This window comes from Desulforamulus ruminis DSM 2154 (genome assembly GCF_000215085.1).
Lineage (GTDB): Bacteria > Bacillota > Desulfotomaculia > Desulfotomaculales > Desulfotomaculaceae > Desulfotomaculum > Desulfotomaculum ruminis.
In genome coordinates this window covers 2,479,668-2,537,338 of record NC_015589.1, presented here as the reverse complement: position 1 = coordinate 2,537,338, position 57,671 = coordinate 2,479,668, and the positions used below count along the sequence as shown (strand labels likewise).

The following is a 57,671-nucleotide window of genomic DNA, read 5'->3' as shown; positions in this document are numbered from 1 at the left end:
AAAGTTTTAATTAAGAGGCTCTTTAGAATACACAGGCCTCTGATTTTCTTTGACGGATTATCCCTGCAAAGCCCTGTCACCCCTTGACTTTTCTTACCACATCCTTCATAATGAATAATGCGCATGGGCGGGTAGTTCAGTGGGAGAACGTCTGCTTGACACGCAGAAGGTCGGAAGTTCAATTCTTCTCTCGCCCACCAGTAAAATCAAGCCCTCCGAGGATTTACTTAATCCTTCGGAGGGTTTTTTGGTGCCCATTTGATGCCGGACCCACTTCGATGGTTTCCATAACGTCATCTAGTTTTTTACGGCGTGCCTTTTTAGCCTTTCAGTTACAGTTACATGGGTATAGACATCAGCGGTGGTGCTCATCTTGGTGTGCCCGAGTAGTTCTTGGATAACCTTCAATCAATATGTCTCCTTAATAAAGATTAATAATCTACATTGGCGGTGCACATCTGCTACAAGGTGTATAGCCTGATGATTTAGCGTTAGAAAGGCTTATTGGTATCTGACTGGTCCTCAGATATTGACATCCGGCAGAGTGATATTTTGAGCCTGTATCTGTGATATATACGGTAACCTCTTGTTTATTAACAACCGATTCTGGCGTAGTGGTTTTAACGGTCGGAGTAGGAGCTGGTGTTGGTGCCGGTTGAGTAACCCTTTTAGTGGCTGAATCGTTGTTTGCGGGTTGTTCGGGGGATGGGTTCGATGCTAACCCCCAAAGCCCCTTATTTCCTTCCTTTGCCTCACGAATATATACTGAAAAAGAATCGGAATATTTGACATCCGGCGAAGCCGTTAATTCTTGAGCATAGCCCTCCAGGGCCAGCTTGGCATTGAACATCTTCTCCCGGATTTCTTTATCGTTAATCTCGTTTGGTTGACTTGTCCAAACATAAGCTAAAAGTTGTCCATCAGCATTCCGTTCCTGAACGTCTTTTTCAAGCCAAACCTGCTTACCATCAAGTTGAGAGCGGGTAAATTGTTCTGCTTCCGGTCGATACGGTTGCACCGGTTTATTCGGATGGTGGGTTTCTGGAGTGTCGATACCAATTAACCGGACTGTTTCTTCTTTACCGTCTATGTTAACGTGAATTGTGTCACCATCTACTACCCTAGTTACTGCCCCTGCCAGCAATGAAATTGGTGATTTTACTTTCTGGCCTACGGGCGTTGTGTCTTGTTGATTAGTTCCAGTAATACTGGCCAGTTGTACTTGGCTAGAGCTATCCTTTTGCTGTTTTGATGTAACTACTGATGTTATACTGTTACCATCGTTAGCAAAACCAAACCACCCTAGGCTTAGACAGAGGCCTGCTGCAACAATTACACCAGGCACCTTGCTAACGGTGCCTAATTTTTTATTCTTATTCCATTCATAAACTCCCCAGGCTGCCAAGGCTAAACCGATTACCCCTAAAATATTGTCAATGGCCCATGAAAGCGAAGATATAAGAATTCCTAGAGCTACTAAAATACCTAGAATTCTCACTTGTAAGATCCGCCTTTCGTATTAATTTACTTCTAATTTTTCAACAACTTCAAATCCTTGTGTTTTCTTAAACTTCATATTGTAAATAAAGTTAGACATTGCGTCTGAACAGTCAATGGAGTCAAAATTTAGACTATCTATTGTATTCCTTGGGATCAATACGGAAAGAATTATCTTCTCTTCTATATGGCCTGTGCTTTTGTTTAGTGTTTCACCGAGGGCATTTATAATGACCTTCTCTAAAGGAAGAATAGCAAAAATCTCTCTTGCTACCCGGAGTACGCAACCACAAACATAGTCTTGATAAAGCTCATAGTATAGGCTTTTTGGCATTTTCTTAGTGGATAATTTACCAACCTGTGTTAAAGATTTAACTTCTTGCGGAATTACTGTGTCAGAATGAACACTAAGGTCAATCTCCATCAATTGCTGGTTTCTTATTTTAAAACTAAGGGAACTTCCTAGCTCACTTATATCACTAAAAGGGGCAAGCTTCTTAAGGACGTACAAATATGCTTCTGAATTGCCAGTTAGTATTTTTTCGGCAACATTTACGGTGTCTTCCCATTCCTTATATTCTTCTTTATGCTGTTTTAGTTGTTCCTCATGCTCTTTTTGGTCAGCTTTTTTTGCAATTTCGATATTGTTTTCCAGTTTTTTAACTTGAGCTTCCGAGCGATTAAAGATTTTATCAAGTAACCCAGGTTTGTAACTAGCTAATTTAGACTTAGCCAGTTGTTCATGCTTATCTGTTTTTTCAGGCATATGTGGTGGACTGGATGATTTTATGCTTTTCCAATCCCATACTTTACTGCATTCTTTATGCACGGACTTAATTAGGTCAATCCTATTTTCATACTCATCGACTTCAAATCTTGCTTGCTCTAAATCAGCAAGCTTAGCCATTTCCTTGCGTTGCTTGGCAAGCTCTCTTTGCCTTTTTTCGGCTGCCCTTATGGCCCGCCGGTTAGCCTTTTCAATTTTTCTTAAGGTACTCATAAAGCTCATATTCCCCACACTCCCCCATATTAAACCCTACGGATAAACTCCCTCACCTAACCTGCTGCCCCGTATCCCATGCTTTTCTGCGAAGATACCCAATCCTATGTTCCATAAACCATGGCTCAACGTCAAAATATTCGGCCAATTGACCGACCGAACTTGTACCAACTACCTTAATTCGATCAAAATCGACATTCCCTAATAAAACACCTGTTGCCCAGTCTAGAGCTCTTCTCTCGTCCTGGGCAACGGTGTTTTTTATCATGCTGTAATTTTCAGTTTGGTAAAAGTTTTCCGAATGGTATCGGATATGACCGGGTCTGGGTGAATGAATAATATGCCCGATCTCTTCAGTAAGCACACACTTAGTTGTCTAGAATTCTTTAGTAATGATCTGTCTAAGGAGATTGTTTTTATTTCAGCACCAGCCATTCCTAATAATCCGGAATGATATTTGTTCAGATTTTTAAAGACTACCTTAATACCAAGGGCTTGGGCCATAGAATATAGTTTGTCTATACTAATCATGATCATCAGCCCCATTATTTTTCTTAATTCTGTAATTTCACCCCCTCTCTATCAGGGATGAGTCAGATCACCTTGAGGAGCCCTTTTCCACTGTATGAAGAATATTATACCATACACTCTCTACAGTGCGGGAGACGAAAGAGGGATTAAGAGGACCGAGATAATTTCTAACGCAGGATCAGTACAACGAATTGACAGCCATGCTGGCTATAAAAGAATACATTACACAGGAAGAACAATTTGACTCTGCAGATAAAATCCCGGTTAGTAAAGATGACAACGGCACGTTTAATGGAATAATAGATAAGAGTAAAATAGAAGAGGAAATAAAATCGAAAATTACCGAACGACTATTTAAAGATTTGTTTTAAATAACCTAACGTCCCTTTCTCTTTTTGTATACTTGAAACCATTAGGAATAACGTGGAGCCACTTTCGACCGGGTGGGTTTTCCCATTCCATCTCAAACCGAAACCCCTGGAGATATCCAGGGGTCTTCGTTTCTTACTTCTCTACACCATACCCGCCATAGCCGCTGCCTCCGAGAAGCAGCAGGATAAGAATTAAAAAGATGATGAAAACACAGCTATCATATCCGCCACCACATCCATAACTCATTGCACAGGCTCCTTTCCTATGTGATACTCCATAATATGGAAGTGCGGCAGAAATGTTACAAGAAAAAAATAAACCCTTAGCCAGTGCTAAGGGTTGCTTTTAGGGGACAGTTGTACAGATCAGCTACGGTTTCCAATATTATATGATTATTTAGCCTTAAATGTTACAACCAACTTTAAACTCAACTAATGTCATTATGAGACAGGTTACACTATATTGTCTTTCAACAACCCTACTGCCTGATCTGCTGCTTCCATCACAGTTTCCGGCAGGGAGGGGTGGGCGTGGATGGTTTCCGCCAAATCTTCCGCTGTGGCTCCTAGTCTTATGGCCAAAGCTGCCTCGGCAATAAGGCTGGTGGCCTGTGGGCCTAGGATATGGATACCCAGAATTTTGCCCTTTTCCGCATCGGCAATGATCTTAACCAAGCCCTTGTTCTCGCCCATGGCCAAAGCTTTGCCGCTGCCGGTAAATTGGGATCTGCCCACTACCACTTGAATTCCCTGACTTTTTGCCTGAGCTTCCGTGATTCCCACCGAGGCTAACTCCGGTGAAGTGTAAATACAACTGGGCACCACCGCATAGTCCATCTTTTTATGGCCGCCCATGGCATTTACGGCGGCGACGACTCCTTCCGCAGAGGCCACATGGGCCAATAAGATACCGCCTGCGGCATCACCAATGGCAAAAATGTTTGGCACATTGGTTGCCATACCGCTATCCACAACAATTTTTCCTTTTTCCAGTTCAACGCCTATTTCTTCTAAACCCAGGTTTTCCATATTGGGTCTGCGGCCCACCGCCACCAGGACCTTATCAACTTTAAACTCCTGCGGTCCTTTGGGCGTATCAACCTTAACCACCAGCCCGTCCTCCAAAGGGGTAATCCCCGACACTTTAGCACCGGTGAGGATGGATATTTTTTCCCGTGCCATCAGTTGCCTTAACCCGCTGCTGACTTCCTCGTCCGCAAAGGGCAGAATTTGCTCCATGGCCTCCACAAGCGTAACTTTGGACCCCAGCTTATGATAAATGCTGGCAAATTCTACTCCAATGGCGCCTCCGCCGATGATTAAGAGGCTGTTGGGAATATCGGTTAACATCAAAGCGTGGTTGCTATCAAGAATCTTTTCTCCATCCGGTATCAAACCCGGTATAAAAGCGGGGCGGGACCCGGTAGCAATGATAATTTTGGCGGTTTTAAGAATCTTCTGTTCCGCAGGGGTAGAAACGGTCACCTCATTGACGGCGGTTATTTTCCCTTCGCCCTGGAAAACCGATACTTTACTGCTTTTCATAAGAAATTCAACGCCGGTATTCAGGCGCTTAATAACGGCCTGCTTGCGGCTAAGAAGTTTTGCTAAAGAGACCTCCGGGCTTCCTGTTTCCACACCATACTCTTTGGCCTTTTTTACGGTTTCCAGTACTTCCGTGGACTTTAGCAATGTTTTTGTGGGAATACAACCCTGATGAAGGCAGGTTCCTCCCAAGGATCTTTTTTCAACCAAAGCAACCTTGCCACCCAGGGCGGCGGCTTTGGCGGCGGCGGTATATCCGCCGGGGCCGCCGCCGATCACAACCACATCAAAAGCTTCGTTAGTCATTTAGCCAATCATTCCTCCTTTGGATCTGTTAATTGGCAGTTTGCTTAGGCTGGTATTCATACACTGTACCGTTAATTTCAAAGGAATAATCAATTTTTGCCACTTTATTCATCATATTTGCTGCGGAACAATAGACCTGCTCTGCCAGTTGCAGGGCCTTATTAACCTTATCGGCTGAAACATCCTTTCCTGTAAAGCGGTAGACTACCTGAATACCCCCAAAAACTTTAGGGTGATCCTGTACTCGGCTGCCGGTAACTTCTATCTTTAAATCGTCAAAAGTTACCCGCATTTTATTAAGAATATGGGTTACTTCAATCCCGGTGCAGCCGCCAAGAGACATCAGCATTAATTCCATCGGTCTTACCCCTTGACCTTGACCGCCATAAATTTCTGCCGCATCCATTGGAATCTGAATTCCGCTATCATCGGTACCTACAAACTTCATGTTTCCTTCCCAGGTGATATTTACTTTAGACATATCAATTCTCTCCTTGTGAGCAATTTTTTTAAAGTTAAGCTTCTTGGGTTTTCAAAGATGCTGCTGAACTGGCCTTTTCCGTTGGCGATGTTACAGAGATGGTCAAGATAAAGATCGCCGCAACCACCAGGAAGCAGGCCAGACCCAACAGACCTTTGGTATATAACCAGTTAAAGGCGGTCGCTATGGAGATGAGAGACAGAGCCCCAAGGGTAACGGCTGCTATGGCTACATTCTTACGAGTGGCCGTAAGTTCACCGCCCACCCTAAATTTGCCGGACTGTTCCATAAGGGTAACGGCCAGCATGGTAAGCATGTTTAAAGACATACCAAAGAATACAGGATGGACGTTTAAATAAAATTGAACAGGGTCCCAATTGCCCAGGGCATACCAGGCCAGGCCTGAGACGAAACCCATGGCCAAAGAGGCGGTGGCGGCCCGTTTGGTAGCCAAAGGCCAGAAAAGTGCGGCTACCACCGGGGCAAAAGTTGCGCCGTTACGCAAGGTCCAGGCAAATACATTCCACCAGGCAGCCTGTTCGCTGCGCAGAAAGCCTAGAATAATCATGAGCACGGTAAGAATAACCAAAGACCATTTGGTATACTTCACTTTTTGATTGTCCGTAAGGGCCGGATTAATGGCTCCGGTCACATCACGGCCTAGACTGGTGGAACCGGAGAACTGGCAGGAAGCTCCCCAGCCCAGGGCGCAGGCCCAGATACCTAGGAAAAACAATCCAACAAAGGGTGCCGGTAAAACCATGGCCATATATTGAGGAACCGCAACCATGCCGCGGGTACCGTCGGGGATCACGGCTGCCGCCGCCAATCCGAAAAGAACACCAAAGATGACAAAAAAGATGTTGCCGCCAAAGGCCATCAGCATTCCTTTACGACCTTCCTCGGGAGTCCGGCAGGAGAGGGCCATTTGAAAAGCTGCCTGAGCCAGCAGTACGTTAATCAAAAAAGTTGCAAACCAGGAAATAATTACCTGAAGCCCTACGCCGGTTGCATCAAACATGGCCGGTTTAACTTCAGCCAGGTGCCTTAATCCTTCCATGCCGGGGTTAATGAAAAAGGCGATTACACCAATAATAAACATGACAAAGAACATAATGGTGTTGGCCGTCTGAGTCATAACCACCGACCACATGCCGCCGGCCTGCAGGTAGATCAAAAGCAGGATCGCTACAAAAGCAACCGAGGTGGTAATGGGAATGCTTGTGAAAGCACTGACTGCCGAAGCGAAGGATAAGGCAGTGGCAACCGACCACATCGGGAAGGTAAAGGCCGTAATGGTTCCGGCTACCCCCATGGCCATACGACCGAAGGAATCCCCGATCAAACCGCTTACCGTAACCATCATACGCTTACGGAAAGTACCAATCAACAATACCGCAATAATCAGAACGTGCAGCATCTCGGCTACACCATACCAACCGGCAGAAACCCCTTTAAGATAAGATAATTCCAAAATGGAAATAAAAGATGAGCCTGAAAACAATCCGGTTATACAAACAAATACCATCCAAGGCTTAAAGTTACGGCCACCAACCCAATAGCTTTCACCACTGGTTGCTTTTTTCCTTACAATGTTTCCCAGGATGATTAGGATTGCTGTATAAGCCACTGCTAATCCAATGATCCAAGCGCCGTAAGCACTCATACATTTTTCCCCTTTCAATTTTTATGTTTTCAAAAATTTGTAAGCTCTATTCCTTTTCCCACCACCGCCTATGCCTCAGGTTCAGCGCGCTTGTTCTCGTTATTACTATTGCAAGGCTTGTGCCAAAGCAGTGGCCTTATCAAGGCAAAACAGCGAGGGCTTGCGCCAAGCCGATGACGCAAGCCCTCGCTGTTTTTATCCAATGCTTCTCAGAATTTTGCATTTTCTGATCGTGCTAAAAAGCATGGTGTTGTAATGCACCATGCTTTTTTCTTTGTCGTACAAAAGACATATACAGAGGCTGTTTATTCTATTTGTCACAAGGTTGGTGCATTCATCTACCACCTTGGTTGAGTTTTGCACCACCGGTTATTCCTCGTAGGATATACCCAGGCTTCTTGCTTTACGTAATAAGGTGGAATGAGCGATCCCCAGCGCATCTCCCGCACGCCGTAAGCTGCCGTATTCTTTAAAGGCTTTTATGATTAGCTTGCTTTCAAGCTGTTCTCTGGCCTCCTTTAAAGGAATAATTTTATCAATGGATATTTGCAGGGGGCTGGTGCATTGTTCGCTAAAAAAGGTCGGGGGCAGTTGGTCCGGGCAAATGGCGTCCTGGTCGGACATGATGACCAAACGTTCTACCAAATTGGCCAGTTCTCTAATATTACCGGGCCAAGAATATTGCTCAAAAAGTTTACAAATTTCGGAAGAAAAATGCCGGTGATAATGATATTTATGATTGAATTTTTCTAAAAAATGCATCGCCAGAGGCAAAATATCACTTTTACGTTCCCGCAGCGGCGGGATGTGTATGGGCACAACATTAAGGCGGTAAAATAAATCTTCTCTGAATTTCTTTTCCGTAATCATTTGCTCTAAATCCTTATTGGTGGCGGCAAGAATTCGCACATCTAATTTAACCGGGGTTCTTCCACCAATGCGGTAAATTTCCTGCTCCTGAAGAGCCCGCAGCAGCTTAACCTGAAGATTTAAAGGTAAATCCCCGATCTCGTCCAGCAGAAGGGTACCCCCGTTGGCCAGTTCCATCATACCCGGTTTTCCTTCTTTGTTGGCTCCGGTAAAGGCCCCTTTTTCATAACCAAACAATTCCGATTCCAGAAGGTGTTCAGGAATGGCTCCGCAGTTTATTTCAATGAAAGGGCCCTCTGCTCTGGGGCTGTTACGATGAATGGTTCTGGCAATCACTTCTTTTCCCACTCCGGACTCCCCTGTAATCAGCACTGTTGAATTGACCTCGGCTACCCGTAAGGCCTTTTGAACAACACTTTCCATGGCCGCATCCTGGAAGATTAAATCTTTTTGATCCTTGGATCTCAAAGATTTTAGCTCCTCTGAATACCGGGCGGATTGTAATTTTAACTGATTTAACTCTGTATAGTCACGCAGGCCGATCACCACATAAATGGGATGGTTTTGTTCGTCCAGAATGGGCGACCCGGTAATGGCCAGTTCAATGAGATTTTTCCCTTGATATTGGGCAAAAACGACTTTTCCTTGCCGCATAACCCCCTGGTAAACCTGAAGCACTTGCCGACGGCATTCCAGAGGAATCTTCCGCAGGAGCTTGCCAGCCGGGTCGTAGGAAGAATTCTGCAGTCTAAAATAGCTGCTGTTGGCCATTTGAACGACTCCTTGGCTATCCACCACAATGATCCCATCATAGGAAGCCTCAATAATACTTCGCAGTTTCTTGTTATCTTCAAAGGCCTCAGCCAATTTATCCTCGGTATTCTCCAATGCCTTATGTACTTTATTGATTAAATCAATTCTGGTTAAGACCCCGGTCAGTTTTCGTTTTTTATTAAAAATTAAAAGCCGGTCAATGGGCTTATGACAGATTTCACTGAAACAGGTATCTTCATCAATAATCTGCAAATGGCTATCCATAATCTCATCAACACGGGTTTCAAAAGTTGCCCCGGCCTCCAGGGCGTCCAAAAGCTGGAAAACCGTTAATATTCCCACTACGTTGTTATCATCATCCACAATGGGAGAACAGTTTACCTTGGTTTGTTTATAAACCTCGCAGGCATCCCGCAGTGTCTTACTGCGATGCAGCGTCCGGGGATCTTCTAACATAACTTGCTTAACTTTCATCAATGCTCCTCCAAAAACAAAAGACATTGTTAGCATTCCTAATTATAATTACCAGTTTACCATAAGGTAAAACAACCATTAAAGGAATGATAACCATGTCTTTATTTTAAAGTGTGGCCAGAGGATTAGTTCGCTTCCTTTACAAAAGCGAGATATTCTTCTTCTGTCATTAAATCATCCAGTTCACCAGGATGGTCTAATTTTAGTTTGGCAATCCAGGCATCCCCTTCGGGGTTTCCGTTTAAAAGCTCGGGTGCATCCCCTAAGGCTTCATTTACCTCCAACACTTCGCCACTTACCGGGGCATAGATATCGGAAGTGGATTTCACCGACTCCACCAATGCCATCGGTTCGCCGGCAGTGGTTTGCTCACCCACTGAGGGGAGCTCCAGGTAGACAATGTCTCCCAATTGTTCCGCGGCATATTTCGTAATGCCCATGCGGCCCTTATCGCCTGCCACTTCTATCCATTGATGTTCTTTACTGAACTTTTTCATTTGGCAAACCCTCCATGATGTATTTTCTCACAAGTTTTTACTGCAATTATCATGCCGGCAAAAACAGGGCTTTTTCTTAAAGGGGGTTTGTTGAACAGAGTTGAGATAAGGAGCCATTTATTGGAATGGGTCCCGGTGACTGATTAGCGATAATAAAGCGAACTAATGGTTCGTGTATCTCCGGTTTTTCTAAGGAAGGTCCAAATAAAAAGCGCTACTCCAAAGGTAATCAATATATCACCGATACTAAACACCTGGTTGAAAAAAAACCAATCCGGTAATTTAAAAATATCGCAGAGATAATAGAATTTTGTGTCCGGTCCGGTGGGGATAGCGTTGAGAAAGGGCAATTTTTTGTGAACGGTTTGAATCTCTTGGCTGGTGGCAAGGAGAGAAATATATTCGCCCTTGATCGGCATATACCAGGAGTTAAAAGCCATAGCCAGAAAATTACCGAGGAGACCCAGAGAGGCCAGAAGCATTCCCCTGAGGCGTAGATTGGAGACCAGAAAGAGGGCCAGGAAGAACAGTGAAATAAAATACAGTCTGGAGGCCAGGGTATCGGATAGGTGCATTAGATGACGAAGATCGGTATAGGTTATGATCTTAATCAAAATTACAACAACTGCAAGCCACACCCAACGAATTTCCATGTTTTTAAAATTTTCAATTTTTCCTCCGGATAATAAGGCCATGATGACAGTCAACAATAGGATCAATCCAAAGATCATCGGCTTCCTCCAACTTAAAATGAGTATTCTAGTTGATTTATTATACTAAAATTTTACTTGCTGAAGATAGAATAATCTTTAGAAAGTATAGGAATAAGGTAAAAAATAAGAACTTCCCCTTAGAAAAGTTCTTATTTATATGCTTTATTTTTCTTCCTTACCCCCGTAAGGTAGAGGAATGTACTGGACCGACGGCCTTCTCTGGGCCGGTTGGGGGTATTGATCCATAATGGCGAAAACCTCTGCAGGAAGTTCCCGGGAAACCGGCAGGCCCAGTTTGGACAGGAATTCAAAGTTAATGGGATAATCATGAGTCCAGCGGCCGCTGCTGAAGATTTCGCTGATTTCCAAAGCCTTTTCTTCGCCCAGATTGTCGGTAAGCAGGTAGGTAATAAAGTCTTTAACCTGGGCAATGGCTTTGGAAGACATATCCGCCAAAATCAGGGTATTGTCATCCACCTTTGCAGTTCCCTTTAACCGAACCGTTTCCAGGATGGAGGCGGCCGGATACTGACCGATTTGTGGATCAACGGGTCCTAAGACAGCGTTGGAATCCATCACGATTTCGTCGGCGGAAAGAGCGATCATGGTGCCGCCGGACATGGCATAATGGGGGACAAAAGCCGTCACTTTTGCCGGATGGTTTTCCAGAGCACGGGCAATTTGCTCGGAAGCCAGTACTAAACCGCCGGGGGTATGCAGGATAATGTCAATGGGCATATCCGGAGGGGTAAGACGGATGGCCCGCAGGACCTGTTCCGAGTCTTCAATGTTAATGAATTTGCTCAAAGGAATGCCCAGGATGCTGAGAGACTCTTGGCGGTGAATAAGAGTGATCAGGCGGGAGCCCCGTTTTCGTTCAAACTGCCGGGTAAGTTGGTATCTTTTTTGGTTTAGTTTAGCCTGCTGAATCATGGGGCCCAGCATGGCAAAGATGAAGAAAAGCCAGATAATGCTGCTGAAGGAAAAATCCATGGCATTGCCTCCTCGTCATGAATTACTATATAGAGAAAATTTTTCTCTATATAAATGTCGTTCCCTGTCAACAACGCCAAAAGTAAGATAATGGTTATTTTTTTGTAGTATTTCCGGAAGTCCAAAGCGTACGCCCGATGTTTTCTAATAAATTTGTACCAACGGTACAAAAATAGCTAACATCAGCCGCCTTTTCCGAAAATCTTCAAAAAAACAATAACTATAACCGCAACAACCAGAAAGGAACCAATGGTTTCCAAAGAAAGGCCCTCCTTTAAAAGCTTTTTAAATATTCTATTTGTATAAGCAAGGAATGTCCAATAAAATGTTATTATAAATGGAGTTTAGAACAGTTGCTGGCACTGCTAGTTTACTTAGAACCTTATACTTTTAACCCGGAAATTCAAGAATATTGCTCCTTATAGGCGAACAGGTTAAAAACGGTGATCCCTTATTGACCGAAGCGGCGGCAGGACATTATAATGCAGGTAATAGCTTGTCTGGGGAGGGTTCTGTTTGGACATTAAATTTTGGATTGGTATGGGATTTTTACTGGTGGCTGCCTTGATTTACGTTTGTAAAGTTGCCTAAAACCCTCCGGTTGAGTGCCGGAGGGTTTTCTTATTCCACCTTGTTCAAACCGACAATCTCTTTTAAATCATTTACTACCGGTGTAATTTGTTCGGACAAACTTTCTAATTTAACCAGTAAGCTTTGAATTTTTTCTATTTTAACTTCTGCTTTTTGGATTACGGCTTTGGCATCAAAACGAAAGGGAAATCTTCCCCGTGCAATTCTTCCTCGTGCAATTTTAATCTGTTTTTCCAACCGGAGGATTTCCTCATGACATTGTTGTTTTAATTCTTCAAGCTCAGTATACATAAAATACAGCACACTCCTTTTTTCCATAGTATTGTACGGAGTGCTGATTGGTGTTGGTTTTACCCAATAAAAATGGTGTTTGCTTATCTGAAAGTTTGCAAAAATGAATATCTTTAAGGGCCCCGGTTAATATACTGTTTTTAAAAAGGCTGGAAGCCAAAAGGAGGAGAAAAACAATTCTTTTATATAGCCCCATGCTTTTCATTTTTTTAAGAAATTATCTACATTAACCCCATTGTCAGGGTCATGCTTTAATTTTTACATGGGATAGCAACATGGTTTTTTGCTTATACTGCAAGTAGAGTGAGATAAGTTGAATTTTTCGTCATATTAGCCCCAGTATACAAAAATTTTGGCTCTCATATACTATAGCAGGGGAAGGGGTGATATGGGAGATGAATCAATGTCTCTCAATAGGTGCCACCCAGCATATTGATTTATTGAAGGCTCGGCTTGGCAGAGAATTACATCTTGCTGAGGGTGATTATATTCGGGTAAATCTAAAAGAAAAGCCTGCAGGCAATATCACATTTCTCTCTTGTGACTTCAATGGAACTTTGCGGGGAGGGCGACAGTCCAATGACGAACTTTTATTCCGGCATTTTGTGGCGGATATTATATCCGATATCATCTTAAATCATTGGGAGAAAGCCATTGTGGCTGAAATTGTCCGGGAAAATTACTATTATTTTAACGATGAAGAGAAGAAGATTATTTCCCAATATTCCAGCAACTATATTAATGGTGAAAAAATGCTCCATGGCCAAATGGACCGGTTGGATCGAAAAAGTTTTATTATCCGGCGACTGGTAGAATTCCTGAGACAAAACGATAGTATCGTCATCGACGGCTTTATCCGCTTTAGATTAAAGGAATACATTAACGATCTGAAAGAAGCCGTTGACCAGGCCGTTGACGACTTCTTAATGGAAAGAGAATACCGGGAGTTCATTCAACTGTTAAAATATTTTGTCGAGATTCAGGATCCCAAAGTAGAATTGGTCAATGTCCTGGTGAATGCTCAGGGGGCCTATAAGCTTTACGACGAAAAACATAATGCCATCAGCAGTGAGTTTCTGGAAGGCTATATCCTGGATGTCATTGATAACGAGATCAATTACGAGGATCTGCTTATCAGTGCTTTAATCACCATCGCCCCTAATAAAATAGTTTTCCATGGCACCTCGCCCAATAAACCGGACAACACCCTGGAAACCATAAAGCATGTTTTTACAGGCCGGGTATTGGAATGCAGCGGCTGCAAATTATGCCAAAACCAGCAGCAGTAACGGTGTTAAACCGGCTCTAGATTGAAAATAAACAACGGAATTTTTTTTGAAAGGCTTCCGGTTCAGATACGGAAGCCTTCTTACATTCTGTTTTATTGCACCTCAATAAACAATCTGGTATAGTTAATGACATTGATTGATAAAGTGGAGGTGAAGCAATTGGATTGGTGGGCTGCCTTATCGATACCGGTCATCAGTGCCTTCATTGGATGGATCACCAATTTAATTGCCGTTAAAGCAATTTTTAAACCCTATGAGCCTTTGCGAATTCCCGGTCTTCCCTGGGGCATTCAAGGCGTTGTGCCCAAAAGGAGAGCCGAACTGGCGAAAAGCATCGGAGAAATTGTTGAACAGGAATTGGTGAAGGTTGACGATCTCCTGCAGCAAATGAAGTCTCCGGAAATACTGGACCGCATAACCCATTCAGCCAATGAGTCAATTCGTTGTATGATTATTGAGCGCATTCCCTCCTGGGTGCCCAATACCGTAAGAGGGGTTATTCTTGAAATGATGGGGGACATGCTGGATAAGCAAATGCCTCAGGTGGTACGCCAAATCATGGAAGAGTCCGGCGGGGGTGCTCTCGGGGAGAAAATAAAGCTGGCCCAATTGGTGGAAGAACGGCTGAATGCCTACGATATCAAACAGATTGAAGCGTTGATTTTAAAGGTTGCCTCCAGGGAATTAAAACATATCGAGCTGCTGGGCGGTGTACTGGGTTTTATCATTGGCTTGGTCCAGGTGGCCATTGTTTACCTGTCAACTTGACTTTTTTGAATCCGTTCACTATAATGAAAAATAATTTATATTTGGCTATGAAGGGGAAAAGTAAGCCGGTACGATCGTTCAGAGAGGGAGAGCCATAGGCTGTAAGCTCTTCCCGGTACAGCAGGCTGAAAGACCACCCCGGAGCTGTTTGCTGAAAATCAAGTAAGCAAACCGGATGACACCGTTATCGTCCTTGAAGGTGGGAGAATTGGATTTTCTCCAACCAGGGTGGAACCGCGGATATGAACCCGTCCCTGTATTGATCAGGGACGGGTTTTTAGTATTTTTAAGCCGAAAGGAGATAGAACCATGGTAAAGATTACCTTAAAAGATGGCTCTGTTAGAGAATACCCGGCGGGTACGACGGTTTTAGAGATGGCAAAAAGTATCAGCCAGGGACTGGCCCGGGAAGTTTTGGCCGGGAAGGTGAATGGCAGGCTGGTGGACCTCAATTATCCCCTGGAAGAGGACGCGGCCTTGGAACTGCTGACCTTTAACGACCCGGAAGGGCAGAATATCTACCGGCACAGCACCGCCCACGTCATGGCCCAGGCGGTAAAACGACTGTTTCCGGAGGCCAAATTGGCCATTGGACCGGCCATTCAGGACGGCTTCTACTATGATTTTGATGTAGCCACGCCCTTTACTCCGGCCCAGTTGGAGCAAATTGAGGGGGAAATGAATAAAATTATTAAGGAAGACATCCCCTTTGAACGGGTACAGATTTCCCGGGCGGAGGCGCTGGAACGCTTTAATAAAAGCGGGGAAATTTACAAAGTGGAACTGGTCAATGACCTGCCGGAGGACGCCGTCATTTCCTGCTATCATCAGGGAGACTTTGTGGATCTCTGTGCAGGACCTCATGTACCTTCCACCGGTCGTTTGAAAAGCGTAAAGCTGATGAATCTTGCCGGGGCTTACTGGCGCGGCAGCGAGAAAAATAAAATGCTGCAGCGCATCTATGGCACCTCTTTCCCCAAAAAATCCCTTCTGGACGAGCATTTGTTCCGCCTGGAGGAAGCCAAACGCAGAGATCACCGGAAGCTGGGGCAGGAGCTGGAGCTTTTCAGCATTCAGGAGGAAGGACCCGGGTTTCCCTTCTTTCATCCCAAGGGGATGGTTTTGCGCAATGAGCTGGAGAATTTTTGGCGGCTGCAGCACAAGCGCCGCGGTTACCAGGAAATTCGCACCCCCATTATTCTGAACCGGGAATTGTGGGAACAATCCGGGCACTGGGATCACTATAAGGAAAACATGTATTTCACCAAAATCGATGATGGGGATTACGCCGTTAAGCCCATGAACTGCCCGGGAAGCATTCTGGTCTATAAGGCAAAAATGCACAGCTACCGGGATTTACCCCTGCGCTGGTGTGAATTGGGCCTGGTGCATCGTCATGAGCTCTCCGGTGTGCTGCACGGTTTAATGCGGGTACGCTGCTTTACCCAGGACGACGCTCATATCTTTATGCTGCCCAGTCAAATCAAGGATGAGATCATAGGGGTTATTGATCTGTTTGAAGATTTTTATAAGACCTTTGGCCTTGGCTACAGTGTGGAATTATCCACCCGCCCGGAAAAATCCATGGGTTCCGACGAGGATTGGGAACTGGCCACCAATTCCCTGCGGCAGGCCCTGGAGAGCCAAGAGCTGCCTTATAAAGTCAATGAGGGAGACGGCGCTTTTTACGGCCCCAAAATTGACTTCCATCTGACCGACAGCCTTGGACGGACCTGGCAGTGCGGGACCATTCAACTGGATTTCCAAATGCCCGAAAGGTTTGATCTTACTTATGTGGGTGAGGACGGGCAGAAGCACCGGCCGGTGATGATTCACCGGGTGGTCTTCGGCAGCATCGAAAGGTTCATTGGCGTTTTGACCGAACATTTTGCGGGGGCTTTTCCGGTTTGGCTGGCGCCGGTGCAGGTGAAAGTAATGCCCATTACCGAAAGGCAGCATCCGTATGCCGGAGAAGTGCTTAAGCGGCTGGAAGCCCTGGATATCCGGGCGGAACTGGACGCCCGCAATGAAAAGATCAACTACAAAATCAGAGAGGCCCAGACCCAAAAAGTACCCTATATGCTGGTGATTGGCGACCGGGAAATGGACAACAAGGCGGTGGCGGTTCGCCAGAGAGGCAAAGGCGATACCGGGGCGGTGGCCCTGGAGGAATTCATCAAGACCATTCAAAAGGACATTGAAAATAAAACGATTTTCTAAAAAACAAAGCCTGCGCTACCAAGCAAAGCTTAAACAGACAAATTGTTGACTGAGCAGGCAAAGTATGGTACAATGACAACGTTGTAAAATTATATAACTTAAGCAGAAGCATCCGCTTCTCACCTTACGCCCAAGGCTAGTAGGGTTCGATAGTATACAATAAGCTGTCTTATTGTAGTGTGTCTGATTTTTAGCGGGTGTATGCCCGCTTTTATTATTGCACAAAAAAACTCTGGAGGTGATTTGGTATTTCCAAAGATCAGCGCATCAATGAAGAAATTCGGGCCCGGGAAGTTCGGGTGGTAGATGCCGATAATAACCAGCTTGGGATTATGCCTGCCAAAGAGGCCCTTCGTCTGGCCGAGGAACGGCAACTGGACCTGGTTGAAGTTGCACCTATGGCGAAACCGCCGGTTTGCCGTATTATGGATTTTGGCAAGTTTAAATACGAGCAAAGCAAGCGTGAAAAGGAAGCCAAGAAAAAGCAGCGCATTATTCAGGTAAAAGAAGTGAAGCTCCGTCCCCGCATTGAAGACCACGACTATCAAGTCAAGGCTAAAAATGCCGAACGTTTCTTAAAAGACGGGGATAAAGTAAAAGTTACTATTATGTTCCGGGGCCGGGAAATCGTTCATACCCAATTAGGACATAAACTACTCATTCGACTTGCTGAGGACTTAAAAGATCTTTGTACCGTTGAAAGACAGCCGAAGCTTGAGGGGAAAAATATGATTATGATCTTAGCACCTAAAAATGAGAAACAGGACTAGAAAGGAGTTGCCCTAATGCCTAAAATTAAAACCCACCGCGGGGCTGCTAAAAGATTTAAAAAGACTGCCACCGGTAAAATCCGTGGCTGGCATGCCTTCCACAGCCATATCCTTGGTAAGAAAACAGCCAAGCGCAAACGGACTCTGCGTAAATCCTTAATCATCAGCGAAGCGGATGCCGGTCGTCTGCGCAGATTGTTGCCCTATTAATCCCTAGTATCGATTTGTTCACATAGAAGGAGGTAATCATCATGCCACGGGCTAAAAGCAGTGTGGTTTCCCGTAATCGACATAGAAAAATTTTAAAGCTGGCCAAGGGCTACAGAGGTTCCCGCAGCAAGCTGTTCAGAGTAGCCAATCAGGCGGTTATGAAAGCCCTGTTTTATGCTTACAGGGATCGCCGCCAGAAAAAACGCGATTTCCGCAAACTTTGGATCGCTCGTATCAATGCCGCCACCCGTATGAATGGATTGTCCTACAGCCGTTTTATCAACGGACTGAAAAAAGCCGGTGTGGAGGTCAACCGTAAAATGCTGGCGGATCTGGCCGTTCATGACGCTCAGGCCTTTAGCCAGTTGGTGCAGGTGGCTAAGCAAAACCTGGCCTAACAGCGGGTATAAAATAAGTTTATGGTTTTAAACTAAAGCATGGTTCAAAGGACCATGCTTTTTCTATTTTACCCCTAGCAAAATCTTTGGGATTTGCTATAATTTATCCGTTGATAAAAGTGGAAGAAGGCGAGAGTCGTTGCAAATAATAACCGGGTTTTTTCGTCATCCGCCGCGGGTGCTGGTTGCAGGGTTTGCCCTTGTTATACTGACCGGTGCTTTATTGCTGAGCCTGCCCCTTGCTTCGGCCTCCGGACAGCCCACAGATTTTCTCACGGCCCTTTTCACGGCCACCTCCGCCGTGTGTGTAACCGGGCTGGTAGTGGTGGATACCGGAACCTACTGGAGCAGTTTCGGGCATCTGGTGATTATTGCACTGATCCAGGTGGGCGGTCTGGGCTTTGTGGTTATGGCGGTATTGTTCTGGCTGCTGATGGGACGCCGGGTCACCTTCCGGGAACGCCTGCTGATTCAAGAATCCCTTAACGTCATTGATCTCAGCGGCCTGGTACGGCTGGTGAAAAAGATTATCCTATTGACCTTTTCAATCCAGGCGGTTATTGCCCTTTTGCTGATGCTGCGCTGGGTACCCGAACTGGGCTTAGGGAAGGGCATATGGTTTGGGCTTTTTCATGGAATTTCTGCCTTTAATAACGCGGGCTTTGACCTGTTTGGCCAGTTTCGCAGTCTGACGGGATATGTCAACGACCCCATTGTAAATATTGCCATCGGTGTGGCGATTATTCTGGGGAGCATCGGTTTTACTGTAATCTTTGATCTGCTCAATTTTCGCAAAAGAAGGAGACTATCCCTTCATACTAAGTTTACTCTGGTGATGACAGCTTTGCTGCTGCTGGTTGGAGTAGGGATTATCTTTCTTTTGGAATTGAACAACACCCTGGCTTCCTTAAGTCCCGGCGGAAAATTGCTGGCTAGCTGGTTTCAGTCCGTCAGTCCCCGCACGGCGGGGTATAATACCCTGGATATAGCCGCCCTCCGTCCGGCAACCTTATTTTTTCTGATCATCATGATGTTTATTGGGGGGTCTCCGGGTTCCACCGCAGGCGGTATCAAGACAACCACCTTTGGCATGCTGGGATTGACGGTTCTTTCCCTGGCCAGAGGAAAAGAAGATGCTGAGCTGTTTGGCCGGAGAATTCCCAAAGACCAGATCTATAAAGGATTGGGCATCTTGTTGATTGCCATTAGCTGGATTGTTTTTGCAACCTTGCTGCTGAGTATTTCTGAAAAGGCGGATTTCCTGGTGGTCATGTTTGAAGTGGTTTCCGCCTATGGTACGGCAGGGTTATCTGCAGGGTTAACTCCGGAATTATCTCCCTTTGGACAAGTTATTATTATATTCACCATGTTTTTGGGACGCCTGGGCCCTCTGACCATTACCTTTGCCCTGGCTGCCCGCCAGCTTCGCAAACAGCACCTTCGTTACCCGGAAGAACGGATTATTATCGGTTAGGAGGCTTGAAATTCAATGAAACAATTTGCCGTTATCGGCCTTGGGCGCTTTGGCACCAGTGTGGCGGTGACTCTGACCAAAATGGGGTACGAGGTTTTGGCTTTGGATAATGATGAAGAGCGGGTCAACGGCATCATTGATGAGGTGACCCATGCGGTGCAGATCGACGCCCTGGATGAGCATGCTTTAAAGGCGGTGGGAATCCGCAATTTCGATGTAGTGGTGGTAGCTATCGGTCAGGAGGTGCAGGCCAGTATCCTGGTTACGGTCATCCTGAAAGAAATGGGCGTTAAAAAGGTGGTGGCCAAAGCTCAGAACGAACTGCACGGCAAGGTTCTGGAACGGGTGGGAGCCGATAAAGTGGTCTTTCCGGAAAGGGATATGGGCGTAAAGGTGGCCCATGGTCTGGTTTCCAAAAACATTATGGATCAAATCTCCCTGTCCCCGGAATACAGCCTGGTGGAGATGGCGGCCCCGCCCCAATTTGTAAATAAGAGTCTGGAGCAATCCGGCGCCCGGCAGAAATACGGGGTCAGCATTCTGGCCATACGCAAAGGGAAGGATATGATTATCTCCCCCGGCGCCAGCCAGGTGATTCATGAGGGGGATGTGCTGGTGGTTATTGGCAAAAGCGAAAAACTGCAGATGTTTGATACCGTAGAGATATGATGATTACTGCTGCGCAAAATCCAAAAATAAAATATATCCGCCGGTTAGCCCAACGGGGGTTCCGGCAGAAAGAAAAAAAGTTTCTGGTGGAAGGGGTTCGCCTGGTGGAAGAGGCTTTCGCCAGCGGCTGGCGTCTGGAAAGTTTTGTCTACACGCCGGAGGCCCTTCAATTGGATCGGAGTGCACAACTGCTGAGGGAGGCGGAGAACCGCTGCCAGCAGGTGTTGCAGGTTACTCCCGGGATTATGGCGGAAATCTCCGATACCGAGACCCCTCAGGGGATTCTGGCGGTGCTGTGGCAGCCGGAATATGCCCTGGCCGATGTCCTGCCGCCGGGCCAAATCCCCCTGGTGGTGGTGGTAGACAGGGTGCAGGATCCGGGCAATCTGGGCACCATTATCCGTTCAGCGGACGCCGCCGGAGCCACCGGAGTGATCTTGTTAAAGGGCACGGTGGATCTATACAATCCCAAGACCCTGCGCTCCACTATGGGCTCCCTGTTTCATCTGCCGGTGGTTCCCGGAGAGGAGGCTGCCAACGTTTTGCAGTACCTTGCCTTGGCGGGGGTGACCCTTATCCTGGGAGACCCTTCCGGAAGCACGCCCATAGATCATATCAATTTGCAGCAGGCGGTGGCGCTGGTGGTGGGTAACGAAGGAGCCGGACCCGGCAACGAGGCTCTGCAGTTTAAGCATAGCAAAGCCACCATTCCCATGCCGGGGCGCGCCGAATCCTTAAATGTCGCCATGGCAGCCTCCATTATGCTTTATGAGGCCGTGCGTCAGAGGGCATAAAATTCAGAAACTTTCTTGTTTTGAGCGGGGCTCTATGATATAATCAGTGTCGAAAGGTCCCCAAAAAAGCAGGAAAGGTCGTGGTTACATGCTGTTAACCGCCGAATTTTTTTGGAGGCTGTTCGAAGCAACGGGTTCAGTAAATGCCTATATGTTATACAGAAAACTGGCTCTTCATTAAGCTATAATTCTATATACCAGCGTGATGATGGGGAAGAGTACGGCGGGATTATTCTTTTCAGGGAGAGAGGGTTGTGACTGAGAACCCTCTTAAAGAAAACTGTCGGAAGTTCGCCCCGGAACTGCAATCTGAACGTATGGCCAAACATATCAGTAGGTGTTGCCGGCTCTTCTGCCGTTATCTGGAAGATGGATAAACCGAGGTTTATTCTTTAGAGTGGTTCTATACGGTTATGGTCTGGAACAATTTGGGTGGTACCGCGGAAAAAATTCCGTCCCTGTTTTAGGGACGGTTTTTTATTTTATACTGCAAAGCAGGAGGATTAAGATGGAGGAACGTTTAAGACAACTGGCCCAGGAAGCCTTAAAAGCTCTGGAAGAGGTCAATACACCCGATGAATTGAATGATCTGCGGGTTAAGTACCTGGGTAAAAAAGGTGAGGTAACCCAGGTTCTGCGGGGCATGGGCGCCCTGTCTGCCGAAGAGCGGCCCCGCATTGGCCAGATTGCCAATGAAGTGAGAGAAGAAATTGAAACTGCCCTGGAAGGCCGCAATCATCAGATGAAGGAAGCCCAGAAAGCTTTGAAGCTGGCTTCTGAAAATCTGGACGTCACCTTGCCGGGCATCCGCTTTCATTTGGGAAAACTGCACCCCCTGACTCAGGTATTAGAGGAAATTGAAAATATCTTTTTGGGACTGGGCTTCCAGATTGCGGAAGGCCCGGAAGTGGAACTGGATTATTATAATTTTGAGGCTTTGAATTTACCCAAGGACCACCCGGCCCGGGATATGCAGGATACCTTTTTTATCAATCCCGAAGTGCTGCTTAGAACGCATACCTCCCCGGTTCAGGTAAGAACCATGGAAAAAACCGTGCCCCAGGTGCCGGTAAAAATCATCTGCCCGGGACGGGTTTACCGCCGGGACGATGACGCCACCCATTCTCCCATGTTTCATCAGGTGGAAGGCCTGGTGGTGGATCAACACATCACCATGGGGGATTTGAAAGGGGTGCTGGCTGCCTTTGCCCGTAAGATGTTCGGCCCGGATACCCGGACCCGTTTCCGCCCCAGTTATTTCCCCTTTACCGAGCCCAGCGCGGAAGTGGATATCTCCTGCTTTAACTGCAAGGGCAGCGGCTGCCGGGTTTGCAAGGGCAGCGGCTGGCTGGAGATTTTAGGCTCCGGCATGGTCCATCCCCGGGTACTGGAAATGTCCGGCTATAACCCGGAGGAAGTGACGGGCTTTGCCTTCGGCATGGGGGTTGAACGGATTGCCATGTTGAAATACGGCATTGATGATCTCCGCATGTTATTTGATAATGACTTGCGTTTTCTGGCACAGTTCTAAGAAAAATTCGGGAGGTTAACCTAAAAATGCGTGTTTCCTACAACTGGTTAAAGGATTATGTGGATATCACCGTCTCCCCCCAGGAACTGGCGGACCGTCTGACCCTGGCGGGTCTTACGGTGGATACGGTGGAAGAACTGGGAGCGGGTCTGGAGAATATTGTCACCGGCTGCATCCTGAAAATTGAACGGCACCCCAATGCAGATAAACTGGTGGTTTGTACGGTGGATGTGGGGCAGGAGGAGCCCCTGCAAATTGTCACCGGCGCCACCAACGTCCGGGAAGGGCATAAGGTGCCCTCGGCCCTGGAAGGGGCTAAACTGGCCAAAGGCCTGCAAATTAAGCGTTCCAAGCTGCGGGGCGTTGAGTCCAGGGGCATGCTTTGCTCCGGCCAGGAACTGGGCATGGAAGCCAAGCTGATGTCGGCGGAAATGGCCAGCGGCATCTTAATCCTGCCCGATGAGGTTCCGGTGGGACTGGATGCCAGAGAAGTCCTGGGTTTAAATGATTTTGTTCTGGAACTGGATCTCACCCCCAACCGCGGGGACGCCTTGTGCCTTATAGGCGTAGCCAGGGATGTGGCCGCCATTTTGAAAACCGAACTGAAGGTGCCTGCTCCCAAGTTTGATGAGAGCGGGGAAAAGGCCGAAGACCTGGCCAAAGTGGACATTCTGGATGCGGATTTGTGCCGGCGTTATGTGGCCCGGATTATTAAGGGGGTCCAAATGGGACCTTCCCCCATGTGGCTCCAGAACCGTCTGCGGGCGGCGGGCATTCGGCCCATCAGCAATATTGTGGATGTGACCAATTATGTCATGCTGGAACTGGGCCAACCCCTGCATGCCTTTGACTATAACGCCCTGAAAAACCATCATATTATCGTCCGGCGGGCCCAGGACCAGGAAAAAATCGTTTCCCTGGACGGAGTGGAGCGTCTCTTAAATCCCGATATGCTGGCCATTACCGATGAAAACGGACCGGTGGCTGTGGCCGGGGTTATGGGCGGGCTGGACAGCGAAGTGACTGAGAACACCGTGGATGTGCTGATCGAAGCGGCTTATTTCCACCCCATCAATATCCGCCGCACCTCCAAAGCGCTGGGCTTGCGCTCGGAATCTTCCCTGCGCTTTGAAAAGGGAATCGACATCAACGGCTGCAGGAGGGCTGCGGACCGGGCGGTGGAATTGATCCAGCAATTGGCCGGCGGAACCATCGCTTCCGGAGCGGTGGATAATTTCCCGGCGCCCATCACCGAAAAGACCATCCAACTAAGGTTTGCCCGGGTGCAGTGGGTACTGGGAATCGACATTTCCAGAGAAGAAATCGTGAATATCCTGGAGCGGCTGCAATTCAGGGTTCAGGCCAACGCTGAGGACCTGCTGGTCACCGTGCCGGCTTTCCGGCCGGATATTACCCGGGAAATTGATTTGATTGAAGAAGTAGCCCGGCTCTACGGCTATAACCAAATTCCCGACACCCTTCCCTTTGGGGCTTCCACCCAGGGAGCCCGCACCGCGGATCAGGAATTAACCTGGGACGCCAAGCGGGTTATGACCACCTGCGGTTTTCAGGAAGTGGTCACCTACAGCTTTGTTCATCCCAGGGTCTTTGATTTGATGAACCTTCCGGCAGACAGTCGGTTCCGCAAGGCGGTACGGCTGCAAAATCCTCTCAGTGAGGAACAGTCGGTCATGCGCACCGTGTTGGTGCCCAATCTGCTGGAGGTCCTGCAGCGGAACCATAACCGGCGGGCCCAGGGTGGAGCGGTCTTTGAGGTGGGACGGGTGTTCTACCCGGTGGAAGGGCAGCCCCTGCCGGAGGAAGTGCCGGTTTTAGCCGCAGTGGCCCTGGGCAGTACGCCCAAGACCTGGAACCAGCCTTCCCGGCCCCTGGATTTCTTTTTCATCAAAGGAGTTGCCGAGCAGTTGCTGGATACCTTGGGTTTGGTGGGAGCAGAGTTCAACCGCCACCAGGACCCCAGTTTTCATCCGGGACGCTGCGCCAAAATTGAAATACAAGGGGAACTGCTGGGGGTTTTGGGAGAATTGCACCCCAATGTGGTGGAGAACTACGAACTGCCCGGCCGCGTCATGGCATTAAAAATCGATTTGCAAGTGCTGGCAGGGTACCCCCGGCCGGTTAAACAATACCGGAGTCTGCTCAAGTTCCCGGCGGTGGAGCGGGATTTGGCGGTGCTGGTGAAGCAGGAGGTAGCGGTGGCCCATATGTTGACCATCATTCAAAAGGCCGGCGGAGACCTGCTGCGCAGCGTGGAAATCTTTGATTTGTACCAGGGCTCCCAGGTACCGGAAGGATTTAAAAGCGTTGCTTTCAGCATGAAATTTCAGGCCGAGGACCGCACCCTGACCGACCAGGAAGTGGCGGACAAAATGCAGCGGATTGCCCGTTCCCTGTCGGCCCAGACCGGAGCGGAGTTAAGAAAATAAACCCTTTAAAGGCCCGGAGCACATGCTTCGGGCCTTTACGGATGGCCGATCAAAAGTATCCCGGTAATGACCGAGGCCATTCCCAGCAGCTTATAAAGGGTAAAATGCTCTCCCAGAAAGAGAACCGACAGGAGGATGACCAGTACATAGCCCAGACTGACCATGGGGTAGGCCAGGCTTAATTCCGTGGTACTCAGCACCTTAATCCAGGTTACCATGCTGGAGGCGTACAGGAAGGCTCCTGCCAGCACCCAGGGGTTGCTGAAGGTCCGGATTAGGGTGCCGGACAACTGGGGCAGGGCGAAGGTCAGGGGATATAACTGGGAAGCTCCGATTTTAAGCAAAAGCTGTCCAACGGCGCCCAAGGACACCGACAGCAATAAAAGCAGAGGGGGAAAAGACAAGCCGTTACACCACCTTCCTAAAAGAGAAGCTGAGGATTAGTATGTCCTTCCGGAGCACCCATTATTTACCGGTATTTTTGTGATCTTAATTAGGAAAGGGTTTGCTAATCATTGTAATATTTGGGGTAAATAGAGAAGAAAGAGGCAGGATTTTCTATAAGAAAGGCGAAATCCTTTAAAAGGAAAAGAAACAGGGGTGACGTGTATGTCCACAGAGCCGAGCAGGGTGGAAGTCGAAATATACGGTGAGTACTACACCTTAAAGGGCCAGGAAGCCCCGGAATATATGATGCTGGTTGCTCAGCAGGTGAATAAAAAAATGACCGAGATCGGTCAGAGAAACTCCAGGTTGTCTTTAAATAAGTTAGCCGTTTTAACGGCCATTAATTTGGCTGATGAATTACTGAAGCTCCAGGAGCAATACAACAACCTGCTTCAGATGATGGATCCTGAAAAAATGGACTGATCCTGATAACTCATGAGCATTCATGAGTTTTATTTACTTTTATTTACTTTTGTATGGAATGAATGCAATGAGAAATGGCTAATCTGGAAAATATAGTGGTAAGATGGAAACGGAGTCGTTGGGCATGCAGAATATTGAAGTGGCTTGGATTTTCGTGGAACTGGCCGACTTGTTGGAGTTAAAGGGTGAAGATTTTTTCAAAATCCGGGCTTATCGCCGGGCTGCCAGGGCCATTGCTAATCTGGACACGCCTTTGGAGGAGTTAAAGCAAAGGGGTCTGGTGGGAAAGATACCCGGCATTGGTAAAGCCATTGAGGCAAAAATTAAAGAAATCATAGAAACGGGAAAGCTGTCAAAGCACCAGGAATTGCTGCGGGAGATCCCTCCGGGTGTTTTGGAAATCAAGAAACTTCCGGGTATCGGCCCCAACCGGGCCAGAATTTTACACCGGGAACTGGGCGTAACCGGCCTGGATGAATTGGCACAAGCCGCCAAGGAGCGGAGGGTGCGGGTGCTAAAGGGCTTCAGCGCCAAAATGGAATGGGAGATTTTAAACGGCATCGGCATGATGCGCAACCGTCACGACCGGGTCCTGCTTTCGGTAGCCCGGGAACTGGCCGAAGAACTGACGGAATTTATTAAAATTCTGCCGGGAGTGCGGCAGGTGGCGGTGGCGGGAAGCACCCGCCGCTGGAAGGAAACCGTGGGGGATCTGGATTTGGTGATTGCGGCGGAAGAGGCCGAAGCCCTGCTGAACGCCCTGGCCACCCACCCCCGGGTGAAAGAAATCATTGACCGGCAGGAAAAACGCCTCCGGGTCTATACCTGGTGGGGGCTGGCCGTGGATTTTCAAGTGGTGCCGCCCGGAGAGTTTTTGTACTGCCTGCACCGCAGTACGGGATCCAAAGGCCATTACCAGCGCCTGCAGGAAATCGCGGAGGAGCAGGGGCTGCAATTAAATCACCATGGAATGGGGAAACAAGGGGAAGCCCCTATTCTTCTTAATACGGAAGAGGAAATTTACTCGTCTCTGGGAATGAATTATGTGGCTCCGGAGTTAAGGGAAAACCAGAGGGAAGTGGAAGCAGCCCTAAAGGGAGATTTGCCGCAATTAATCCAAGTGGGAGATATTCGGGGCGATTTGCACATCCATACCACCTGGAGCGATTCCGCCATGGATTTGCAGGAGGTGGTCAAAAGATGCCGGGAGAAGGGTTATTCCTATGCGGCCATCACCGACCACTCCCAGTCTTTGAAAATCGCCAACGGGCTGGACTGCCATCGTCTGGAGCAGCAGCACCGGATGATTGAGGAAATGAACCGCGAATTTGACGATTTTACACTGCTGACCGGAGTGGAAATGGATATTCTTCCCAATGGGGACCTGGATTACCCCGACGAGATACTGGAACCCATGGATGTGGTCATTGCCTCGGTCCATACGGGTTTTAAACAAAACCGGCGGGATATGACCCGGCGCATCTGTCGGGCCATGGAAAACGAGCATGTGGATATGATCGCCCACATGACCGGGCGGCTGTTGGGACGCCGGGGACCCTATGAGCTGGATGTGGAGGCTTTACTGGAAATGGCGGCAAAAACCGCTACCGTTCTGGAAATCAACGCTTCACCGGACCGCCTGGATCTCAGCGACCGGCATGCCAAGGCGGCGAAAGAAGCCGGGGCGAAACTGTGTATTAATACCGACGCCCATGATTTAAGAAGACTGGATGAAATGGTTTACGGCGTTGCCCAGGCCCGCCGGGCCTGGCTGACGCCGGAGGATGTTATTAACACACTGGAAATTGAGAAACTTCGTGAGGTGCTGCGTTAAAATGCAACCACTGCCGGAAGAATTTTACAACCGTGAAACCACCCGGGTGGCCAGGGAACTCCTGGGACACCTGCTGGTTCATCATACCGCCCAAGGAACCACTCTGGGCAAAATTGTGGAGACCGAGGCTTATCTGCAGGGAGATCCGGCCTGTCACGCAGCCAAGAAAATGACGCCCCGCAACCGGGTTATGTTTGGCCCGCCGGGCCGGGCCTACGTTTACTTTACCTACGGCATGCACTACTGTTTTAACGTAGTTACCAATGCCGAAGGAGTGGGGGAGGCGGTTCTGATCAGAGCCCTGGAACCCCTGGAGGGGTTGGAGTTAATGATCAAACGCCGGGGGCGGCCGAAACCGGAGGAACTTTGTTCCGGCCCGGCACGGCTGGTTCAGGCCATGGGGATTACCAAGGAACATAATCAATGTATTTTAACCCAGGGATCTCTTTTCATTGCTCCATCCCTGGAACCGCCCCCGGATATTGTGACCACCACCCGAATCGGCATTAAAGAGGGCGTTGATCTGCCTTTAAGATTTTACATTCAGGGAAATAAGTTTATTTCCAGAAAATAATATAGTGGAAAGACAAACTGTTGAAAAGAGAGGGGCATTTAACGTGAAATTAAAAGAAATATATGATTTAGTGGTAAACATGGGCATTGAGCATGATCCCAGAGGGATCGAAACCGTGCAGAAACAACTGGAGAGGGAAAAGAGGAAAATTGAGGATTTAAAAGAAGAGGAAAGAAAAGATGTGGACCCGGACCGTTATTTTAATCCTTATACCGATACCCGGGTACTGTACGGGGATTTGGACCGGGAGATTCAGCGCGTTTTGGTGGGTGTGGATATGGAAGTGGGCGAAGTGCTTCTGGCCGACCGGCTGGGAGAAAAGGGCCGCAAGATTGATTTAATTATGGCCCACCACCCGGAAGGAAAGGCCACCGCCGGTTTGTACGATGTGATGCACCTGCAGGAGGACCTGCTGGCCCAGTTGGGGGTTCCCATTAATGTGGCCGAGGGAATTATGGCCGGGCGCATTGCCGAAGTTCGCCGGGGTTTGATGCCCTTGAACCACAACCGGGCGGTGGACGCCGCCAGGCTGCTGGATCTTCCACTGATGTGCTGCCATACCCCGGCGGACAACATGGTCAGTGAGTTTGTCCAGAAACACTTGGATGAAAAACAGTGCCAGACCCTGAAAGAAGTGGTGAAGGCACTGAAAGAGATTCCCGAATATGCCGAAGCCGTTAAAACCGGAGCAGGCCCCACCGTTGTGGTGGGTTCGCCGGAGCGGCGGGCCGGGAAAATTTTTGTGGACTTCACCGGCGGCACCAGCGGTTCCGAAGACGCCTATGCCAAACTCTCGGCAGCCGGGGTGGGCACCCTGGTGGTCATGCATATCAGTGAAAAGCACCGCAAAGAGGCGGAAAAGAACCATGTCAACGTGATTATTGCAGGCCATATGGCCAGCGATTCCCTGGGCATGAATTTGATTCTGGACGAACTGGTGAAAAAAGGGCTGGAGGTAATCCCCTGTTCCGGTTTGATCCGGGTTCAGCGATAAATTGGCCAATTTGGGAGGAGACTTCATGACCCAACGACCCGAACTGCTGGCCCCGGCAGGAAGCTGGGAGGCTCTGGTGGCTGCGGTGCAGAACGGAGCGGATGCAGTTTACCTGGGCGGCAAAATGTTTAACGCCAGACAATCCGCCAGCAACTTTGATCATGATGAAATGGCCCGGGCGGTGGAATACGCCCATGTTCGCGGGGTTAAGATTTATGTTACCGTCAATATATTACTGGCCGATCACGAGTTGGAGGAAGCCCTGCGCTTCCTCCACTTCCTGCATAATACCGGAGTGGATGGGGTGATTCTGCAGGATCTGGGTCTGGCCCGGCTGGTGCGGGAGGTGCTTCCGGAACTGCCCGTTCACGCCAGCACTCAGATGACCGTTCATAACCTGGAAGGAGTTAAGGGCATGCTGGAGGCCGGCTTTAAGCGGGTGGTGCTGGCCAGGGAAATGGACCTGCAGGAGATTGCCCGCATCAAACAGGAAACCGGGGCCGATTTGGAGGCTTTTATTCACGGCGCCCTCTGTGTCTGTTACTCCGGCCAGTGCCTGATGTCCAGCCTGATTGGGGGGCGCAGCGGCAACCGCGGCAAGTGTGCCCAGCCCTGCCGTCTGCCTTACCAACTGGTGGACCAAGGGGGGAAAAACCGGGTTGATCCCTCGGAAGTGGGAGAATACCTGCTCAGCCCCCGAGATATCAACACCAGTGCGTATATTCCCCAGCTTATGGCTGCGGGGATTCATTCTTTTAAAATTGAAGGCCGCATGAAACGTCCGGAATATGTGGCCACCGTCATTCGCACCTACCGTAGCCTGATTGACAGGGCTTTGCAGGATTCCGGCGCCTATACGGTGCAGGAAGAGGAAAGCCGCAATCTGGCGCAAATATTCAACCGGGATTTCAGTCCGGGTTATTTCTTTGGCAATCCGGGCAAGGACTTAATGAGCTATAAACGACCCAACAACCGGGGAGTACGGTTAGGCCGGGTCAAGGGATACAATCGCCAGGACAAAAGGGTGGAAATCCTGTTGGAAGAGCCTCTGCGGCTGGGGGACGGCATTGAAGTGTGGGTTACCGAAGGCGGCCGCAGCGGCATTGAGGTCAACAGCATTTTCATCAAGGGCCAGCCGGTGAAGTTTGCCCCGGCCGGCGCTCTGGTAGGCCTGCCGATCCCCGGCAAGATAAAACCCGGCGACCGGGTATTTAAAACCCACGACGCCCAACTGATGGAAAGGGCTCGGGAGACCTTTACCTCACCCCGGGAAACCCGAAAAATTCCCCTGGAATTTTTCGTAAGGGCCAGAGTAAATGAACCCCTGTACATGCAGGTAAAGGATGATCGGGGCTTGGCGGCGGAAGCTTATTCCGGCGAGGTTGGCCAGGAAGCCCTGAAACGGCCCCTGACCCGGGAATTTCTTCAGGAGCAGTTAAACCGGCTGGGAAACACCCCCTTTGAACTGGCCCGTCTCAAAGTGGAGCTTGAGGGAAAGGTCATGCTTCCCATGCGGGAGATCAATGAATTAAGGCGGCAGGTTCTGCTGGCCCTGGAACAGAAAAGACTGAGCGGAACCCGGCCACCGAGGGTAGGCCAATCTACCCTAAACCGTCGCCTGAAAACCGCCCTGGCACAGCTTGAAAAGCCCGCGGCAACTTGGCCGGAAAAAAGTCTGGCTGTCAGCGTCACCGACCTGGCTTCCCTGAAAGCGGCTGTCCGCAGCGGAGCCGATATCGTTTATTTTGGCGGGGAAAGTTTTCGCTCCAAAGGACCCGTCGGCGAACAGGATATTCACGACGGTGCGGAGTTTTGCCGGAGGCATAAAGCTTCCCTGGTGCTTTCTTCCCCAAGAATCCTGCATGATGCCGAATTTGAATCCTTTACCCGTATGCTGGAGCGTCTTCGGGACCTGCCCCTGGCCGGAATTTTAGTGGGCAATCTAGGGCTGCTGAACCGCATCGGAAATTATAGCGATAAACCGGTCATCGGAGACTTTTCGTTGAATATCTTTAATTCGGCCAGTCTTCTCTATCTGCAGGAGAAGGGCGTGACCCGGGCAACCCTGTCCCCGGAACTAAGCCTGAAACAAATTCAGGAAATGGGGGAAAGGGCTATTCTGCCCCTGGAAGCGGTAGTTCAGGGAACCCTGCCCCTGATGAACACCCGCTATTGTCCGGTAGGCAGCATCCTGGGCGGGATGGCCCCGGGGAAAAAATGCGGGGGACCTTGTAAAGATCAAAAATTCGGTTTAAAAGACCGCATGGGACTGATTTTTCCTTTGGAAGTGGATCAATTTTGCCGCATGCATTTATTTAATGCCAAAGAATTGTGCGTGATTGAGGAAGTTCCCTCCCTGCTGAAGGCCGGGGTGACCGTGCTGCGCATTGAGGCCCGGCGGGAAGATCCGCATTATGTGGCCCGGACGGTGGGCCATTACCGGCAGGCCCTGGACCGTTTCCTGCAGGGCGACTGGAATGAGCAAAGGGACCGGGAAGCCAAACAGGATTTGGCGGAACAAAGTCCGGCGGGTTTAACCAAAGGGCATTATTTCCGTGGAGTTATATGAGGAGATTTAAATGCAAAAGACCATTAAACGTTTAGAATTTGATAAAGTATTGGAGCGGCTGGCAGCCCACGCCCACTCGGAATTAGGCAAGGAACGGGCCCGTGAACTGGTTCCCAGCGTTGACCGGAATACCATTATCCGCTGGCAGTCCGAGACCCATGAGGGCAGGGAACTGCTAAGGCTGGATCCGGTGGCGGAGCTGGGGGGCTGGCATGATGTGCGGGCCGCCGTTGTCCGGGCGGCGCGGTTTGCCGTACTGTCTGCCGAGGAACTGCTGGCCACGGGGGAGACCCTGGCCGCCGCCCGGCGGATTAAAAAGTTTTTTACCGAGAAAAAAGACCGCTATCCACTGCTGTCCGAACTGGCGGAGGCCATGATTCATCAGCCCCAGTTGGAAAAAGATATCCTCCGGGCCATCCTGCCCGGAGGTGAAATCGCCGACGACGCTTCCCCGGAACTGCTGCAGATCCGCAGGGGACTGCAGCGGTCCCAGAACCGTATCCGGGAGCGTATGGAGAGCATTATTCGTTCCAGTGAAAATCAAAAATACCTGCAGGACCCCATTATTACCATCCGCAACGACCGTTACGTGGTGCCGGTTAAACAGGAATACCGCAACCAGATACCGGGAATCGTCCATGACCAGTCCGCCAGCGGGGCTACACTATTTGTGGAACCCATGCCGGTGGTGGAAGCCAATAATGAAGTACGACGGCTGGTAGCGGCGGAAAAGCAGGAGATCCAAAAAATCCTGGCGGAACTTTCCCAGGGAGTCTCGGAGATCTCCGAAGAATTGACCATCACCCTGGATGCCCTGGGGCAACTGGATTTTGTGATGGCCAAAGCCCGATACAGCCGGCAGTTAAATGCCTGGGGTCCTAAAATTGTAGAAGGCGGAGTAATGGATATTCGCAAGGGACGCCATCCCCTGCTGCCGGCAGACGCCGTGCCGGCCACCATTTCCCTGGGAAAAGACTTTCGTAGCCTTGTGATTACCGGACCCAATACCGGGGGTAAAACCGTGACCCTGAAAACCGTGGGACTCTTTACCCTGATGACTCAGTCCGGACTGCACATTCCCGCGGAATCCGGAACCGAAATGGGCGTTTTCAGCAAAATCTATGCGGACATCGGGGACGAGCAAAGCATTGAACAATCCCTCAGCACCTTTTCCTCCCACATGACCAACCTGGTGGATATTTTAGCCGGGGCGGGACAGGGGTCCCTGGTGCTGCTGGACGAACTGGGGGCGGGAACCGACCCCACCGAGGGCGCGGCCTTGGCCCGGGCCATTCTGGAAACGCTGTTTCAACGGGGAGTCTGCACCATTGCCACCACCCACTACAGCGAACTGAAAAATTACGCTTATACCACACCGGGAGTGGAAAACGCCAGTGTGGAGTTCGATATTGAAACCCTGCGTCCCACCTACCGCCTGCTGATCGGGAGACCGGGCCGCAGCAACGCCTTTGAAATATCCGCCAGACTGGGCCTGAGCCCGGAGGTGGTCCAGCGGGCCCGGCAGTTTTTAACTACCGAACAAGTGGAAGTGGCGGACCTGATCAATAAACTGGAGCAGACCCAGCAGGCCGCCGAGCGGGAGCGGGAAGAAGCGGAAACCCTGCGCCGGGACAGTGAAAAGCTAAAGGAACGATACCGACAGTTGGAGCAGCAGTTGCGGGAGAAACGGGAAAGCCTTTTAGAAAAAGCCCAGGAGGAAGCCGCCCGGCTGGTGCGCAACGCGCGGCTGGAGGCCGATGAGGCGGTCAAGGAACTGCGGTCTAAACTAGCCGAAGAAAATGCCAAGGACCGGGAGTCGGCCATCCAGCAGGCCCGGAACAAGCTGCAAAGGGTGACCAGCAAAGTAGCGGCCAAGGTGCCGGAACGGGTAGTACCCGGGGAAATTCCCCGGCAGGTCAAACCCGGCCAGCAGGTCTTTCTGCCCAAATACAACCAGAAGGCCTATGTGCTCTCGGTTTCCGGCGACAACGTTCAGGTCCAGGTGGGGATTATGAAAATGTTTGTGCCCCTCAAGGAACTACGCCGGGTAGCTGAAGAAAAAGTAACCTCCGGCCAGACCCAGGTGGGCAAAGTATTTATGGAGAAAGCCAACTCCATTGGAACCAGCCTGGATTTACGAGGCATGACCGGGGATGAGGCTCTGCTGGAAATTGAAAAATACCTGGACGACGCTCTTTTGGCGGGTCTCAACAGCGTCATTCTAATTCACGGCAAAGGCACCGGGGCACTGCGGGCGGCAGTTCACCGGGAATTAAAAAGCCATCCCAGAGTAAAGTCCTTCCGCCTGGGCGAAGCCGGCGAAGGCAGCTCCGGAGCCACCGTGGTGGAACTGAAGCAGTAGCAATAGAGGGGCTGTCGCACTAACAGCGCCTAAAAAAACAGCAAAAGGCGGCGACTGGCAGATGCCAGAAGCCGTCTTTTGTCGTAAAATAAAAGTTGTGAAGACCAATACTTTACAGCCAGATTATACAATAACCGGGAATGTATATCAACTGGTAATCCCGATGGATATAGATGAAATGATCCCGGCAGATGATTCGGTGAGGATACTCAGAGCCGTACTGGAAAGGATGGATTACAAAAAATTACAGGCGGCATACTCTCGACAGGGGAGAATCGAGACCTCACCGAAAAGTCTCTTCAAGGTACTGGTATACGGCTACATGAACGGCATTTATTCCAGCCGAAAGCTGGAACAGGCCTGCCGGCGAGACGTCAACTTCATGTATCTGCTGGGCCGGACCCGGGCCCCGACCATGCCACCATCGCCCGCTTCCGCAGCGAACGCCTGACGGACGTAATAGAGGAACTGTTTTCCCAACTGATAAGACTTTTGGCCGAAGCAGGAGAACTGTCCTTATGCAGTGTCTTTATCGATGGAACAAAGCTGGAAGCCAACGCGAACCGGTACAGCTTCGTATGGAAGAAATCCACCCAAAAAAACGAGGCCAAAATGCAGGAGAAAATGAAGACAGAACTCCCCAAATTGGCCGCCCAGTTTGAAATACGCTTCCATGTGGGAGAAACCATCCGGGCCAAAGACCTGAAAAAACTGCGGAAACGTCTGTATGAGCGCCAAGGGGAGGCGGAATTCGTCCAGGGCAAAGGCAAGCGGAAATCTCCCTTACAAGAAAGCCATAGAAACCGTGGAGAGATATCTCATCCGCCAAAAGAAATATAACGACTACAACCACAGCTTCGGGGACAGGAATAGCTTTTCCAAGACAGACAGGGATGCCACCTTCATGAGAATGAAAGAAGACCACATGAAAAACGGTCAGTTGAAACCGGCCTACAACATCACCCTGGGGGTTGATGCCGAATACATCGTAGGGGCCATGATCTCCCAAGAGCGCAGTGATACAGGCGCCTTCATCCCTATGATGGAAAAGCTCCGGGGTCTTGGCTACACCAAACCGGTGGCAGACGCGGGCTTCTGAGAGCGAAGAAAACTATGCCTGGTGCGAGAAGAACGGGCAGTTGGCCTTCATCAAGCCGGCCAACCACGATCGCGCCAAGACCAAGAAATACAAGAGTGACATCGGCAAGCGGGAGAATATGCCTTACGATGCCGATAATGACGCCTACATCTGCCATGCAGGGCATCCGATCCAGGCAGCGTACGAGAAAAAACCAAGTCAAAATCCGGGTATCCCCTTGTGACCACCGTCTATTCCTGTGCCCACTGAGATGGTTGCCCGGACAAAGCCAGGTGCATCAAAGGGGCAAGTAAGACACCGATGGAGGAGCGAAGCAAGAACCTTTATGTCTCCAAGAACTTTCAGAGACAGCGCCGGGAGATGGAAGCCCGATCAATACCGACGAGGGTATTCTTTTACGGATCAATCGTTCCATCCAGGTCGAGGGGGCCTTTGGCGTTCTGAAGCAGGACATGGGTTTTCGTCGCTTTCTCCTGCGAGGCCAGGTAAAAGTGCGGACAGAACTCCACTTGTTGGCCATAGCATTTAACATAAACAAACTCCACAACAAGATCCAAAGCAACCGCTGTGAAGCATATTTACATATTCCCCAGGTGGCTTAGCGAAAACCGAAAAGTGATTCTCAGGGGAAAGACCTTCCCCTTGTTTTGTGTGCCCATAACAAGGCTCAAATGGTGAAAGTCACCTTTATTATGAGGTGGTTTTTGTATTTTCCAGACAAAAAAGGCATGTCGCTCTACGTTTTCGAATTAACGTTTTGCGACACGCCCTTTTTAATCCTTATAGGTAAGCCAATAACGGTGAAGAAGAAATTTGACGCCAGCCTCAAAGACGGAAAGTGGGTGTTCATTTTTTAAACCATATCTGTTTTCTAGCTTTTTGTTTAAAAGAACATGTTAAATTTCCTAGAGAGTCAATTAATATAGCAATCTTTAAATTCGTTTTCTCAAGGAGATTCTTAGGATAAAAAAGGAACGTAATGATATGGGATTGATTTTTTTGACACTTCTTTGGATATATGCCAGGAGCAAACAAAGCTTTGTGACGGTAGACCAAAGGAGTGAATTTCTTTTTATAAAACATATTCGACAAAACATTACATTTTTATTTATTGACATATAATAATGTATATAATATTTTATCTATAAATATAAATATATATTTTCAAAAATGATATTAAGCATATTTTTGGTTTAGGGCAATATATTTTTCATTAATGCATAAAACATTAATATTAAGAAGATCTACTTAGTCTAAACATAGAATCAAGTATTACCAATTCTAAATGTCAGAGGTCAGATCTACAGATGTATCTTAATAGCTCAGGTGTTACTATAGATTTTTAGTTGTTCTTCTAATAGAAGTTAATAAGGATTGGCAAGATGTTTAATATAACCATGATTATTTAGTCTCAATAATATTGAGCCATTCTCGATAAACTGGACACGCCCCAGTTAGTGTATACAGGGTTTTTTGCAAGATTTATAATCTATCTGATCAGGCGGTCGAACAAGACCCACTGTACTTTTGGAAGCAGGGATCGTGAGATTGCCTAAGGCCTCATGCCGACGTCTGCGATTATAGAAACATTCAATATACCAGAATATATCCCGACCCAGTTCCTCAATATCTGTATATTTCCTCTTGCTAATTCGCTCAGTTTTAATCGTACTGAAGAAGGTTTCTAAGCAGGCATTATCCCAGCAGTTCCCCTTACGGCTCATGCTACACTGCATTTTATACTTTCTTAGTCCTTCCTGATAAGCGTAGCTACAGTATTGGGAACCTCTGTCTGAGTGGTGAATCAATCCAGCCTTTGGACGCCGTTTCTTAAACGCATGGTTAAGCGCATCCAGGCATAATTCCGTTTTCATATGATCGGCCAGACTCCACCCAACGATTTCCTTATCATGTAAATCTTTCACAATGCTAAGTAGACCGGGCCTGCTTTCGTCGGTATTTGCGTGATATCGGTAGCCCAGACGGTATTCGGTTTGTCCACTCGAAAGTTTTGCTGAAGCAAGTTCTTGGCCACGGGCAGATGATGATCGGAGTCGGTTGTACAAATCCTATAGGTTTTCGGTTTGCGGACCGAATATAGGCCATGTTTTTTTGAAGGCGGTATAAACGGTTGCGGCTGCACTTTGGGAAATCCTCTCGTACATCCGCCAGAATTTTATTAAGGCCGCACATCCTTTGGCAGGCTTGATAGCTTTGGTATAGTTTTTTTAGAATCAATTGGTTCTCTTTCTCTCGTTGACTTTCTGGGCCCTTACGCTATTCGTAATATCCACTCCGCGAAACATTCAGCCCATTGCACATCTTCTTAACCGGAAACACGGAGCGGTGTTGATAGATCCAAGCATAGATTACTTCCGGTTGCTTGTCGCGAAGATGGCTGCCGCCTTTTTTAGGATGTCATTGGTTTGCTCTAAATCCGCTATGCGCTTCCGAGCAGTAGAGAGTTCAGCCTCTAGCTCAGCAAGCCGAACTTTCTCTGGAATTTGACCATCGTTATGCTTCCGTAACCAGTTTCTTAAGGTTTGCTCCGTGATACCAAAATCTTTAGCAGTACTTGCTATAGCGCAGCCATCCTTGACCACGCGGGCTACTACTTGTTCCTTAAAGGCAGCATTATATCGCTTTGCCCGATTCTTTGTCATTGTATCGCCTCCACAGGTTTAGTTTAGGATACCCTAACTTCCTTGTGTCCCGCAATTCGGGTATGGGTCATATTTATTAATTTATAGAGATAAAGGAGGAGTGAATATAACCCAAACAAAATGATGATGATGGATATTCGCTACCCTGAAATAAACGCAGCGTAAAAAGCGTATAAAGAAGTTTTCTGAAAACTTCACAGAAACAAATATCCTGATCTAGTAGGAAAACACACAGATAAAAAGAGTTGGTAGAAGTTATAGAGCAAATACTCAGCAAAGGAGCATCACCCAACTTGTGGATAGGAAAAACGAAGGGATTAAGGTCATAACCCTGTTAGACATGGGAGGTTTGCTGCCGCGAGAAAAATGGGGTTACTCACTAATAATTAAGCAAATGCTAACAGCGTTTTGTTTGCTATACCTATTTTCTCTAAATCTGGCACTTGATGCTAATTCTATCCTCATTCTACTCTTTTGAAAAGTGTGAAATCTATAAGATCGGGAGTTATTCAAAGAATAAAATATTCTTCAAGGGAGGTGATTATTCTAACTAAGAATTTTTTTAATAACTAATATCCAAGGAGGTTATAATTTATGAAAAAGTTATTTATAATGATTCTTTCTCTTATATTCACTTTATCTATATGCGGAATGTCTCTTGCCTCTCAAGAAGATAGCATTCTGATTCAAAAAAGTCAAATCACAGATTTATCTAATCTATGGGAGCGTGCTTCTAAAGGTATTTCTGACGACGACTCCATTAAAGTCAGAAACGAATTGGATGGAGCCAACGTTGATAAATTTATTGTAGATAAAAGATCTACAACCCAGTTATTGAAAAAAGTCAAGAAAAATGATGGAATAATAGAATCTGAATATGTTACTACTTACTTCACTACTATTTATGAACCAAAGAAAGCTGCTTCTTCACTATCAAATATTCTTTTCCGTATTGCGGATAGTAGAAATTGGGATGAGCGTGATTCGTCTATGTCTGCTAGGCAAATTGCTACTTATTATTATTTAAAATATTCTGATGGTAACTTAACTTGGATTAAACCCCAAAAAATTGAATGTAAATGGGACACTTCCAACCTCGTGGCAGTTTCAAATGGTAAATATGGTGCGGAATGGAGAGGTGAATCAAATTTCTCTGGAGCAGGATGGGTTAGTAGTAGTGACTATAATAACGTACCAAGTATTACCCTTGGAACCCTCTACACCAATACAATCAACACTATTCCTAATAGTGGTTATATTAATTGCTCAACAGGAGGTGGTTATGTTGCCTTTGTTCAACAGTGTAAATGCACTAAAGGTAGTTCTTCTTGGACTTTCAAATCAGATGCAGTATGGCAAGACATATAAATTATTGCCTGGGTTGTACCTGGGCAATAATTTATAAAATTAATTTTGGGGATGTATAATTTTGAAAAAATTATTTATGATAATTGCCATTCTATTTTGTTTATCATATTTTGCAGGATGCTCTGGTCATTCGGACAATAATGAATTTTCTCTTGAAAAAAAGGAAAAAGCTACTCGGACAATTCAAGGCAGTATATGGGATGTACAATTATCATTGTATTGGGACATGAATGAAGTTATTGGAATTGTTGAACCTTACTATAAGGGTACTGAGCCTATTAGACAGGTAATTGTTGAACCTAATTTTATCAAATCAAAATGGCCAGTAGGTTATGTGCCTCTTACTTTAGGTAAATACACTTGGCAATCTGATGAAATTACTGGAACAATTCCTAAAAGCTACGATATTACAACGAGAACGACTAGCAAAACAAAAACCCCCTTAAAACAAATGAATGGTGATGAGGCAGAAAATATTCTAACAAAAACAGAAGTTCAAATACGGTGGGTAACAGAAAGTGGAGAAAAAGTAGAAATGATGAAATAAATAAGGAAAAGGGGTCAAACGTGTATTATTGGGTTAAAACAAAGGGACAAGGAGTGTGTTTGAGAGATGAAAGGGAATAATACCTGCCCCATGTTTTTGGCCAAACTGGACCCGTGACCGGAGTGGTCCAGCAGGCCCGGAACAAGCTGCAGAGGGTGGCCAGCAAAGTAGCGGCCAAGGTGCCGGAGGGTGGTGCCCGGGGGAGTTCCCCGGCAGGTCAAACCCGCAGCAGGTCTTTTCCGGCGATAACGTTCAGGTTCAGGTGGGGATTATGAAAATGTTTGTGCCCCTCAAGGAACTGCGCCGGGTGACCGAAGTAACCTCTGGCCAGACCCAGGTGGGCAAAGTATTTATGGAGAAAGCCAACTCCATTGGAACCAGCCTGGATTTACGAGGCATGACCGGGAATGAGGCCCTGCTTGAAATTGAAAAATACCTGGACGACGCCCTTTTGGCGGGTCTCAACAGCGTCATTCTAATTCACGGCAAAGGCACCGGGGCGCTGCGGACGGCAGTTCACCGGGAATTAAAAAGCCATCCCAGATAAAGTCCTTCCGCCTGGGAGAAGTCGGCGAAGGCAGCTCCGGGCCACCGTGGTGGAACTGAGCAGTAACAATGGAGAGCAGGCTCACTTTATGAAACATAAAGCAGAGCCTGCCCCTTTTTTAATTCTTATAGGTAAGCAAAAAATTTGACGTTAGGACCAAGGACGGAAGGGGATGTTCCTTGTTTTGTCAACATACATCGAACAATCCATTTATCAACTGTTAACTGTTTCAAGTTGTTTGTCCGAATCCCGAGTTAAATAATTAAGATAGCAATCTTTAAATTTGTTTTTCAAGGAGACTTTTAGGATAAAAAAGAATGTGCGGCGTTGTTTCTGTAGTGATTACTTCATTGAGATTTATGCTGGGAGCACATACTTTTGGGACGGTAGACCAAGGGAGTAGATTTTTGTTTTACAAAATATATTCGACAAAACATACATTTTTATTTATTGATATATACTAAAGATTATGATATCTTACCTATATATTATAAATCAACAACTGATTTCAAAACATTAATGGTTATTTCTTTATATAAAAAAAATAATAAATGGATTATAGATAATATTATTTTTAGTAAGGAAGAAGTTTTATAGATGAAAAATGATTATGATTGGGAAAAAGTATTAAAGATTGCAGCGAATTTAAATAAGAAAGATTTTTACATTTTTAAGTTAAGAATGGGTTTTATTAACAATAAGACCCATTCAATAAGAGAAATTTCCTTATTGTTAAATATGCCTCTCAATGAAGTATTAAAAGAATTAAGAAGAATTGAAAAGTACGTTCTTTCTGAGTATCACAAAAATTATAAATAATCATCTTATCAAATAAGACAAAGGGACAGGGAATGTGTTTGAGTGCTGAAAGAGAAATAACACCTTGTCCCATGCTGCGACTGAGGCCAGGGGTGGTTCGGCTGTAATGGCCCCCTGGAAACTGCACAGTTAATTCAGGTCAATCATCTCCATAAATCACAGTATATAAAAATATATAACTAAGCCGCTGGTTCAGTAAGAGCAGCATTAACCGGGGACTGATACCCCAAAGCCTGATGAGGCCTGGCGGTATTGTAATATCGGATGTATTGGTCAATTACGGCATAAGCATGCGGAATCCGGAACCGAGATGGGCGTTTTCAGCAAAATCTATGCGGACATCGGGGACGAGCAAAGCATTGAACAATCCCTCAGCACCTTTTCCTCCCACATGACCAACCTGGTGGATATTTTAGCCGGGGCGGGACAGGGGTCCCTGGTGCTGCTGGACGAACTGGGGGCGGGAACCGACCCCACCGAGGGCGCGGCCTTGGCCCGGGCCATTCTGGAAACGCTGTTTCAACGGGGAGTCTGCACCATTGCCACCACCCACTACAGCGAACTGAAAAATTACGCTTATACCACACCGGGAGTGGAAAACGCCAGTGTGGAGTTCGATATTGAAACCCTGCGTCCCACCTACCGCCTGCTGATCGGGAGACCGGGCCGCAGCAACGCCTTTGAAATATCCGCCAGACTGGGCCTGAGCCCGGAGGTGGTTCAGCGGGCCCGGCAGTTTTTAACTACCGAACAAGTGGAAGTGGCGGACCTGATCAATAAACTGGAGCAGACCCAGCAGGCCGCCGAGCGGGAGCGGGAAGAAGCGGAAACCCTGCGCCGGGACAGTGAAAAGCTAAAGGAACGATACCGGCAGTTGGAGCAGCAGTTGCGGGAGAAACGGGAAAGCCTTTTAGAAAAGGCCCAGGAGGAAGCCGCCCGGCTGGTGCGCAACGCGCGGCTGGAGGCCGATGAGGCGGTCAAGGAACTGCGGTCTAAACTAGCCGAAGAAAATGCCAAGGACCGGGAGTCGGCCATCCAGCAGGCCCGGAACAAGCTGCAGCGGGTCACCAGCAAAGTAGCGGCCAAGGTGCCGGAACGGGTAGTACCCGGGGAAATTCCCCGGCAGGTCAAACCCGGCCAGCAGGTCTTTCTGCCCAAATACAACCAGAAGGCCTATGTGCTCTCGGTTTCCGGCGACAACGTTCAGGTCCAGGTGGGGATTATGAAAATGTTTGTGCCCCTCAAGGAACTACGCCGGGTAGCTGAAGAAAAAGTAACCTCCGGCCAGACCCAGGTGGGCAAAGTATTTATGGAGAAAGCCAACTCCATTGGAACCAGCCTGGATTTACGAGGCATGACCGGGGATGAGGCTCTGCTGGAAATTGAAAAATACCTGGACGACGCTCTTTTGGCGGGTCTCAACAGCGTCATTCTAATTCACGGCAAAGGCACCGGGGCACTGCGGGCGGCAGTTCACCGGGAACTAAAAAGCCATCCCAGAGTAAAGTCCTTCCGCCTGGGCGAAGCCGGCGAAGGCAGCTCCGGAGCCACCGTGGTGGAACTGAAGCAGTAGGGCAGGTCCTGCTTTGAAACATAAAGCAGGACCTGCCCCTTTCCTTATAGGTAGCTAAGGGTTGCAGAAAGAAATTGACGTCGGTCCTAGCCGGAAATGGGAACCCCTTATTTGAAGCAGAAAAGCGCGACGCAGAAAGATCATGCTTTACTCCGGCGCATAAAATATTCTTTTTCTCCTGTAAGGCTGTTTTCTTTTTCCTGCTCAATTTTAAAACCGTGCCTCTTGTAAAAACGGATGGCTTTTTGGTTCTTCACATAAACATCCAGACATAAAACCGGGTGAAGCTGTTTGCATTTTTCAATAAGTTTACTTCCAATTCCCTTGGATTGATACTGGTTGGAAACAAAAAGACCTGCGATATAAGATTGATTTAAGATACCAATAAATCCTTTGATGGCTTCTTTATCTTCATATACCCAAATCTCTGCTTGGGGTAGGAGTTCTTTGACCGTATCAAAGTTGTCTTCCCAGAATTGTTCCGGGATAAAGCTATGTGCTGTAATGTTTGATTCCAGCCAAATTTTCATAACCTCATCTAGCTTAGAGAGATCAAAGCTTTTTACCATGATAACCTCCATAATCTGTTGGATATAGGACTTCTGTTATTTTTGACTAAATATCATTATTGTCAGACGTTATAAAATAGATCAAAATTATACCATAATATTGGCAAAAGTGTAATGAGAATCTCCCAAGCAGCTAAAAAAATGCGGTGGCTTTATTATATTCAATCAATGAAGGAAACTTTTGGGACAGAAAAGAGTGGCATTTTTGCCAACTCATCCTTCTTAAAACAAAAACCCCTGGTGATATCCAGGGGCCTTCGTTCTTTATTTTGCTACACTATATCCGCCAAAGCCGGTGCCTCCGAGAAGCAGCAGAATAAGAATTAAGAATATGATGAAAGCACAACTGTCATAGCACCCGCCGTAACCGACGTTACCGCTACAACCGTGATTGCAACCTCCGCCACATCCGTAACCCATTATGCATTCCCCTTTCCTAAGTGATACTCCATAATATGGAAGTATTATAGAAATGTTACAAAAGAAAAGAAACCTTAGAGTGCAAAAAGTTTGCTTCTAGGGGTACACACAGTGGCTAGAGCTCTGCAATGGGATAATATGGCTAGCATGGGGATAGTTAGCAACGTTCTCTCCATTAGAAATCCCAACAAATGCACTAGGTATCCCGATGGATTAATTTTAAAACATTAAATTTTGCCTGAGAAGAACCTTCCATCCTCCTCAGACTGATAAGTAATCACACCTTGATTCAGGATTACATCCTTAATTCCGTCGGACCCCTTCCAGACAAGATTACCGTCCGCATTAAAAATTAACAGCTTGTAAGGAATAAATTTCTCTGAGGAAAAGGAGCAGATCAGATAGCCGTCCTCTATTTTTAGACTTTTCACCTTGGCCCCGGGATTCAGGGAATCCTCCCAGCCAAGTTTATAAAGCTGGCTGTCTTGAGCATCTACATAATAAACCAGCTTATCTAGGAGACAAAAAGACTGAACACCGGTTTTAACTGTTTCCGTAACCCCATCCTGCAGTCCGGTTCGATATAGATTTGCTTCCTTAAGATAATAGATGGAATCAGTATTCATTTGAAAATGATCCACGGCTTCCGTAGTCATTTGGGTCACTTGATTGGTATCCATGTTAACCCGATGTACTCGGCTTTCATTCTTTCCATTTGCCGGATTAAAAGCTAAAATGTAAATCTCCTTACCCATTAAATAAATATCCTTACTGGGGCTGTAAGATTGACCGTCGATAACACTCCAGCCGTAGACATAAGCGGGATCCCCCACGGATTTGGGCTCCTGTTCCCGGTATTGCACACTGAGATTGTCGCTGGTGGGCGGCCCAAACTGCCGTGCCGTCACACTCCAGTCGCCAAACTGTTTAACCGTCAGATAGCCGGAGTATTTTTCCCGACAGGTGCCATCCGGCTTAATCTCGAAATAATAATCCGCTCCCATCACCGCGCCGCCCTGATGATAGGAAAAACAAGGCTTTCCATTTTCTACGTAAAAACGGGGTCTTACAAACTCTCCGTTCCCATAGGTCCATTTAGGAAGCCGATAAATCTCCGCAGGCTCTTCCAATTTCCCGCCCTGGGTCTGATAAATCTTACCGTCTCCTCCACTATAGAAGAAGTAACCATTGCCGGTAGTAAAACCGTACTCCGGATGATATCCGGGCCAATAGACCTCATGGACTACGGCGTTGCCGGAACGAATTATCAAGCCTTTGTCACGATCAAACTGACAATCCCAGCCAAATGTTTCCCCAAGCTCCCGGGTTATCGGGAAATAGGTTACATTTCGGAAGGTTAACAACGGGTAGGCTTCCGTGCTGTTTTCTATGGCCTTGCCATTCATTGTCACAGGAAAGGCAGCCCTCACCGCCGTATCCGTTTGCTTATTTTTGACCTTTCCAAGATAATCCCGGTAGCCGCCGGTTATACCGGTACTCTTGATCTCCAGTCCTTTCTCAGTGGACCAATGGGTTTCAAGTCCCAGAAAACGACAGTCATAATAGGTCATGGGAAAATAGGTAATATCTTTATAAACGATGAGAGGATACTGGCGGTAATCATTGTTCACAGTGACTTCATTCAGAGCAACCGGAAAGCCGGGCAGGCTGACTTTTACCGTCTCCGCCAGAACCGGTTTTACTTGAAGGGTAAGACAGAGAATAAAAACAGTAATCCATAATAGGGTTGCTCTTTTCATTTTCTCAACTCCATGGAAAGTATTTTCGTTAGATAATCATCTGGCATATACGAAATGAAGGCTAAAGATAATTTTGATAAATCCTTATAGGTAAGCTAAAAACTAATGACTAAATTTGCAGTCGTTCTTTTAGATCCTCAGTTTCAAATCCTTATAGGTAAGCTAAAAACTTACTTTTCCTGATCACGGTAATAGCCATCCCCTTTGTTTCAAATCCTTATAGGTAAGCTAAAAACTTCCAGCTTCCACCGCTCCCACACCGGCCTGTTTTACGTTTCAAATCCTTATAGGTAAGCTAAAAACCAATCCTTATCTCTTTTTCTCCTTTTAACCCTTGGGGTTTCAAATCCTTATAGGTAAGCTAAAAACTTTTTTCTCACCTAACCCATAGCTACCACCTCCAAAGTTTCAAATCCTTATAGGTAAGCTAAAAACCCATGATGGCCAGCGGGTGAAAGTTGAGCAGGACATGTTTCAAATCCTTATAGGTAAGCTAAAAACAAGTTAGTCATTTCCCACACCTCCTTCTAAGTTTAGGTTTCAAATCCTTATAGGTAAGCTAAAAACACAAACAAAGCGTTATTGACAAAATCAGCCAATGGTGTTTCAAATCCTTATAGGTAAGCTAAAAACTGTGGGGCGGTGTTCAAGAAAATGGAGGGGGTGAGAGTTTCAAATCCTTATAGGTAAGCTAAAAACTCTTAAATGGGATGATATTAATTGGGATAATGGAAGTTTCAAATCCTTATAGGTAAGCTAAAAACCCTACAGGCCTATAGCTACCGTCTTTCTTGCGCTTAGTTTCAAATCCTTATAGGTAAGCTAAAAACCTCGTCAATTAATTTATGTTCCAGTGCCTGCTGAGCGGGTTTCAAATCCTTATAGGTAAGCTAAAAACTCAAGGGTTAGATTCTTTTCTTCTCGCAGTATGCGGTTTCAAATCCTTATAGGTAAGCTAAAAACTCTTTTAAATAAAAAACATCATTTATACTGGAAGGTGGGTTTCAAATCCTTATAGGTAAGCTAAAAACTCACTAAAACCTGAAATCCTGAACGAGGGATCATTCCGTTTCAAATCCTTATAGGTAAGCTAAAAACGTCGGTAATAGAAATCAAGGAAATTGCAAAAAAGTAGTTTCAAATCCTTATAGGTAAGCTAAAAACAAGTTTTTGAACCAGAGGAAGAGATTGAAAAATCTCTGTTTCAAATCCTTATAGGTAAGCTAAAAACATAGTTCAGACTTTGGAGAACGACATATAGACGCTTGTTTCAAATCCTTATAGGTAAGCTAAAAACCGCCATAGTGTCAACCTCTAGGGATACAGAAATGGCAGTTTCAAATCCTTATAGGTAAGCTAAAAACCCGTCGGAGTCGGCAAAATATAAGGCATATTATAAAAGTGCTATAGGGCATTTTAAACACCTCATTTTTTCCAGCCCTTTAAACATGCCGTTTGATCCTTTTTAAATTGTCGTCGATCCCCCGGGTTTTTTGCACTACCTACGATCGACGACAAAAATGAGGTCAGATTAATTTGCATTGCCAAACCATTTTAAATTTTTTCTGCAAAAGATTTTAAAGTCCTTTTACAAATAATCTTTATTTAAAGCTAAAGAGAAAAATTTTAGCTTTAACAATCAATAAGCATATTAATCGGATTATAGATCTTTTCGCATAATAAAATCTGTTTGTTCTTCTTCTCCCATAAAGAAGGGATGGTTGCCAATTACATAAAATCCATTCTTTTTATAAAATGAAATCGCTTTATCATTTCTTTCCCGGACGCCAAGCCATATGTACGATTTTTTTCGTATATTTGCTGTGTCAATTGCTTTATTTAATAAGATACGACCCAAGCCTTTGCCTTGAAATTCTTTTGTCACATATATTCTTTCAATTTCTATGGATTGTGGGTCGTTGAGATCGGTTTGTGCTTCGTATTCATTCAATTTTAAGTAACCTGCTAATTCTTCATCAACATATAGAAAATAAAACAGCGAACTGCTATTTGATAATTCATCACGTAGTTTGTTAATTTCAAAAGCCTGTTCCAGATAGGTTTTCATGTTAAATAGTGTATTCATATTTCTGAAGGTTTCACTATATGTTTTTATAAGAAACTTCATGAAGTATATGAATATCATCCAGGGTACAGTCTTTGATAGTAAGTTTCATTTATTAATGTTACCGCCAATTTTTTGACGGAAAAGAAACGGTCATTTTCTCAATATATCGAGCAATCCATGTTTCGACTGGTTGTTTATCTAAAAGTCCGAGTTAAATTACTTCCTGAGTCAGTTAAGAAAAATATTTAACAAAAAAGGAACGTTCCCTCATTATAAAGTGAGTTTTAAAGAGAATAATTAAGGTCAGGCCTACATTATTGCACTTTTTACAATGTGTAATAATGTAGGCCTGAACATCCCGCTCGATTTGTCAAGAGATTTTATCTGCCAGAGCTAATTCAGTAAAATATTGGAAGTTAGGCAGTTGAAACGACATCCCATTCTCCCTAGCTATCATAAAATTATGTAACAGGAGATTGTTTTTTTCTTCGTATAGACGGTTGTTTTTTACCATGCTCCAAAAGACACGGGTAATGTGTCTACCTAACGAACGCAAGGCCTGATTGTGCCTTTTTCCTTCGGTCCGTTTCTTTTCATAATATGCTTTTGATTCAGCTACTTTGCGGATATGATGCCCCATGCCCACCATCATGGCTGCCTTAGCCCGTTTATTAACTTGTTGCGGCGATTTCGTTCCCTTATGCTTGCCGGAGCTGTTGTCAAGCGGAGCCATCCCTAAATAGATAGCTAGACTGGCTTCTGACGCAAATCGTGTCATCGTCCCAATTTCGCCACTGACCTCCGCTGCGCTGATCGTCCCGAACCCCGGGATGCTGTCAAGGATTCTTGCTAGTAAAGACTGTTTAACCAAAGCCTCCAGTTGGGCTTCCAGCGAATCAATTGCTCCCTTTAGTTGCAGCAAGCGTTTGGCGTCTTCTACAATCATCGGTCCCACCCAGGCAATTTCCGATCCAAAGACGGCGCTGGACTGCCATCGTGCCAACATCGCCGCTTTGGTCACGCCTATGCCGGGAATGCTTCGGATGGTGGCCGGCCTCAGTCTGGCTAGCTGGCGTAGATCGGAACGAAAGCTGAGGAAGCGCAATACATAGAGCGCATCCACTTTATGAATGATATCAAGAAATCCTGGGCACACAGATTGAAGGTCCACCTGCATGCGGTTTTGCACATTGACTTTCTCCTGTACTAATGTCTGCGGCGGCGACTGAGCCGTTTGAGCTGCTGTTCGATCTCGCTGACAGTCAGTACGGGTTGCAGGGATTCTTTGACCTGCTCCATAAAGGGAGCCATCATCATAAGCGTGACAATCTGTTGTGCATCAATACTGTCCGTTTTGGTCGGAGACGCAAATATTTCTTTAAACCGCGCCAATTTTAAGTTGTTGACATTCAAGAGGGTATACCCTTTGTCTTTAACAAGTTGATCTAAGGGCCGGGCATAGCCGTTAGTGCCTTCCATACCGACGACAACCGGCAAGCGTTGGCGTCGTGCCTGTTCACTAACACGCCCAAAGAAATACGCAAAGCCTCGGGCGTCATGCGTGATTTCAAATTGTTCTGTGATCCCGCCAGATCCACCAATGGCGACGTGATGTTTGCGGCACCCTACATCCACGCCGACTAACAGGTGCTGTTGTTGCATATACAACCCCTCCCTTTATGGCGCCACCCCGTTGTTATCCAACATCACGTCTACTAACAGAGCCACTTCCCGCAGGACGGCATCATCCCGGTAAATGTCATGGATAACAACAAAACGAGGGCGGCATTTCAGAGCCGAGTTAACTCATTTTCATGAGCAACTAACCCCACGAGCCACACCCTCGTCTGTTGTCAGTATATCATCTTTTTATGGGTGTCGCTACCAATTTCCATGGTAGACCTCTTTTACTTAATTTTTACTATAAATAAAAATTAAGTAATCCCTAAGTCATTATCTAAGATATCAACCTTGATTTGCTCTTTAAATGTATCTTTTATTTTTACATAATTTTCTTTTACCTTTTTATTGTATTCTTCTCTAGAATCGCCTTTTTCTTGAGGAACTTTACTGGCAAGGGCATTGCCTAATTTAATATTAATTAAGCTTTGTTTGTAAAGTGGTTCTGACCATTCGTTCCAGTATTCATCTTCGGAAATTCCATAATTCTGTGTAAAATATGTTAGTGCCTCTGGGTTATCAGATTCATTAATAGCTTTTCTCATATTACTAATATACTCTTTAACCTCAGCTTCTGTTGGATAAACATCCATTTGCTTTGCCATTACTATAGATATTTTATCTTCTTTTAGTTCTTCGAATACATCTTTATTAGTAGGTTTTTTGGTCTTCTTAATTTCCGCTTTAGATTCTAGCATTATTTTTTTTAATGCAAACTCCTTGTAAAGAATTTTTTCCTCCCCAATTAAGGCTATCACTTTTTCATTTTTTAGATCTTCCTTATATTTTTTGGCATTTTGAGATAAAATTTCTCCACTTTTATTAATTTCATCAGCGTTTTGAGTCTTTTTATCATTTGAACTCGCAAAAACACCATTATAAATAAAGGACGAGATACTCAAGACTAAACAGAGACCTACTAGCATAATTATTTTTTTCATTATTTTTGCTTCCCTCCTTAAAAGTTAATTATAGTATTGTTTGATGGACTACTCCACAACTTATCTCCGCTTACGACGGTGCGAGCCTCAACGTATGAATTACTAAGGGATACTGATACATCAGGATCATAGTAACCTCCAAATGGCAGATATCCATCAGGAATGTACATAGATAAAGTAGTCCAATTCCATGGATTAACTGCTAATTTTCTAGTTGAACCCGAGTAGTAGCTATTTGTTACTTCCACCATCCAGGCTATGCCATCTGCGGTTGTTTCGCCACCATATAAGTTAGAAAAATAAGTTCCATAAGACTCATGATAGAAAACATTTCTACTACTGCTTCCCGGAGTAGTTGCCTCATGCATGTATATTTTGTATGGAAAATTCTTTAAACCATAGTCAGTAAATATCGCCGGATTATAACTTACTGGCCCCTTATCGTAATATTGAGTTGCAGCATATGCACCTAGTTGTATGCTAAACAAAGCAAAAATAGCAAATAAAGTTATAGATATTGATTTTTTACATTTTTTTATCATAATACTTCCCTCCAATTTTAAAGTATAAAAGTTTTCCCTTTTTGTCACTTATAAAGACTTCTTAACACCACCTTTCGTTTAATTAATTTATTTTATAGAAAACATTTTCAATAATCTGTAATCTGTTTCCGATTTGGTAATTTGTTTTAACTCTTAAAAATAGATTAAATTTTATGATCTTTAGAAATTACATTAACTTTGTATTTTTGCCATTTATAAAATAAAATTTATATCTTAGAATTAAAATAGATAATCTATTAAATAATATATAGTATAATTCAAAAAATATCTATAAATTAAAATGTGGTTTTTTGTCGAATCAATTTTTTGCATAAAAGGCGTTAGAAAATGGGGGTAGGGAGTGCATTGTTGAATTATAGTCATTGCAGTTAATAATTCGGAACAAAGGACAGGGCGCTGTTTATTAGAAAAGACTTAGGAGGAAGCTATTAAGTTGCTTCGCAACGAGCGTTTGGGAGCTGATGAGGTGGGAGAAGAACTGCGGTGTATACTGGCCGAAAAGTGTCAAAGACCAGGAAAGGACTATCCAGCAACCCGGAAAGATCCTCCACAGGAAAAACCTTGCCAGCAGGTCTTTCTGACCCAAAACGAAGGGGCAGGATCATGTTTTAGAAGATATATGCGTTAAAAAGGAAATAAATACCCAGTCTCCCTAGGCTAAAAACCTCTCACCTCACAAAAGAAAGTGTTTACCTATAAAGTTTCAAATCAAGCTAAAAACGTCTTAATATCCACAGAGTTTTACATCCTCATAGTAAACTAAAAGCACGTTGAATCCGGCGACATATAAGGCGTACCATAAAAAACGCCTAGGCTATTTCTAATATTTTATTTTCTTCAATCCTTTAATTATGCCACTTTGGTCTTTATTAAATTGTCGTCAATCACTTGAGTTCTCGCAGTAACACGATCGACTAAGAAAATTAGACAAATAAATTTGGTTTATCTATATAAAAGTCTCTTTGAATTTTTTGCAAATTATTGTAAATTACTTTTGCAATTACGCTTTGTACAAAGTTAAAAAGAAAATTTTTATCCGTTTAGATTTTGCAAGCATTTAACAAAACCAATAGCCAAATTTTCTTGTGCTGTTTTGTAAGTAAAATGTAAGATAAGCTTCATTGACATGGAAAATCGGGTGCGGTATAGTGGGTTTAAACTATACTCATTCGGTATACATTAGGAGGTTTCTGACATGCAGTTTAACCAGGCTACCGACTATGCCTTTCGAGTTGTTTTGTACCTGGCCAGCCTGCCTCCTGGTGAAATTGTTTCGGCCCAGGCCATTGCCTCCCGGGAGCAGATCCCTATGCGCTTCCTGCAGAAGATTATGCGGTCGCTGGTTAAAGCGGGACTGATCCTCTCCCACCGGGGAGTGGCGGGGGGCTTTTCCCTGGCCAAAGCTCCTGGAGAGATTTCTCTGCTGAATGTGGTGGAGGTTATGGAGGGGCCGGTCTGCATCAACCGTTGTTTTGTAGATGAGGACTACTGTACTAAGAATTGGGCCGGCCATTGTCCGGTTCATCAGGCTTTGGCCGGAATACAGAGCACCATGATTCGGGAACTGGGCCGTCATAACTTTGCCGACCTTGCAAATCCCAAATAGCTGACAAACATGAAGCGTATAAATTTAACTTTTAGCCGGAAGGAGGGAGACAGAACAAAAACGGTTAAGCAAAGGAACTTTTTCATTAATTAGTTTATGAATGGGGTATGATTACCAAGCGGTAGGGGGGAAATTGATGAGTGAACTTTTATTGGCCCGATGGCAGTTCGGGATTACCTCGGTGTATCACTTTCTTTTTGTTCCATTAACCCTGGGTCTCTCGATCCTGGTAGCGATTATGGAAACCATGTATGTGCGGACCGGGAATGAGACTTATAGAAAAATGACCAAGTTCTGGGGCAAATTATTCCTGATTAACTTTGCCATGGGCGTGGTTACCGGCATTGTGCAGGAATTTCATTTCGGGATGAACTGGTCCGGGTACTCCCGCTTTGTGGGGGATATTTTTGGCGCTCCTCTGGCCATCGAAGCCCTGCTGGCGTTCTTCCTGGAATCCACCTTCCTGGGACTGTGGATTTTCGGCTGGGATAAGCTGCCCAAGAAACTGCATGCCTTAAGCATATGGATGGTGGCCATTGGCAGTAATTTGTCCGCTCTGTGGATTTTGATTGCCAATTCCTTTATGCAGGAGCCGGTGGGCTATATTATCCGCAACGGCCGGGCGGAAATGACCGATTTTTTTGCCCTGATTACCAATCCTCACGTTTTTTACCAATTCCCCCACACAGTGTTTGGGGGCTATGTTACGGCGGCGTTTTTTGTCATGGGTATCAGCGCCTACCATCTGTTACGCAAGAACCATCTGGACTTTTTCCGTCGTTCCTTTAAGATCGGCCTGATTTTTGGCGTCATTAGTGTTTTTGCGGTAACCGGAGTAGGGCATTTACAGGGGCAGTATCTGGCAGAATCCCAACCCATGAAAATGGCGGCGGCGGAAGCTCACTGGGAAACCGCCAATCCGGCGCCCTTGGTGCTGCTGGCTTCCATTGACGAGAAAAACCGGAGCAATTCCTTTGAGGTGGCTATTCCCGGATTACAGAGCTTTATGATTTATAATCGTTTTGACGGCGAGGTAAAGGGAATCAATGAGCTGCAGGCGGAAGCCGAGGCCCAATACGGTCCGGGAAATTATATCCCGCCGGTAACCCCGGTGTTCTGGAGTTTTCGCATCATGGTGGCTGCAGGATCATGGCTGGTTTTAATGGCTTTGCTCAGCCTGTATCTGTGGAAAACCGGACGTTTGGAGACAAAGCCCCTGGTGCTTAAGGCCTTGATCTGGACCATTCCGATCCCTTATATTGCCAACAGCACCGGCTGGTATATGGCGGAGGTTGGCCGGCAGCCCTGGATTGTCTACGGTCTGCAGCGGGTGGAGGCGGCGGTCTCGCCCTCGGTGTCCGCCGGCGAGATTCTCACCACCATGATTGGATTTACGCTGGTTTACGGCGTGCTGGCGGTGGTTGATTTGTATCTTTTATTAAAGTTTATTAAACAGGGGCCCTCAGACACAGCCGCTGTTGGTACCGTGGACTCATCGGCCAAGGGGGTATCGTTATGGACTTAAATATTCTCTGGTTTATTTTAGTGACGGTTTTGTTTATCGGCTTTTTCTTTCTGGAAGGTTTTGATTACGGTGTGGGCATTCTACTGCCTTTTTTAGGCCAGGACGACACCGAACGGCGGGTGATCATTAACAGCATTGGGCCGGTTTGGGACGGCAACGAGGTGTGGCTGATCACCGCCGGCGGAGCTGCCTTTGCGGCCTTTCCCGCCTGGTATGCCACGCTGTTCAGCGGCTTTTACATGGCTCTTTTCCTGATTTTGCTGGCCCTGATTGTCCGGGGTGTGGCCTTTGAATTCCGCAGCAGTGATGAAAACCCCCGCTGGCGAAGTTTCTGGGATTGGATGATCTTCGGGGGAAGCCTGGTCTCCGCTCTGCTCTGGGGTGTGGCTGTGACCAATCTGCTTCAGGGGGTTCCCATTGACGCCCAAATGGAGTATGTGGGGTCCTTTTGGGATCTGCTCTCTCCCTATACCCTGGCGGGAGGCCTGACCACCCTGCTGGTCTTCACACTGCACGGGGCTCTCTTCCTTACCCTGAAGACTGAAGGGGCCATGGTGGAACGTGCCCGGGGGGCAGCCGTAAAAATCGGGATGCTGGCCATACCGGTGGCCCTGTTGTTAGCTGTGTTGACCTATCTGCAAACAGATTTATTTACCAAAACCGGCGCAGCCATCGCTTTTGTGGGGACCGCCCTATTCCTGGTGCTGGCCTGGCTGCTTTTGCGCCGTGGCCGATACGGCTGGTCCTTTGTCTCTAGCGGTTTGACCATTGTTTTTTTCACCGTGGCCATGTTCTGGGGACTCTTCCCCCGAGTGATGGTTTCCAACCTGAATCCGGAATGGAGTTTAACCATTTATAACGCTTCTTCAAGCCCCTATACCCTTAAGATCATGACGGTTGTGGCACTGGTCATGGTGCCCATCGTTCTGCTTTATCAGGGCTGGACCTATTGGGTTTTCCGCCGGCGCGTCAGCACCAAGCATCTGCATTACTAACCGTATGGAAAATTGGAAAGAATGCAAAGGCAGGAAAGAATTGATCCCGTATAGAACGGTTTAAGAAAAAGGCGGGGCAGGGAAAAGAACCCTGCCCCGTTAGAAATTTTAAGGGGTGGCAGGAATGATTGACAGGCGGCTTTGGCGCGAGGCCCGGACTGTTCGCCGTTTTTTATTATTAACCGCCGTACTGGGAGCGGTGGTGGGATTGGTGGCGGTGTTCCAGGCCCTTTATCTGGCCCGGGTAGTCAACGGGGTTTTTCTGGAGGGGCAAAATTTGGCGCAGGTCCGGCCCTGGCTGCTGGTCTTGCTGGGATTGATCCTTTTACGGGCGGTGCTCTCCTGGGTCAATGAAATAACGGCGCACCGGGCGGCGGCAGAAATAAAAGAAAAACTCCGCCGGGAGCTTTTGCATCGCCTGCTGGACCTGGGGCCGCTGCACGCCCGGGGGGAACGCACGGGAGAACTGGTCAATCTTTTGGTGGAAGGGGTAGACGCCCTGGAGGATTATTTTGCCCGCTATCTTCCCCAGCTGTTTCTGGCGGCCCTCATTCCTGTGTTGATCCTGGCCTTTGTTTTTCCCCTGGACAGCACAACCGCTCTTATTCTTCTCTTTACAGCGCCATTGATTCCTCTGTTCATGATCTTGATCGGAAAATGGTCGGAAAATCTGACCCAACGCCAGTGGGAAACCCTAAGCCGACTCAGCGCTCATTTCCTGGATGTGCTCCAGGGGCTGACCACCCTGAAGCTGTTTGGCCGAAGCAAGGCCCAGGTGGAGGTGATGGCCCGCATCAGCAACCGTTTTCGAGAAACCACCCTGGGAGTACTGCGGATTGCTTTTTTATCCGCCCTGATGCTTGAGTTTATGGCCACCATCAGCACGGCCCTGGTGGCGGTTGCCCTGGGACTGCGCCTGGTTTATGACCGCATTCCCTTTGAACAGGCTTTTTTTCTGCTGCTTTTGGCCCCTGAGTTTTATCTGCCTTTGAGAATGCTGGGAAGTCAGTTTCACGCCGGAATGAACGGCGTCAGCGCGGCCAACCGCATTTTTGAGGTGCTGGAAACGCCGGTTTCTTCTGGCCCGGAGAAAGAAGAAGGAACCTCTCTGCCGGGAACGGAGGTAAGGGTTTCTTTCAGGGATGTTCGGTATCTTTATCCCGAAGCGGAAAAACCGGCTCTGCAGGGGGTGTCCTTTGAACTGGGGCCGGGGGAGCAGGTAGCCCTGGTGGGGCCCAGCGGCGCGGGAAAAAGCACGGTGACTCATCTGCTCCTGGGTTTTGTGCAGCCCGAACAAGGGGTGATTCAAGTGAACGGAATTCCCCTGAATCAAATTCCGGCCTCGGAATGGCGGCAGCAGGTGGCGCTGGTCCCCCAGAATCCCCACCTGTTTTTCGGAACGGTGGCCGACAACATTTTACTGGGGCGGCCCGGCGCTTCCCCGGATGAGGTGGAGGAGGCCGCCCGATTATCCGGAGCCCATGAATTTATTAGGGAGCTGCCCCAGGGTTATCAAACCCCGGTGGGGGAACAGGGCGCCCGGCTTAGCGGGGGTCAGGTCCAGCGCCTGGCCATTGCCCGGGCCTTTTTAAAAAATGCTCCCTTGCTGATTCTGGACGAACCCACGGCGGGTCTGGATCCTGCGGGTGAACAGGTAATCCGCCAGGCCTTGGATCGCTTGATGCAAGGCCGCGCCACCCTGCTAATCGCCCACCGCCTAAGCACCGTCCGCCGGGCTTCCCGTATCTTGGTGCTGGATCAAGGGTGTCTGGTGGAAAGCGGGGGGCATGAGGAACTAATGAAGGCCCGGGGGCTGTATTACCGGCTGGTTAAAACTTTTCAGGGGGTGGCCTCATGAGGACTTTTCTCCGGTTGTCAGGCCTCATTTTACCCTATTGGCCCTCCATGCTGCTGGCAGTAATGCTGGGTTTTCTCACGGTGGCCAGCAACATCGGCCTCATGGGCCTCTCGGCCTATCTTATTGCCAGTGCGGCCCTGCATCCTCCGGTTTTGGATTTAATGACCGCTATCGTAGGGGTGCGCTTTTTCGGAATTTGCCGGGCGGTCCTGCGGTATTTGGAGCGTTATGTATCCCATGACGCCACCTTCCGGGTTTTGGGACAAATCCGGGTTTGGTTTTTTGCCGGGCTGGAGCCCTTGGCGCCGGCCCGGCTGCTGAACTATCGCAGCGGGGATCTGTTAAGCCGCATTGTGGCCGATGTGGAAACCCTAAAAAATTTCTATCTAAGGGTGCTGGCTCCGCCCCTGGTGGCCCTGTTGGTGCTGCTGTTGATGGTGTTTTTTTTAGTCCGTTATGAAGTGAAGCTGGGAATCCTTTTTATGCTCTTTTTCCTTGGCGCCGGGATAGGGGTGCCCTTGCTGGTGAAAGGGGCGGGCCGGAATGCGGGACGCCGGTTGGTGGAGGTAAAGTCCCGGCTTAATGCCCATCTGGTGGACGGCATTCAGGGAATGACGGAAATCATCGCCTTTGGACAGGTTAAAACCCTGTGCGGCCAGGCGGGCGGTTTAAGCCAGGAGCTTTTGGCACTGCAGCG

Annotated in this window: 46 protein-coding genes, 1 tRNA gene, 4 pseudogenes, 1 CRISPR repeat array and 3 other annotated features (1 of these 55 only partly in view); of the genes and pseudogenes, 31 read left to right on the top strand and 20 right to left on the bottom strand. The window is 47.1% G+C overall.

All coding sequences use genetic code 11. The features are described 5' to 3' along the window. Nucleotides 1-125 precede the first annotated feature (125 nt). Nucleotides 126-200, top strand: a tRNA-Val gene (locus tag DESRU_RS12640). A gap of 239 nt (nucleotides 201-439) precedes the next feature. Here the strand turns inward: DESRU_RS12640 and DESRU_RS19910 are convergent. Beyond that, nucleotides 440-1,498: a thermonuclease family protein gene (locus tag DESRU_RS19910; protein WP_013842478.1), complete on the bottom strand. Its 1,059-nt coding sequence runs from the start codon at nucleotides 1,496-1,498 to the stop codon at nucleotides 440-442. Between the two features lie 21 nt (nucleotides 1,499-1,519). Continuing rightward, nucleotides 1,520-2,506: an AAA family ATPase gene (locus DESRU_RS12630; protein ID WP_013842477.1), complete on the bottom strand. Its 987-nt coding sequence runs from the start codon at nucleotides 2,504-2,506 to the stop codon at nucleotides 1,520-1,522. Between the two features lie 713 nt (nucleotides 2,507-3,219). Between DESRU_RS12630 and DESRU_RS12615 the strand changes: the two genes are divergently transcribed. Further along, the gene (locus DESRU_RS12615; RefSeq protein ID WP_013842476.1) at nucleotides 3,220-3,399 is read left to right on the top strand and encodes a hypothetical protein; all 180 of its coding nucleotides are present in this window, start codon (nucleotides 3,220-3,222) and stop codon (nucleotides 3,397-3,399) included. A gap of 453 nt (nucleotides 3,400-3,852) precedes the next feature. On the opposite strand, the gene lpdA is transcribed toward DESRU_RS12615, so the two are convergent. From lpdA to DESRU_RS12575, 8 genes are all read right to left on the bottom strand, one after another. Further along, entirely contained in the window at nucleotides 3,853-5,250 is a 1,398-nt protein-coding gene (lpdA, locus tag DESRU_RS12610; RefSeq protein ID WP_013842474.1) for a dihydrolipoyl dehydrogenase, read from the bottom strand. 28 nt (nucleotides 5,251-5,278) lie between these two features. Beyond that, nucleotides 5,279-5,731: an OsmC family protein gene (locus DESRU_RS12605; protein ID WP_013842473.1), complete on the bottom strand. Its 453-nt coding sequence runs from the start codon at nucleotides 5,729-5,731 to the stop codon at nucleotides 5,279-5,281. Between the two features lie 34 nt (nucleotides 5,732-5,765). Continuing rightward, nucleotides 5,766-7,397, bottom strand: coding sequence for a sodium:solute symporter family protein (locus DESRU_RS12600; RefSeq protein WP_013842472.1), 1,632 nt, complete (start codon nucleotides 7,395-7,397; stop codon nucleotides 5,766-5,768). Nucleotides 7,398-7,766: 369 nt separating this feature from the next. Beyond that, nucleotides 7,767-9,515 (bottom strand): sigma-54-dependent Fis family transcriptional regulator, encoded by a 1,749-nt coding sequence (locus DESRU_RS12595; RefSeq protein ID WP_013842471.1) that lies wholly within the window; start codon nucleotides 9,513-9,515, stop codon nucleotides 7,767-7,769. A 125-nt stretch (nucleotides 9,516-9,640) separates the two neighbouring features. Then, on the bottom strand, nucleotides 9,641-10,012 hold the full coding sequence (gene gcvH, locus DESRU_RS12590; protein ID WP_013842470.1) for a glycine cleavage system protein GcvH: 372 nt from the start codon (nucleotides 10,010-10,012) through the stop codon (nucleotides 9,641-9,643). Between the two features lie 143 nt (nucleotides 10,013-10,155). After that, on the bottom strand, nucleotides 10,156-10,743 hold the full coding sequence (locus DESRU_RS12585; protein WP_013842469.1) for a DUF5317 domain-containing protein: 588 nt from the start codon (nucleotides 10,741-10,743) through the stop codon (nucleotides 10,156-10,158). Nucleotides 10,744-10,887: 144 nt separating this feature from the next. Continuing rightward, nucleotides 10,888-11,718, bottom strand: a complete 831-nt coding sequence (locus tag DESRU_RS12580; RefSeq protein WP_013842468.1) for an SDH family Clp fold serine proteinase — start codon at nucleotides 11,716-11,718, stop codon at nucleotides 10,888-10,890. A gap of 621 nt (nucleotides 11,719-12,339) precedes the next feature. Further along, entirely contained in the window at nucleotides 12,340-12,546 is a 207-nt protein-coding gene (locus DESRU_RS12575) for a hypothetical protein (protein WP_238446294.1), read from the bottom strand. A 449-nt stretch (nucleotides 12,547-12,995) separates the two neighbouring features. Between DESRU_RS12575 and ytxC the strand changes: the two genes are divergently transcribed. The 12 genes from ytxC (at nucleotide 12,996) to pheT (ending at nucleotide 25,170) form a co-directional block, all read left to right on the top strand. Next, nucleotides 12,996-13,889: a putative sporulation protein YtxC gene (gene ytxC, locus DESRU_RS12565; RefSeq protein ID WP_041275409.1), complete on the top strand. Its 894-nt coding sequence runs from the start codon at nucleotides 12,996-12,998 to the stop codon at nucleotides 13,887-13,889. A 126-nt stretch (nucleotides 13,890-14,015) separates the two neighbouring features. Further along, a complete protein-coding gene (locus DESRU_RS12560) occupies nucleotides 14,016-14,657 on the top strand; it encodes a DUF445 domain-containing protein (RefSeq protein ID WP_238446293.1) in 642 nt (213 codons plus the stop codon). Between the two features lie 38 nt (nucleotides 14,658-14,695). Further along, nucleotides 14,696-14,916, top strand: a binding site (T-box leader). A gap of 50 nt (nucleotides 14,917-14,966) precedes the next feature. After that, nucleotides 14,967-16,877 (top strand): threonine--tRNA ligase, encoded by a 1,911-nt coding sequence (thrS, locus tag DESRU_RS12555; protein WP_013842464.1) that lies wholly within the window; start codon nucleotides 14,967-14,969, stop codon nucleotides 16,875-16,877. Between the two features lie 94 nt (nucleotides 16,878-16,971). Beyond that, nucleotides 16,972-17,100 (top strand) — a sequence feature (ribosomal protein L20 leader region). A 25-nt stretch (nucleotides 17,101-17,125) separates the two neighbouring features. Next, nucleotides 17,126-17,647: a translation initiation factor IF-3 gene (gene infC / locus DESRU_RS12550; RefSeq protein WP_081462013.1), complete on the top strand. Its 522-nt coding sequence runs from the start codon at nucleotides 17,126-17,128 to the stop codon at nucleotides 17,645-17,647. Nucleotides 17,648-17,662: 15 nt separating this feature from the next. Further along, nucleotides 17,663-17,857 (top strand): 50S ribosomal protein L35, encoded by a 195-nt coding sequence (gene rpmI / locus DESRU_RS12545; protein ID WP_013842462.1) that lies wholly within the window; start codon nucleotides 17,663-17,665, stop codon nucleotides 17,855-17,857. Nucleotides 17,858-17,898: 41 nt separating this feature from the next. Beyond that, complete coding sequence (gene rplT, locus DESRU_RS12540) at nucleotides 17,899-18,255, top strand: 50S ribosomal protein L20 (protein WP_013842461.1); 357 nt, start codon at nucleotides 17,899-17,901, stop codon at nucleotides 18,253-18,255. Nucleotides 18,256-18,394: 139 nt separating this feature from the next. Continuing rightward, a complete protein-coding gene (locus DESRU_RS12535; RefSeq protein ID WP_013842460.1) occupies nucleotides 18,395-19,729 on the top strand; it encodes a TrkH family potassium uptake protein in 1,335 nt (444 codons plus the stop codon). A gap of 15 nt (nucleotides 19,730-19,744) precedes the next feature. Next, on the top strand, nucleotides 19,745-20,398 hold the full coding sequence (locus tag DESRU_RS12530; RefSeq protein WP_013842459.1) for a potassium channel family protein: 654 nt from the start codon (nucleotides 19,745-19,747) through the stop codon (nucleotides 20,396-20,398). Beyond that, nucleotides 20,395-21,192: a TrmH family RNA methyltransferase gene (locus tag DESRU_RS12525; protein ID WP_013842458.1), complete on the top strand. Its 798-nt coding sequence runs from the start codon at nucleotides 20,395-20,397 to the stop codon at nucleotides 21,190-21,192. Before DESRU_RS12530 ends, DESRU_RS12525 begins: the two co-directional genes overlap by 4 nt. Nucleotides 21,193-21,280: 88 nt before the next feature. Continuing rightward, on the top strand, nucleotides 21,281-21,373 hold the full coding sequence (locus DESRU_RS21795; RefSeq protein ID WP_143758783.1) for a YqzL family protein: 93 nt from the start codon (nucleotides 21,281-21,283) through the stop codon (nucleotides 21,371-21,373). Nucleotides 21,374-21,388: 15 nt separating this feature from the next. Continuing rightward, nucleotides 21,389-21,655: a binding site (T-box leader), on the top strand. Between the two features lie 45 nt (nucleotides 21,656-21,700). Beyond that, on the top strand, nucleotides 21,701-22,723 hold the full coding sequence (pheS, locus tag DESRU_RS12520) for a phenylalanine--tRNA ligase subunit alpha (RefSeq protein ID WP_013842457.1): 1,023 nt from the start codon (nucleotides 21,701-21,703) through the stop codon (nucleotides 22,721-22,723). Nucleotides 22,724-22,749: 26 nt separating this feature from the next. After that, the gene (gene pheT / locus DESRU_RS12515) at nucleotides 22,750-25,170 is read left to right on the top strand and encodes a phenylalanine--tRNA ligase subunit beta (protein ID WP_013842456.1); all 2,421 of its coding nucleotides are present in this window, start codon (nucleotides 22,750-22,752) and stop codon (nucleotides 25,168-25,170) included. Nucleotides 25,171-25,205: 35 nt separating this feature from the next. Here pheT and DESRU_RS12510 read toward each other — a convergent pair whose 3' ends face one another. After that, on the bottom strand, nucleotides 25,206-25,574 hold the full coding sequence (locus DESRU_RS12510) for an EamA family transporter (RefSeq protein WP_013842455.1): 369 nt from the start codon (nucleotides 25,572-25,574) through the stop codon (nucleotides 25,206-25,208). A 205-nt stretch (nucleotides 25,575-25,779) separates the two neighbouring features. Between DESRU_RS12510 and zapA the strand changes: the two genes are divergently transcribed. The 7 genes and pseudogenes from zapA to DESRU_RS19905 all read left to right on the top strand — a co-directional run bounded on the left by zapA (nucleotide 25,780) and on the right by DESRU_RS19905 (nucleotide 36,074). After that, complete coding sequence (gene zapA, locus DESRU_RS12505) at nucleotides 25,780-26,040, top strand: cell division protein ZapA (protein ID WP_013842454.1); 261 nt, start codon at nucleotides 25,780-25,782, stop codon at nucleotides 26,038-26,040. A 124-nt stretch (nucleotides 26,041-26,164) separates the two neighbouring features. Continuing rightward, nucleotides 26,165-27,874 carry a DNA polymerase/3'-5' exonuclease PolX gene (gene polX / locus DESRU_RS12500; protein ID WP_013842453.1) on the top strand — a complete coding sequence of 570 codons (1,710 nt, stop codon included), beginning with the start codon at nucleotides 26,165-26,167 and terminating at the stop codon, nucleotides 27,872-27,874. Between the two features lies 1 nt (nucleotide 27,875). Continuing rightward, the gene (locus DESRU_RS12495; protein ID WP_013842452.1) at nucleotides 27,876-28,448 is read left to right on the top strand and encodes a DNA-3-methyladenine glycosylase; all 573 of its coding nucleotides are present in this window, start codon (nucleotides 27,876-27,878) and stop codon (nucleotides 28,446-28,448) included. Between the two features lie 43 nt (nucleotides 28,449-28,491). Continuing rightward, nucleotides 28,492-29,442: a hypothetical protein gene (locus tag DESRU_RS12490; protein ID WP_013842451.1), complete on the top strand. Its 951-nt coding sequence runs from the start codon at nucleotides 28,492-28,494 to the stop codon at nucleotides 29,440-29,442. Between the two features lie 25 nt (nucleotides 29,443-29,467). Beyond that, on the top strand, nucleotides 29,468-32,011 hold the full coding sequence (locus DESRU_RS12485; RefSeq protein WP_013842450.1) for a U32 family peptidase: 2,544 nt from the start codon (nucleotides 29,468-29,470) through the stop codon (nucleotides 32,009-32,011). A 10-nt stretch (nucleotides 32,012-32,021) separates the two neighbouring features. Then, nucleotides 32,022-34,373: an endonuclease MutS2 gene (locus DESRU_RS12480; RefSeq protein ID WP_013842449.1), complete on the top strand. Its 2,352-nt coding sequence runs from the start codon at nucleotides 32,022-32,024 to the stop codon at nucleotides 34,371-34,373. Nucleotides 34,374-34,470: 97 nt separating this feature from the next. Next, nucleotides 34,471-36,074, top strand: a pseudogene (locus DESRU_RS19905) (IS1182 family transposase). Nucleotides 36,075-36,926: 852 nt separating this feature from the next. Here the strand turns inward: DESRU_RS19905 and DESRU_RS12455 are convergent. Beyond that, nucleotides 36,927-38,135: pseudogene (locus DESRU_RS12455) on the bottom strand (IS3 family transposase). A 594-nt stretch (nucleotides 38,136-38,729) separates the two neighbouring features. On the opposite strand from DESRU_RS12455, the gene DESRU_RS12440 reads away from it, so the two are divergent. The 4 genes and pseudogenes from DESRU_RS12440 to DESRU_RS12425 all read left to right on the top strand — a co-directional run bounded on the left by DESRU_RS12440 (nucleotide 38,730) and on the right by DESRU_RS12425 (nucleotide 41,416). Further along, on the top strand, nucleotides 38,730-39,503 hold the full coding sequence (locus DESRU_RS12440) for a hypothetical protein (RefSeq protein ID WP_013842448.1): 774 nt from the start codon (nucleotides 38,730-38,732) through the stop codon (nucleotides 39,501-39,503). Between the two features lie 61 nt (nucleotides 39,504-39,564). Continuing rightward, on the top strand, nucleotides 39,565-40,050 hold the full coding sequence (locus DESRU_RS12435; protein ID WP_013842447.1) for a hypothetical protein: 486 nt from the start codon (nucleotides 39,565-39,567) through the stop codon (nucleotides 40,048-40,050). A 125-nt stretch (nucleotides 40,051-40,175) separates the two neighbouring features. After that, nucleotides 40,176-40,638 (top strand): annotated as a pseudogene (locus DESRU_RS21790) (Smr/MutS family protein); the annotation flags it as partial. 556 nt (nucleotides 40,639-41,194) lie between these two features. Then, nucleotides 41,195-41,416, top strand: coding sequence for a hypothetical protein (locus tag DESRU_RS12425; protein WP_013842446.1), 222 nt, complete (start codon nucleotides 41,195-41,197; stop codon nucleotides 41,414-41,416). Between the two features lie 179 nt (nucleotides 41,417-41,595). Here the strand turns inward: DESRU_RS12425 and DESRU_RS21785 are convergent, their stop codons facing one another. Next, nucleotides 41,596-41,682: an integrase core domain-containing protein gene (locus DESRU_RS21785; protein ID WP_420536365.1), complete on the bottom strand. Its 87-nt coding sequence runs from the start codon at nucleotides 41,680-41,682 to the stop codon at nucleotides 41,596-41,598. Nucleotides 41,683-41,699: 17 nt separating this feature from the next. Here DESRU_RS21785 and DESRU_RS12420 point away from each other — a divergent pair. Continuing rightward, nucleotides 41,700-42,989 (top strand): annotated as a pseudogene (locus DESRU_RS12420) (endonuclease MutS2); the annotation flags it as partial. Between the two features lie 140 nt (nucleotides 42,990-43,129). Here DESRU_RS12420 and DESRU_RS12415 read toward each other — a convergent pair. The 7 genes from DESRU_RS12415 to DESRU_RS12385 all read right to left on the bottom strand — a co-directional run bounded on the left by DESRU_RS12415 (nucleotide 43,130) and on the right by DESRU_RS12385 (nucleotide 50,969). Continuing rightward, nucleotides 43,130-43,558: an N-acetyltransferase gene (locus DESRU_RS12415; RefSeq protein WP_013842445.1), complete on the bottom strand. Its 429-nt coding sequence runs from the start codon at nucleotides 43,556-43,558 to the stop codon at nucleotides 43,130-43,132. A 647-nt stretch (nucleotides 43,559-44,205) separates the two neighbouring features. Next, nucleotides 44,206-45,738, bottom strand: a complete 1,533-nt coding sequence (locus DESRU_RS19900; RefSeq protein ID WP_013842444.1) for a DUF5050 domain-containing protein — start codon at nucleotides 45,736-45,738, stop codon at nucleotides 44,206-44,208. Nucleotides 45,739-45,811: 73 nt separating this feature from the next. Further along, nucleotides 45,812-47,102: direct repeats of the CRISPR family, unit length 30 nt; unit sequence GTTTCAAATCCTTATAGGTAAGCTAAAAAC. 296 nt (nucleotides 47,103-47,398) lie between these two features. Then, nucleotides 47,399-47,824: a GNAT family N-acetyltransferase gene (locus DESRU_RS12400; protein ID WP_238446290.1), complete on the bottom strand. Its 426-nt coding sequence runs from the start codon at nucleotides 47,822-47,824 to the stop codon at nucleotides 47,399-47,401. 352 nt (nucleotides 47,825-48,176) lie between these two features. Continuing rightward, nucleotides 48,177-48,995: a transposase gene (locus tag DESRU_RS21135; protein WP_207635946.1), complete on the bottom strand. Its 819-nt coding sequence runs from the start codon at nucleotides 48,993-48,995 to the stop codon at nucleotides 48,177-48,179. A 17-nt stretch (nucleotides 48,996-49,012) separates the two neighbouring features. After that, on the bottom strand, nucleotides 49,013-49,468 hold the full coding sequence (locus DESRU_RS21130; RefSeq protein ID WP_207635945.1) for an IS110 family transposase: 456 nt from the start codon (nucleotides 49,466-49,468) through the stop codon (nucleotides 49,013-49,015). 272 nt (nucleotides 49,469-49,740) lie between these two features. Beyond that, a complete protein-coding gene (locus DESRU_RS12390) occupies nucleotides 49,741-50,427 on the bottom strand; it encodes a hypothetical protein (protein ID WP_013842443.1) in 687 nt (228 codons plus the stop codon). 17 nt (nucleotides 50,428-50,444) lie between these two features. After that, nucleotides 50,445-50,969 (bottom strand): hypothetical protein, encoded by a 525-nt coding sequence (locus DESRU_RS12385; protein WP_013842442.1) that lies wholly within the window; start codon nucleotides 50,967-50,969, stop codon nucleotides 50,445-50,447. 1,216 nt (nucleotides 50,970-52,185) lie between these two features. Here DESRU_RS12385 and DESRU_RS12375 point away from each other — a divergent pair. From DESRU_RS12375 to cydC, 5 genes are all read left to right on the top strand, one after another. Continuing rightward, on the top strand, nucleotides 52,186-52,596 hold the full coding sequence (locus DESRU_RS12375) for an RrF2 family transcriptional regulator (RefSeq protein ID WP_013842440.1): 411 nt from the start codon (nucleotides 52,186-52,188) through the stop codon (nucleotides 52,594-52,596). Nucleotides 52,597-52,732: 136 nt separating this feature from the next. Continuing rightward, nucleotides 52,733-54,121, top strand: coding sequence for a cytochrome ubiquinol oxidase subunit I (locus DESRU_RS12370; RefSeq protein WP_013842439.1), 1,389 nt, complete (start codon nucleotides 52,733-52,735; stop codon nucleotides 54,119-54,121). Beyond that, nucleotides 54,112-55,116, top strand: a complete 1,005-nt coding sequence (gene cydB, locus DESRU_RS12365) for a cytochrome d ubiquinol oxidase subunit II (RefSeq protein ID WP_013842438.1) — start codon at nucleotides 54,112-54,114, stop codon at nucleotides 55,114-55,116. Before DESRU_RS12370 ends, cydB begins: the two co-directional genes overlap by 10 nt. Nucleotides 55,117-55,240: 124 nt before the next feature. Then, nucleotides 55,241-56,974 carry a thiol reductant ABC exporter subunit CydD gene (gene cydD / locus DESRU_RS12360; RefSeq protein WP_013842437.1) on the top strand — a complete coding sequence of 578 codons (1,734 nt, stop codon included), beginning with the start codon at nucleotides 55,241-55,243 and terminating at the stop codon, nucleotides 56,972-56,974. After that, a protein-coding gene (cydC, locus tag DESRU_RS12355; protein WP_013842436.1) for a thiol reductant ABC exporter subunit CydC crosses the window boundary here: on the top strand, nucleotides 56,971-57,671 show its start. The gene runs 1,042 nt beyond the window's last position; only the first 701 of its 1,743 coding nucleotides appear in the window; its start codon is at nucleotides 56,971-56,973; its stop codon lies beyond the right edge, outside the window. The genes cydD and cydC overlap by 4 nt, the downstream gene beginning before the upstream one ends.

What these genes read in the sequence shown, in the direction of transcription:
- DESRU_RS12630 (WP_013842477.1), bottom strand. Translation starts at nt 2,506, where the DNA reads ATGAGCTTTATGAGTACCTTAAGAAAAATTGAAAAGGCTAACCGGCGG.
- lpdA (WP_013842474.1), bottom strand. Translation starts at nt 5,250, where the DNA reads ATGACTAACGAAGCTTTTGATGTGGTTGTGATCGGCGGCGGCCCCGGC.
- DESRU_RS12605 (WP_013842473.1), bottom strand. Translation starts at nt 5,731, where the DNA reads ATGTCTAAAGTAAATATCACCTGGGAAGGAAACATGAAGTTTGTAGGT.
- DESRU_RS12600 (WP_013842472.1), bottom strand. Translation starts at nt 7,397, where the DNA reads ATGAGTGCTTACGGCGCTTGGATCATTGGATTAGCAGTGGCTTATACA.
- DESRU_RS12595 (WP_013842471.1), bottom strand. Translation starts at nt 9,515, where the DNA reads ATGAAAGTTAAGCAAGTTATGTTAGAAGATCCCCGGACGCTGCATCGC.
- gcvH (WP_013842470.1), bottom strand. Translation starts at nt 10,012, where the DNA reads ATGAAAAAGTTCAGTAAAGAACATCAATGGATAGAAGTGGCAGGCGAT.
- DESRU_RS12585 (WP_013842469.1), bottom strand. Translation starts at nt 10,743, where the DNA reads ATGATCTTTGGATTGATCCTATTGTTGACTGTCATCATGGCCTTATTA.
- DESRU_RS12580 (WP_013842468.1), bottom strand. Translation starts at nt 11,718, where the DNA reads ATGGATTTTTCCTTCAGCAGCATTATCTGGCTTTTCTTCATCTTTGCC.
- ytxC (WP_041275409.1), top strand. Translation starts at nt 12,996, where the DNA reads ATGAATCAATGTCTCTCAATAGGTGCCACCCAGCATATTGATTTATTG.
- DESRU_RS12560 (WP_238446293.1), top strand. Translation starts at nt 14,016, where the DNA reads ATGACATTGATTGATAAAGTGGAGGTGAAGCAATTGGATTGGTGGGCT.
- thrS (WP_013842464.1), top strand. Translation starts at nt 14,967, where the DNA reads ATGGTAAAGATTACCTTAAAAGATGGCTCTGTTAGAGAATACCCGGCG.
- rpmI (WP_013842462.1), top strand. Translation starts at nt 17,663, where the DNA reads ATGCCTAAAATTAAAACCCACCGCGGGGCTGCTAAAAGATTTAAAAAG.
- rplT (WP_013842461.1), top strand. Translation starts at nt 17,899, where the DNA reads ATGCCACGGGCTAAAAGCAGTGTGGTTTCCCGTAATCGACATAGAAAA.
- DESRU_RS12530 (WP_013842459.1), top strand. Translation starts at nt 19,745, where the DNA reads ATGAAACAATTTGCCGTTATCGGCCTTGGGCGCTTTGGCACCAGTGTG.
- DESRU_RS12525 (WP_013842458.1), top strand. Translation starts at nt 20,395, where the DNA reads ATGATGATTACTGCTGCGCAAAATCCAAAAATAAAATATATCCGCCGG.
- DESRU_RS21795 (WP_143758783.1), top strand. Translation starts at nt 21,281, where the DNA reads ATGCTGTTAACCGCCGAATTTTTTTGGAGGCTGTTCGAAGCAACGGGT.
- pheS (WP_013842457.1), top strand. Translation starts at nt 21,701, where the DNA reads ATGGAGGAACGTTTAAGACAACTGGCCCAGGAAGCCTTAAAAGCTCTG.
- pheT (WP_013842456.1), top strand. Translation starts at nt 22,750, where the DNA reads ATGCGTGTTTCCTACAACTGGTTAAAGGATTATGTGGATATCACCGTC.
- zapA (WP_013842454.1), top strand. Translation starts at nt 25,780, where the DNA reads ATGTCCACAGAGCCGAGCAGGGTGGAAGTCGAAATATACGGTGAGTAC.
- polX (WP_013842453.1), top strand. Translation starts at nt 26,165, where the DNA reads ATGCAGAATATTGAAGTGGCTTGGATTTTCGTGGAACTGGCCGACTTG.
- DESRU_RS12495 (WP_013842452.1), top strand. Translation starts at nt 27,876, where the DNA reads ATGCAACCACTGCCGGAAGAATTTTACAACCGTGAAACCACCCGGGTG.
- DESRU_RS12485 (WP_013842450.1), top strand. Translation starts at nt 29,468, where the DNA reads ATGACCCAACGACCCGAACTGCTGGCCCCGGCAGGAAGCTGGGAGGCT.
- DESRU_RS12480 (WP_013842449.1), top strand. Translation starts at nt 32,022, where the DNA reads ATGCAAAAGACCATTAAACGTTTAGAATTTGATAAAGTATTGGAGCGG.
- DESRU_RS12440 (WP_013842448.1), top strand. Translation starts at nt 38,730, where the DNA reads ATGAAAAAGTTATTTATAATGATTCTTTCTCTTATATTCACTTTATCT.
- DESRU_RS12425 (WP_013842446.1), top strand. Translation starts at nt 41,195, where the DNA reads ATGAAAAATGATTATGATTGGGAAAAAGTATTAAAGATTGCAGCGAAT.
- DESRU_RS12415 (WP_013842445.1), bottom strand. Translation starts at nt 43,558, where the DNA reads ATGGTAAAAAGCTTTGATCTCTCTAAGCTAGATGAGGTTATGAAAATT.
- DESRU_RS19900 (WP_013842444.1), bottom strand. Translation starts at nt 45,738, where the DNA reads ATGAAAAGAGCAACCCTATTATGGATTACTGTTTTTATTCTCTGTCTT.
- DESRU_RS12400 (WP_238446290.1), bottom strand. Translation starts at nt 47,824, where the DNA reads ATGAATACACTATTTAACATGAAAACCTATCTGGAACAGGCTTTTGAA.
- DESRU_RS21130 (WP_207635945.1), bottom strand. Translation starts at nt 49,468, where the DNA reads ATGCAACAACAGCACCTGTTAGTCGGCGTGGATGTAGGGTGCCGCAAA.
- DESRU_RS12390 (WP_013842443.1), bottom strand. Translation starts at nt 50,427, where the DNA reads ATGAAAAAAATAATTATGCTAGTAGGTCTCTGTTTAGTCTTGAGTATC.
- DESRU_RS12385 (WP_013842442.1), bottom strand. Translation starts at nt 50,969, where the DNA reads ATGATAAAAAAATGTAAAAAATCAATATCTATAACTTTATTTGCTATT.
- DESRU_RS12375 (WP_013842440.1), top strand. Translation starts at nt 52,186, where the DNA reads ATGCAGTTTAACCAGGCTACCGACTATGCCTTTCGAGTTGTTTTGTAC.
- DESRU_RS12370 (WP_013842439.1), top strand. Translation starts at nt 52,733, where the DNA reads ATGAGTGAACTTTTATTGGCCCGATGGCAGTTCGGGATTACCTCGGTG.
- cydB (WP_013842438.1), top strand. Translation starts at nt 54,112, where the DNA reads ATGGACTTAAATATTCTCTGGTTTATTTTAGTGACGGTTTTGTTTATC.
- cydD (WP_013842437.1), top strand. Translation starts at nt 55,241, where the DNA reads ATGATTGACAGGCGGCTTTGGCGCGAGGCCCGGACTGTTCGCCGTTTT.